The sequence below is a fragment of the Pedobacter nyackensis genome (genome assembly GCF_900176505.1).
GTDB lineage: Bacteria > Bacteroidota > Bacteroidia > Sphingobacteriales > Sphingobacteriaceae > Pedobacter > Pedobacter nyackensis.
Window position 1 is genome coordinate 1 of sequence record NZ_FWYB01000007.1, and the last position, 57,671, is coordinate 57,671.

Here is a 57,671-nt window from a genome sequence, read left to right on the forward strand (position 1 = left end):
AAAAAAGGTACTGTTTTAAAATCCAAATATTTAGACAAAAAAGTATTTTTGTAATCTAAAGAAGTTCAACTACTGAACTATCTTGTGTAGTCTCGATTATCGGATCGGGACTACTTCCTTTATAATTTTCCATAAACTCAGTATCATTTTTCCAAAGGGTATAGATTAGAATTAGTAATTTCCTCTGTATAGCAACTTGGCCTACCATTTTAGAGCTTTTTTTCTGGTTTATTCTCATGTAGATTTCCTTTAATGACTCATTGTATCTGCATGCTACCATTGCAGGAAAATAGAGTGCATTCCTGATATACCTATTTCCTTTCTTAGATATTCTTGTCTTTCCCTTTATTGATGTTCCAGATTCCCTTTGCACAACATCATAGCCTGAATAGCTCACAAGTTGCTTAACGCTACCAAACTGCTTAAAACCCATAGTTTCAGCAAGAATTGTAGCAAGAGTAATAAGGCCGACGCCTCTTATTGTCAACAACTTTCTTACTTTTTCCTTCAGAACCCTGTCGGCTTCTAGAAGTTTCTTGATTTCAATTAGACATTTTGCAATTTCTTTATCTATCTCGACAATCAATTTCTTGTTGCTTTTGATGATGAAATTTTGAATGTCATGTGAGCAATCCTTACTATGCTTAATGTTCCCAAGAGCAGTTTTCTGCTCCTGCAGTTGAACATAATACCGGGTTAGATTCCTAAGCTGCAACAATGCTGCAGGAGGTGGAGCCCATGACTTATGGATTCGCTCTATCCCAAACTGGCTGAGTATTCTCGCATCAACTGCATCTGTCTTTGTCTTGATGTTTAGGCTGGAAAAATAGTGCTTTGAGGTATTGGGTAGCACAACGTGAACCGTTTTCTTGATCTTGTAAAGGTGGTGCGCCAAATGTTCATAGTAAACACCTGTAGCTTCCATCAGGAATACAAGCTCTGTTCCAGCAACAATAATGCTTTTCGCCCACCGTAGCAATTGATTAAAACCCTTGGTGTCGTTACTAAAATCTAAAGACTTTGAGAACGTTAATTTACCGTCCTCTAAACGCTGACATAGACATGCAGTAAATTTAGTTTTTGAGATATCTATCCCAATTGATTGTTTTGTAATAGCCATAATCAAGAATTTAAATCGTATCGACTTAATCCTCCTTCGTCTATCCTTTTGTTTTATTCAGGCTCGTTATAGCGGCCTTAAGTACTGTTCAGACTCCTGAGAATGAAATCGTGTGGATCATCCCTTTTTTACGGTATAGCTGGAAGCTTACCAAGACCGAATTGATCTCACACGAACAGTCAATACATTTTGCATAACAACAATATAATGACCTTTTTAAAATTCTCAGTAAATATAAAAGACCGAATTCCGTTGTCATTCGCACCCCTTTTCTTACTAAATCCCAATCCCTGCTAATGATATCTCCACTGCTTTTATCGGTCCAGCATCTTGAATTCCGCTCATATCTTTGAATACCAGTAACTTTAAAGAAGACAACAGAGCTAAAGCAGTAACCTGAAATTCCGCTGTGCACGTTAATTTTAACGATGCTGTGATCAAGGAAAGTCTGCTTTAGTTTCTTCTGATGAGCCGGAATAGTACTTAGGGATATTTGCATGAGTCAGGTAATCCTGTATAAAACAATGAGACATGGCGTTGCAGAAGAAGCTGTTTTTTCGAATAGGATTAACAACAAAATGAAATTGACATGATGAAGTATTCGTTAGGTTTGGATGTGTCGAACAAAGACATCCATTGTTGCATTTCGGCGATAGATATCTACCAGAATGTTACCGTTAAAGCAAGCCGTAAAATTTTGAACACACAGAAGGGGTTCAGAGATTTGGATGATTGGATTAAGCGGAACCATAAACAAACAACTATTCCATTTGTCATCTGCATGGAAGCTACCGGTGTTTATTACGAAAACTGTGCTATGTATTTGCATAAGGCTGGATACAATGTGTCTGTGATCCTGCCTAATAAGGCAAAAAAGTATCTCCAGGCATCTGGACAGAAGTCGAAAAATGATAAAATTGATGCAAAAGGTCTTGCGCAAATGGGAGCTGAGAAATCATTAAGACTGTGGGAACCGATGGGTGAATACTTCTACCAGCTGAGAGAACTTACCAGGCATGACCAAAGCTTGCAGGAGATGAAGACAGTAATCTCCAATCGCCTTCATGCAACCGAAAGGGGTATGTACGTTAACCAGGATGTGGTAAAACAACTAAGGAGCCAACTAAGATTATTGGAAAAGCAACTAGAGGCTTCCGGAAAACTGATAGATATGCATATTACAGCCAATGATGAAGTCTGCGTAAAAGTTACAAAAATTTGTACAATAAAAGGACTCGGAATCAAGACCGTAGCTACTCTAACCGCAGAAACTAATGGATTTCTGTTATTTGATAATGCTAGGCAATTGGCTAGTTTCGCTGGCTATGATACAGTAGAAAACCAGTCTGGGAGACAGATAGGCAAGACACGTATTTCCAAGAAAGGGAATAGTCATATCCGTAGGATATTGCATATGCCAGCTCTCAGTGTGGTCAGGCACAATGTTCAGCCTTTCATGGGGCTATACGACCGAACGTTAGCCAAGCATGGCATTAAAATGAAAAGTTATGTGGCTGTGCAGAAAAAACTGCTGACAATCGTCTTCGCGCTTTGGAAAAGGAATGAAGCTTTTGACGAAACATACATAAAGAAATATACAGAAGAAAAGGAGTCGGCCCTGCAGCTTGGCTAAACGACCTTCGCCATTAGTGATAATAAAATAGTGCCAACCTATTGTCGGCACTACACAAGGTAGGCATACCGAATGAAGGATCATCGTATGCCTCCTCTCAAGTAGAACAAAATTAAAAAAAATATCAAAAATTACTTGTATTTATACATAGTACCTTGATCCCACGATTATAGATTAGGAAAACAAAGAAAGAAGTAAGAATAAAACAATTAGAAGCGAAATAAAACTGAGCCTCCGGATTAAAGATAAAGCGCAAACGTTTGTGCCTTATTTTAATATAAAGGTGGGCGAGATAATAAGTAAATTGCTTTCTAACCACAACCTAAACCAAATTAGTTTCTTATGAAGAGAATTTCATTGGCTATTCTTCTAATATGCCTTTCTAAACTATCAATCGCTCAAAATAATATCATTCCACTCCCTGAAAACTACCAATCAAACGGTCAGTTATTCAAAATAAACAAAGAAACCAAAATTTATTACCAAAATGGATTAAAAGAGCAGGCAATACTTTTAGCATCTGCGTTAAGTCCGGCAACCGGCTTCGACTTTGAATTGAAGGAAGTTAAAACCTTACCATCAAATGGGATAGTTTTAATGATCTCAAAAAAAGAAAACAACAGCAAGGAAGCCTATAAATTATCAGTTAATAACCAGCAGGTTAAAATTGCCGGAAACAGTAGTGCAGGTACATTCTATGGCATTCAAACTTTATTGCAAATGTTGCCTGCCGAAATTTATAATAAAGAACGCCAAAAGAACAAAGCTTGGGTAATCAATGGTGCAGTAATTAATGATGCACCATCATACCCATGGCGTGGTATGATGCTTGATGTTTCACGCTATTTTTTTAGTAAAGAATATGTGTTAAAGTTTATCGACTTAATGGCCATGTATAAGATGAATGTCTTGCATTTCCATTTGATTGATGATGCGGGTTGGCGATTGGAAATTATCAAATACCCCAAATTAACTGCTATAGGCGGATGGCGTGGACTTGGTTCGGAAAAAACAGGTGGTTACTACACTCAAAAAGACATTAAAGAGATTATAACTTATGCGGCTAAACGAAATGTAGAAGTGGTACCCGAAATTGAGCTACCCGCCCATACTCTGGCCGCAATTGTAGCCTATCCATACTTGGGCTGTACAAACCAACAGTTCGTTATGCCAACACAACATTCTATTAGCAAAGAAATTTATTGCGTAGGTAAAGAGCGTACATTTGATTTTCTTGAAGACGTATTTAAGGAAACTACTGCACTTTTCCCTTCAAAATACATTCATATAGGGGGTGATGAGGCCAATTACAGCAGATGGAAAGAATGTGCTGATTGCCAAAAGAAAAAAGCGGAATTGGGATTAAAAAATGAATCAGAATTGCAAATATATTTCAATAACAGAGTACAATCTATTCTTAAAAAATATGGAAAAACTTTAGTGGGCTGGGATGAGGCGATTGAAGATGGCTTAAAAGAAAAAATGGTTGGCATGATCTGGAATAACAAGAAGAAAATTTCCAAAGCTGTTGAGCAAGGCCATAGCATTGTACAATCGTTAACCGCTTATTGTTATTTTGATATGTTTGAAAAAAATATCCCTGGAGAGGTACAAACAGCTACATGGGTGGGCCCAGTTTCTTTAGAGCGGGTGTATTCCTTCAACCCGATGTTAAGTGATTTAGATGAAAAGTACAGAAGCCAAATATTGGGCGCTTCAGGCACCTTGTGGGCCGACCAGTTTATACATGGCAACAAACTTGCAGAAATGACTCCATTGAATGAAAACCGCTCCGAACAATATTTTGATTATTTGGCCTTACCACGCCTAAGTGCATTAGCAGAAGTTTGTTGGACACCTGTAAAATTGAAAGACTGGACAGCATTTGAAAATAGAATGAGCACACATTACCAACGCTATCAAAACGCAGGCTATGGTTTTAGGCTGCCACAGCCAAAGTTGGTAAGCAACACCAATGTTGATAGCACCAATACCATCACTTTACAAAATGTAGTAAAGGGTGCTGAGATCCGATATACTACCGACGGATCATTTCCAACACCTTACTCAGCACTATATACGCAACCTATCAAAGTTACAAACCCTAGCAATTTCTGGGCGATAACAGTATTAAACAGGCAGCAATATTCGCTACCTTTCTATTTTCCAAACAAATATGATCGTTTCAAAAAACTTGGCGTGTTAGCTACAGAATGGAGTCCATCTAACATTAAGGGAAAGGATTTTACAATTTTAGAGATTAATGCAACTGGCATAGTAAATGCCAACGGCAATTTTATTCTGACGTTTCAGTATACTGGTGGCGAAAGCAGATTGGATATAAACACTATTGCCATATACAAAAACGGCAATAAATTGGCAGAAGAAACGCTTGACGGTTATGCAGGAACCAGCACGAAAAATAATAGCTATACTTTTAATATTAATAATTATGAAACTGGTGCAGCATTTACCATTAAAGCCAATGTAAGCGGACAGGTGAACAATGACTCTAAGGGGGCTATTTTCATAAGAAAGGCAGATTAAACAAAAGAGACGGTCTATAATATATGCCCCAAAAAGTTAGACACTATTTGGGGCATTTTTGAATACTTGAGACAGCCTCTTTGTTTACAAATTCATCGAGCATAAATGGCAGGATGATTTTTTTCATCCAATAAAGATCTTACAAATGAGCATTCACTTTGAGCGAAGATCTTGCTTTTATTTGATGAATATCTTGTTTTTTTAGCCCGAAGTACTTACTATTATTACATCAAGCGAAGTAAAATTAAATTTGGTGATCGATTGAAAGTGTAACCCTTCCTATAAATCGAACTATATAAAAACGAAAATTCGACGTTAATCCAAAACTTTTGGTAGCATCAACAAAAATGGTAATGCCTGATTATAATCCAATTCGATATATTCCAATCCAAGTCTACGGATATTGGTATAATATAAATTATGCTGGTTATAGTAATATTTCTCACTAGGCAAGTACCAAGCCTTTTCTCCCAGTTTCTCCGCTATAAACCATTTTTCGATAAGCCTTGCACTTCGACCATTACCGTCATTCCAGGGATGGATTTTCACAAAGACCAAATGAATCATTGCAGCATAATAAAATACTTCCTCAATGGACAATGGGGTATTCACCAATTGATCAAGGTCATTATAAAACTTCGTCATTTCTTCCTTTACTTGCCCAGGTAAAGCGGCTACATATTCGATTCTTCCATCCGGTGTAGAAACATACATATTATGTTTACGAAAATTCCCCTGAGATTGTTTATCCAGAATATGTTTACTTAGAAGCATGTGTGCTCCTGCTATATTTGATTCATTTAAGCTATTCTCCTGAGCAAAAATATAGGCATCATATAAATCATCAATCTTACGGGTATAATCAATCTGGAAAGGGATACCATCTCTTTTATGTTTAATGAAAGAGTCCAGTTCTATCATTTCTCCCTCAATCTTACTTGAAAACACAGAGGATACGGAAGTATAAAAGCTAAAGCTACTTGTAGATAATTCTGCGTCATGCAAATCATCAAATGCCTGCTGCAGGCCAGAAGGTATTTGTTCAAGATAACTTTTCAACAAATCATTCTGAATAATAACCAAATCTTCCAACATAATCTACATTAGTTAACAGACATAAAAATATAAAAAAAAGCCTTAGATTTCTCTAAGGCTTTCCAATGTACCCAGCGCCGGAGTCGAACCGGCACGGTTTCCCACAGGTGTTTGAGACCAGCGCGTCTACCAATTCCGCCAGCTGGGCATTTGCTTCTTCAGCGGGTTGCAAATGTATAAATAGATTTAACATTTGCCAAATTTATTTTAATTTTCTTCTTTTAGTCTTTTATCAACGTAAAAAGGGGCAAAAGGAAGCAATGAAGCCACTCCGATCAAAGCAGATTTTTTAAAACTCCACTTGTATTCTACCCATGCCATAATCAAAAGCACAAGATAAAGCATAAACAACAAACCATGCGCCCATCCTGTATACTTAACAGCCAAAGGCATCTCAGCCCAATACTTTAATGGCATAGCAATAAATATGAGCAAAACGTAAGAAATTCCTTCAGCTACGGCTACTTTTCTAAAAATTGATAATGTATTCATACAATTGATTTGAGGCCGAAATTACCTCAAATAAACAGTGTAAAAAAGCTTGTAAATGCTTTTTTACACTGTCGTAACAACGCTAACGACCAGCAGTTGCTTTATTTATACTTTCACGGATGCGTAATAAGTACTTATTACGGTAATATAAATCTTTTATGGCTACTAATGATTGCGATTGAGTGGCCTCATCCTGTTCATCAAAAGCAGTAGTTAATTTTAAAATATCATCGGCTATCCCCTGCTCAATCACATCAACCTCAGCCTTAAGCGAAGCTAAGCGCACCGGATCAGGATCAAACTGTAAATCCATCAAAGCTTCGTTCACATCCATCATATCCATTAAGAAGCTTTGTGGGAGCATATAATTCTCTCCTTCGGTAAGCTGTCCCTTTAGTTCTAAAATGTAATGTAAGCGCTTCTGAGGATCACTCAACACCTGATAAGCCTTATTGTTAATGGTACTCAGTTCAAGCACCTCAGCCTGCTTCTCTTCACTTTCGTTGATATAGAAATCAGGATGATACTGCTTACTAAGTGCATAAAACTGTTGTTTTATAGCTGCCTTATCCGGGTTAAAACTCACCGGCAGACTATAAAAGCTAAAATAATCCGTCATCGCTTTACTTAAAGAAAGCCTTAAAAATATCGTTCCCGAGCACAAAGACCATCAACGATAACAGGATCACAAAACCGGCAATCTGTGCACGCTCCATAAATTTATCACCAAGTGGTTTTCCTTTAACCATTTCAACAAGCAAGAACACTACGTGTCCGCCGTCTAATGCAGGAATAGGTAATAAGTTCATAAATGCTAATGCGATTGATATAAAGCCTGTAGAAGCCCAGAATCTAGCCCAGATCCACTCTCCACCATAAACCTTACGTGCAATCTCTACAGGACCTGAAAACGCTTTATTTGCTTGAATTTTACCAGTCAATACCTTCCAGATACCTTTTGCATTATCGCTAAAGGTTTTCCATGCCTGATTTGCGCCAATTGGCAAAGCTGCTATCAAACCGTATTTAATGGTTTCTTCTTTAATTTCATTGATGTTAAAACCAATACCAATAGTACCTGCAGTATCAACAGGAACAGTATAAGTTAAATGCTGTGCACCTCTGTTCACATCAAAAGTTACCGACTTCCCTTTAAACTTAGGAATCAGCTCTCTCACATCAGCATCGTATTTTACAGGAACTGAATTGATCGCAGTAATTCTATCACCTTTTTGCAGACCAGCCTTAAATGCTGCTTTACCTGCTATAATACTATCAACAGTTGAAGTTAAAAGCGGTGCACGGCTAATAAATGCTTCGATTCCTAAATCAGAAACTTTATTTAAGATATTATCAGGAACTTTAATATCCATGGTTTTATCACCACGAACGATAGTTAAACTGGTGTTACCCAATAAAACTTTTGAGCTCATCAGCTCTTCAAAACGGATTACTTTATTGCCATTTACCGCAATAACCCTATCTCCTTTTTGTAAGCCGATTTCTTTACCTATGCTACCAGGGTTGATTCCGTTTTGTACAGAACTGTTAGCAATATAAGTCTCACCATATTTAAAAGTAAGCATCCAGAAAATGAAGATACCTACAATGATATTCACCACTACACCACCTAACATTACAATCAGACGCTGCCAAGCTGGTTTTGATCTGAATTCCCATGGCTGTGCCGGTTGATTCATTTGCTCGGTATCCATAGATTCATCTATCATCCCAGCAATTTTAACATAACCACCCAATGGCAACCATCCTATACCATATTCGCAATCACCTTTTTTGAAGCTAAATAATTTAAAACCCCAGGCGTCAAAAAACAGGTAAAACTTCTCTACTTTAATTCCGAAGGCACGCGCCGCCAAAAAATGTCCTAACTCATGTAAAATTACCAGTATCGACAATCCCAGCAATAACTGGGCAGCCATAATCAATCCACTCATATTTTTATTTTAATGTTCTACTTTGATCTTAAAAATTCTTTTTTGTTACCAGTTGACTCGCAAATATACGTGTATGGCTGTCTGTTTCTAAATAATTATTCAGGCTCGGCTTCTCTACAAACTCGATTCCCTCCATACAAGCTTCAATAACGTCGCTCATTTCTATAAAACCGATCTTATCCTGCAAAAAGGCTTCTACCACCACCTCGTTTGCAGCATTAATGATACAAGCCATATTCCCGCCCTTACGCAAGGCAGTATAAGCCAAATCAAGATTTCTAAAGGTTTTTAAATCGGGTTTAAAGAAGTTCAGTTCCGGATAATCCACGAAATTGAAACGCTTAAAGTCGCTACTTATTCTGTCAGGATAGGCTAAAGCGTAATGAATAGGCAAATTCATATCGGGCACCCCCATTTGAGCCTTCATCGATCCATCATGAAATTGTACCAATGAATGGATGATAGATTGTGGATGTACAATCACATCAATCTGATCAGCCTCCAGGTCGAACAACCACTTGGCTTCAATTACCTCAAGCCCTTTATTCATCAATGAAGCGGAGTCAATAGTAATCTTTGCCCCCATTACCCAGTTTGGATGTTTTAAAGCCTCTGCTTTTGTAACTCCTTTAAGGAAAGAAATGTCTTTTCCTCTAAATGGTCCGCCGGATGCAGTAAGGTATATTTTCTCAATGGAATGACCAGCTTCGCCAACCAGACACTGAAAAATAGCAGAGTGTTCCGAATCAACAGGAATAATCTTTACGCCATTTTCTTTTGCAAGCTCAGTAATCAGGTCACCGGCAACTACCAGGGTTTCTTTATTCGCTAAAGCGATGTCTTTTTTTGCTTTTATAGCAGCGATTGTTGGGCGCAAACCTACTGAACCAACGATTGCAGTAAGTACCAGATCAACACCTTCTAAAACCGCAGCCTCGCATAAAGCTGCTTCACCGGCCAAAACCTTAATATCTGTTCCAGCTAGAGCGTCTTTTACAGTTTGGTATTTACTTTCATCGGTTACCACCACCATTGAGGGCTTGAATTTCAAAGCCTGCTCAATCAATAAATTGGCATTGGCATGTGCCGTAAGCGCAAGTATCCTGTACAAATCAGGATTCGCCGCTATAACATTTAATGCCTGGGTACCTACAGAACCTGTAGAACCTAATATGGATATGTTTTTCAATTAAATTCTCCCTTGTTGTTCGTCATCATGACGAGTTATAAAACCACTTAAATCATCCGCAATCTTCCTGTCGTTGGATAAGCGTGGAACTTTATTCTGTCCCCCAAGCTTCCCTTGTGTCCTCATATAGTTCACAAACGCATCCTTTTCTAGTGAACGAATGATCAAAGGTTGTAATATTTTACCCTCAATAAGGTCAAAATAGTAAATATTCTTCTTTTGTAAAGCCTCGTCTACCTTTTTACTAAAAGCAACTTTATCTAAAGGAGGTTTAGAGAACTCTATAAACCACTCATGATAAGGCAACTCGCCCGCCGCAGTGCTCACTTGCGGAGCCACAGTAAATTCGGTAATTCCTACGCCCTCTTCATTGGCTACAGAAAGCAATGCATGCTCTACCTCTTCGCCAATCACATGCTCACCAAAGGCGGATATAAAATGCTTAATCCTGCCGGTAACCATAATTTTGTATGGATCTTTAGATACAAATTTAATGGTATCACCGATCACGTATCCCCACAAACCTGCGTTGGTATTTAAAATCAATGCATAATTGGTATCCAGCTCTACCTGATCTAAACTTAATCGCGTAGGGTTGTCGTTGTAAAATTCATCCGTAGGAATAAACTCATAGAACATTCCGGCATTTGCCAGAAGCAACAGGCTTTTGTCGGCCTGACTATCCTGATAAGCGATAAAACCTTCGGAGGCGGGATAGGTCTCTATGGAATCTATCTTTTTGCCAATACTGGCTTCAATTTTTGAACGGTAAGGTTCGTAATTTACCCCACCGTAAACAAATAGTTCAAAATTTGGGAAGATATCCTTAATCTTTTTGCCACCTGTTTTTTCCGACAAGCGGTCGAAATACATCTGTACCCATGGTGGTATCCCCGAAATCAGGGTCATATCTTCATTGATGGTTTCCTTCACAATGGCATCTACCTTCTCTTCCCAATCCTCAATACAATTTGTTTGATAGGAAGGTAAGCGGTTCTTCTGCAAATAAGCGGGTACCAAGTTGGCTACGATACCGGATAAACGACCAACGTTTATTCCATTCTTCTTGCTCATCACCGGACTGCCCTGCAAAAAGATCATTTTGCCATCAATAAATTTCACCTTCCCGGTTTCATGAACATAGGTAAGTAAGGCATTGCGGGCTGCTTTAATATGCTCGGGCATGGATTCGGCCGAGATAGGAATATATTTCACACCCGAAGTAGTGCCTGATGTTTTAGCAAAATACTTAGGCTTTCCTTTCCACATCACGTCCTTTTCGCCGGCAACTACCCGATCAATATATGGCCGTAACTCTTCATAGTCCCGTATTGGAACCAGCTTTTTAAATCCTTCGTAAGTTTTTATCGATGCGAAGTGATGGTCTTTACCGAAAGCAGTATCCTTGGCGGCAGCAACCAGCTGTTTAAGCGTATCGTGCTGAGCCTTCACCGCATTTTTTTTCCATTTGTTGATACCTTTTACTACAAAGGCAGCAAATGGCTTACTTAATGCCGCTTTTAATCCCATAAAAACTGATTAAACAATATTATGAATAATATCAGGCTCGCCCTCTCCTTTGTATTCACTTATCATTTTTCTGTAAGCGATGGTTAAAGCCACACTTGATAGTGGTACTATGATGAAAGAGCTCAGAACATTGATGAAGAAGGCAATCACAGGCCATTGAAGGTAACTAACAAACAAGTAGAGCAAATGAAAACCGCCCAATACCAACAGGAGTAATAAGATTTTGGTAAAATTACCCTTTGTGGTAGCCAGACTAAATTTGATAGACAAAAATGGAGGCAGGTTCTTATCAATAATAAAGAAGGGGAAAAATGATATTCTTATCCAGGTAATAAATATAGCAATGATACCTACCGAAATAGCAATATTGGTAATAATATCCATATTGATTCCCGTATAAATAAAGGGAAATGCGATTAAGATCACCAGTGAATAAACACCAATGATGCAAAGCATAAAATACAGCATCGCTACAAGGAATCTGATGATCTGTTTCCTGGTCGGAATTGTGCTCACAATACTCACATTTAAATCATCATCCAACAGATGGAAGATGTATTTAAAGAGCGACAGGTTGATGGTAAAGTAGAACATGATGAAAAAGAACGCCATCAGCGCACTTAGTCCCATATTAACGTCCTTCAAAAAAAACGCCATTAGCCCTGATGCATTGGAGGTAATGAACATTAAAAAGCAAAGTGTGGCGATGGAAAAGTAATTTTTCTTGGTTACGGCCCAGGCCTTACCTATCGTCTCATTTACAGTAAACGTGCTTTCCTTTAAAAACTCTATCATTGTTGTTTTAATACTATTCTTTTAAAAAAATCCTGCATAAAACCTAAGCCGTAGGCTGTCAGTTGAATAAACGCAGCAATAATACTCAAAAATGCAACCTTTAACGATTTATTAACCTGCCATGAATGAAAAAATATCAACATTAGGTATAACAACAACATAAAGTTACACAAATACGCTAAAGGACTGTAAAATATGTTCATCAACAGCGTAAATATCACTCCACACGTAAAAATGGCAGGAAAGAAATGAACCAGCTTTAGTTCTGAAGGGAAAAACTTATAAATATTTATCCTTGCCCTGCCAAAAAAATGGAGCTGCTTGTAAAACTGTGCAAAACTTGTACGCCTTTTATGGTAAACTTTAGCGCCCGGAATCAATCCAATCTTAAATCCGTTTTCATGGATACGGATACTATACTCAATATCTTCGCCTAGTCTGGTTAAAATAAAGCCACCAACCTTTTCCCATACCTCTCGCGATACGCCCATGTTAAAACTACGGGGATGGAACTGGCCCATGTGTTTTTTATTACCACGAATACCTCCGGTAGTAAAGGGAGAAGTCATGGCATAGCTGATTGCCTTTTGAATCGGTGTAAAGCTTTCATGCGCAGCATCTGGTCCGCCATAGGCGTCGAGTTTATGCTCAAACAGATAATCCTTTACGGTTTCCAGATAATCTTCAGGAATCAGGCAATCTGAATCAAAGATCACAAAGTAATCGCCTTTAGCCCGTTCGAAACCATAGTTACGGGCAAAGCCCTGTCCTTCATTGGGCTTGAAAAAATATTTTACATCAAGCTTATTGGCATACTTATCAACGATAGCTTTGGCATCATTTACAGATCCGTCTTCTATGACTAAAACCTCAAACTGTAAATAAGTTTGAAGCGTTAGCGTATTCAACAACTCGTCTATTTCTAGCGGACGGTTGTAAAGCGGGATGATTATAGAAAAAAACATGTTTTATATGATCTCTTTTTCAATCAGGTAATGATTGCGCTCAGTAGCATTTCTGGTTACCAATTCGGCCACAAAGCCCGTCAGGAACAATTGCGAACCTAGTATAATGGCTACAAGTGCGATATAAAATAAGGGCTGGTCTGTTACATCTCTCTTATATGAGAGATTCATCCCGATATGGTAAAGCTTAACGCCAATCAGCCATATCGCCATAAAAGTTCCTATCAGGAAGCTTAAAACACCCAGCGAACCGAAAAAATGCATCGGTCTTTTGCCAAACTTGCCTACAAAAAAGATAGACAGTAAATCAAGGAAACCATTGATGAAACGACTTAGACCAAATTTAGTAACGCCGTACTTTCTTGCACGGTGCTCTACTACCTGCTCCCCTATCTTTTTGAACCCTGCCCATTTGGCAATTACTGGTATGTATCTGTGCATCTCACCATAAACCTCAATGGTTTTAACCACATCTTTACGGTAAGCTTTTAAGCCACAATTGAAATCGTTTAACTGAATACCCGACATACGACGTGTAGCCGCATTAAACAATTTAGTAGGTATGGTTTTGGTAATTGGATCGTAACGTTTCTTCTTCCAACCTGAAATGATGTCGAGCTTCTCTTCAGTGATTCTGCGGAACAGTTCAGGTATTTCATCCGGACTATCCTGCAAATCGGCATCCATAGTAATGATTACATCTCCTTCAGCCGCAGCAAAAGCTACATTTAAAGCCGCCGACTTACCATAATTCCTTCTGAATTTGATGGCTTTCAGGGCATCGAACTCCATTTTCAACTCTTCTATAACAGCCCATGATGAATCTGTACTTCCATCATCAACGAAAAGGATTTCATAAGAAAAGTTATTTTCCCGCATTACCTTGGCTATCCAGGCGGTTAATTCAGGAAGAGACTCGTCTTCATTATATAATGGGATTACGACAGAAATATCCATGTGTGCTTATAAACGCTAAAAAACAAATGCAAACTTATGTAAATTCTAACAATTTTCCCTTTATATTTAATCCATTAACAATAGCTCATGAAGAAAATAACGCTACTTACCTTAGGCTTAACAGCTGCAGTAACTACTTATGCACAGCAATTAAATGTGCCTAAAAACAAGCAATTTGAATATATTACTAAAAACACCCATTTTGGCACTTATAAGGGTGAAGAGCAAACTACCTATGCTTTCAAATCCCTGGGTAAAAATGCCTCCGGTAATAACGTACTCGAGTGCAGACTTGTAAAGAGCATCATAAAAGAAGATATAGGAAAATCCCGATTAAATACAGATTCAATTCACAATACCAATTTAAACAATACCAGCCTTCTCTTTCCTTTGGCCATGTTAAACAAGCCTTTTTCGGTAGTAGTAAGTCCAAAAGGAGAAGTACTTTCTGTTGATGGCATCGAGCCTGCACTAAAAGCAGCTATAGCCCAATGGAATCTGCAGCCTGCAATAGAAAAACAGTTGATTGACAATGCCAATGGATTCCGTTACACCATGCAAGGCCTTTTCTTCCTGTTTCCGGAAAAAAGTTTAGCGATATCCCCAGAGTGGGAAAACAAAGATTCTGGTTTAAAATTTAAGGTGGGTAGTAAAAAAAACAATTCCCTTATCGTCAATTCATCTAAAAAAGACACCAGCGGAAATAGTGTTCAAGATAAATCTGCCATTGATCTTGTTACAGGTTTAAAACAAACCTCTCAAACAGAAATAAAATTTGGCAAAATGCAAGGTGGAGTAAATGGGTCTCAAAAAATAAGTAACAGCATTACAAAAACTAAAATAGATACAAGCTGGATCAATATGCGCGTAAAATTCAGCCATTGGAGTACCACAATCAAAAACGAACTGGGTTACGATTCTGTAAAAATAGCTGCTGCTTTTAGAGCGAATGACCAGAAGTTTAGTAAAGACCAATACTATATGGTCAATAAATTGAGCCTGATACAGCAAATGCGCAGTGAGACTTCTTATAAAATATATGACAGTCTACTCCTGCTTACCCCAAACAAATACCTGGAAGGCACGCATCATCTTTTCAATAAACTAGGCAGCGCATTGGACAAAGAAGGAGCTGCATCTGCCTACGATGTTAGTAAATATACTTACAAAACAGAGTCGTTTAACAACTGGGTACAGAATTCCCTGGCACAATATTTCCTCCCCTATGATGATACAGCTAACCCATTAATGGCCAAAAGCTACGAACTCCTGGAGCTGTTCATGAATGACAAGGATCCGCTTTACCGGGAAAAAATAAAGCCCCTGTACCTATGGGCAATGACAGAAAAGCAACCACAAAATACTGCGCTTGTAATAAAAAATGCAGCGGAATATACTAAAATGAGCGACGCTCAAATGCATAATGGAAATGCAGGCAGGTATGCTTTGTTAATGTATAATACCCTTCTGAAAGCCAAAGCACAGACCGAAGCCGATTCCCTACTTAACTATACCATCAAAAAGCTTGAAAAATATGCTGCCGATGGTTCAAATCCAAACCGTAAAGCAGAGCAGAACATACTTGCCCATGCCTGGTATTTAAAATATCAGACCGCCTTAGCTACAGATTCAACAAAGGCGCTGAAATATCTAGCAAAAGCATCAGCGTATTCTCCAAAAGGAGAAACAGAAAGAGCCCATATTAGTTTCTACGACCGCGTTTTCCTTAAATCGAAAGAAAGCTACCGTGATGAATACATGAATGTATTATTGAAAGGTGGTAATACGACAGAGGCCATGCAGCTTTTTGCCGTACAAATTACTGCGAACCCTGAGAGCCTGGCCGAAATGCAGAAACTATACAAAACACGTTTCCCGAATAATGATTTTAAGTCCTTTATGGTTAACAACGTTATCAACAGCTGGAAAACGGCACCAGATTTTAAGCTAAAGAATATAGACGGAAAAGAACAATCGCTAAGCGACTTTAAGGACAAATGGCTGGTATTGGATTTTTGGGGTACCTGGTGCGGCCCATGTAAAGAAGAACTACCAAGTGTAAATAAATTCTATTTAGAACTGGAGGAAGGAAAGCATGGTAATACAAAGTTCCTGAGCATCGCCTGCCGCGATGAAGAAAACCGCGTTAAAACCTTCATTAATACAAACAAATATTCCATTCCGGTGGTCATGTCTGACAATAAAGTAGAAGGCGATTATAAAATTACCGGCTACCCTTCAAAGATCCTTGTTTCGCCAGAAGGCAAAATGCTTAACATCGATTTTGGAAAAGATTGGAAAAAGGTATTAAAGGAATTAAACAGCATCTATGCTTTATAGTTAAAAAAAAAATCCTGCAGTATTCTGTTTCAGCCAAACTCCCAACTTCGCTCTATGTTTTGCACCATACTGAGCTCCCTGCTTTTGCTCCCTACTTTTTACACCTTGCTTTTACGCCATGCTTGAAATAAAAATTAGTTTCTCCGAAGCGGCCTCAGGCGCTTTTGCTTTTTCAGCAAAAGATGCCAGACGCTGAGGAGAATACTTATTTTTATCCTTTTATCCTTACTTTTGCCCCTCAATGAAAGTCACTTATACTAAAGCCCTTGCCAGAAAAATACTGCTATCATTCCTGGCATTTGTTATTCTTTTGGCTATAGCAGCCTTTTTTGTCCGCAGTTCCATCACTAAAAAACTGGAAGACATATCCAAATTAGCCAGCAATGTAGAGCATCGTCTTAAGCCGGAACAAGCGCTTTTGTTACTTCATCAGGCGGAAGACGACTTTCAGGAATCCTTGTTGGACGTTAACGGGCCTAAAAGCATTGAGTATAAAATAAAACTTACTCAGGCCTTCAACAAAATAGATACCCTGTTAAAAACGAATACCGATACCACGCAGCTAACCACAGCGCAAGGCAACCAGGTAAGGGTATGGTATAAAAAGAAACTTGAATTATCTGATAGGTTGTTTCAGCTTAAACATAATTTCGACTCGCTTTTAACTGTCTACGCCGAGTTTAACAGCCAGGCTGATCAAAACCAGCAAATTGAAACCACTTCAAGCATTAATTCCCGCAAAAGGAAAGTTAACAGCAAAACAGATACCGTAAGGAACGATATATCCCAGGAGAAAAAGGGCCTCTTTGGCAGGTTAAAAGATGCCATTGCTAATAAAAACGGTACGACTAAGGGTATTGTAGAGATTAGACACAACAACAGTACAAACATTGCGGATATAACCACACAAAAGATTATTGCCCGCGATAGAACCAATAACGCAAAAAAGCTACAGCAACTGCAGCAGCATAACGTGAAAATGCTGGGTATGCAAAGGGAACTCATCTCGCTTAACACACACATCAGCAATGAGCTGGAACGTATTGTAAACGATTTAAAAGACCTCAATTATAAAATGGCTGAGGAGCTGAAAGGAATGGCCTTTAAAAACTATCAGGAAACTACTTCCCTGCTCAACAAGTTTTATCTGGCTGCATTGTTCCTGGTACTTCTTTTTGCAGTATTATTGATCATTTTCATTCTTCAGCTCAATAAATCAGAACAGCAACTGCTAAAAGAGAATGAAAGATCGGTGAATATTGCCCAGCAAAAGATGGAACTCCTCACCCACATGACCCATGAGATTAGAAATCCATTAACGGCCATCAAAGGCTTCCTTTATGTTTTTGCTAAAACCGACCTCAACCCGCGTCAAACAGAAATGCTTCAATCTATAAAAGGTTCGTCGGATATGTTGTTGCGTACTTTAAACGACACGCTGGACGCTGCTAAAATGGAAACGAGCGAACTTAAAATAGAAAACGACCCATTCAATCCATATACAACGGTAAACGAGGTAATCGAAAGCATGAGTTATAGCGCAACCAAAAAGAAACTGGCACTTAACTATAATTTTAACGGAGATCAGGCCGCAATTGTACTTGGAGATGGATTCCGCTTAAAACAGATAATGGTTAACCTTTTGAGCAATGCGATAAAGTATACTAACGAAGGTCAGGTAACCATCAATGCAGAGTTATCAAGTCAGGACGCCCGTTTGCAGATCGATGTTATAGATACAGGCATGGGTATTGGTGCAGACCAGCAAGCCAGTCTTTTCTCCCAGTATTACCAAACCAGCTCTTCAAAAGGTCAGGTGGGTACCGGACTAGGCTTATACATCTGTAAGCAACTGGTAGAAATGCAAAAAGGAAAAATCAGTGTAAAAAGTGAAAAGGGTATTGGAACAACCTTTAGTTTCTTTATCCCTTATCAGAAAAATTAAACACAAAAAAATAGACTGCCATAGGGTTGTCAGTAACTATCCTTTCTTTGGTTAAAACCTACAATCAATGGAAAAATTAGATCTTACAAAACAACACAAGGCGTATTACTCTGCAAAAAAACAGCCTCAACTTATCGAAATTGAAGCTGCTCAGTTCCTGTCGGTCACCGGCAAAGGCGATCCTTCCGAAAAACCATATATGGATAAGATTCAGGCGCTTTATGCTACTGCGTATACCATAAAGTTTTTAAATAAAGCGGCTGATAAAGATTTTGTAGTGGCCAAATTAGAGGGGCTATGGGAATTTGACGAAGAAAAATATCCCAATCTTTCTCTCACTGAAGCCCCTGCGAAAGTACCGCGGAGTGAATGGAAGTACCGCATGCTGATCAGGGTGCCCGAATATGTTACCCAAGAACAGGTAAATGCTTCAATCCGTCAGGTGATCGAAAAAAAGCAAATACATTTGGCAGCGGATGTTGAGTTGTACAACATGAATGAAGGAAAAGTAGTGCAGATGCTGCACACAGGTCCATTTGCCAATGAGCCTGAAACCCTTGGCCAGATGCATGAATTTATAAAGGCAAATGGTTTACAACGAAATGGCTTGCATCATGAAATTTACTTGTCAGACTTAAGGAGAACGCCGGCAGAAAAGCTAAAAACGATACTAAGGGAACCGGTAAAATAGTAAAAATAAAAAAGCCTTCTTTCTGCTTATAGAAAGAAGGCTAAAATATTAAATGAATCTTATTCAGATTACTCCGCTTAGCGAACCGGTGTTTCGTTCTTAATAACCAGAGCTCCGATTACGCTGGTAACCAAACCAAACAACGTATAAGTAATGGCAGCGCCAAAACCAATAAAAAATACCATGTATGATTTCATCATCTCTACGCCTTTAAGCTTGGTTTCATCGCCATTGGCAGCTTCACGGGCATTATCAATCAAACGCTCAAATGCAGCCGGATCCAGAACTTTATAATACAACATCAATACGACTGCAATAAACAATCCGGCATATGCTGCTACTTTAAAACCAGCAGAGAAAGCTGTTTTAAACGAGATAAAACCACCCAGATCTTTCTTGTAATTGGTTTGCACAAATACAATGGCCAAAATAAAAGGAAGGTAAGAAGCAATAGAGCTTATTGCCCTTTCGGCAACTGAACTATTCGGGTCATTTTGGTCGATACCAGCTACTTTAAAAATATAGATCAGCGCCAAAAAGTAAATTGAATAAATCAGCGCACTTTTAAAAGCCAGCGCATTCGGTGTATTTACCTTTACAACGGTTTCTTCTTGCATATCCAAAGTATTAGTTGTTAAATGCAGCGATCAGTGAATAAACAGCAATATCAAACTCCTTATTCGCACTGTAAGTTTCCAAATCTTTAATCACCTCTTCATTGGCCTTAGGCTGATTGAAGAAAACCATAAATGGTACAAACAGTTCTTCCATTTCTTCACCAAGTTCGATCATACCTGCGTGACTGCAAATATCTTCTACACTGCTCTCAGCCAATTGCTGATTAGTGATCAGGTCTTCATAAATATGGAATTCATCCTGGAACTCATCCTCTTCAACTAGTAAGAACTCTTTCAGGAAGTCATCCAGCTCAGGCTTGATCTTCTCGTCGTGACACTCGTTGATGTACAACAACAGGTTTAACAATTCTGTACCCCTATCAATGGTATCCTCTTCAATATCTGCCCATTCTTCTGAATCCAGATAATCCTCTTCCAGTTTCTTCACATCATTAGCAAAGAAGTTAATCATTAGCAAGTCAAAGAATACTTCCCTTAACTCATCAAAAGCAGGATGCTCATCAAATGCCCCATCAAACTCCTCTACCTTCTCTAAGAAACCAAGGTCTTTGCTAAAAACTTCAATCAAACTATCTTTAAGTTGAACAGAGTCTTTTCCAGATGCTACTGAAAACTTATCTAATGATGCGATTAACGCAGCTTTTACATGATTATCCATACGATTGTAATTGTTTGTTATTGTATACCAGTGTTACTTTACCGGTTAATTTTTTATTTAGTAATGGCGTATTTGCTGATTTTGAGAAGTTATTATCCGCATTATAGGTCCATTCCGCAGCTGGATTATAAATCGCAAAGTTAGCCTCAGCTCCTGTTTTAATTACCGGAACTGTGAGATTAAGCAGCCTACGTGGATTTATCGAAAGCTTTTCTGCAATCTGCCCGGCATCCAGTCCTGCTTTGATTAACAAAGGCAATACCGTTTGCAATGCAATGATACCATAAGAAGCAATTTCAAACTCCACATCTTTGAATTCAATTTCGTGCGGGCGATGTTGTGAACTGATGGCGTCGATAGTTCCGTCTTTTAAACCCGAAATCAGCGCCTTCACATCAGTTTTACCACGCAATGGAGGTTTCACCTTGTAATTGCTATCAAAATCGCTCAGGAGCTCTTCTGTAAACACTAAATGATGTGCTGCAACATCACAGGTAATTTTAACACCGTCCTTCTTAGCTTTTTTAATCAGTGCTACCGAACCGGCAGTAGAGATATTGCTGATATGTACAGGTGCATCATGATAAGTAGCTAAGAATATATCTCTGCTGATGTGCATTTCCTCTGCCAATGCTGGCAAACCTTTCATGCCTAGCAGCACGCTATTTTTACTTTCGTTGATCTGCGATTTACCGGCGATTGATTTGTTTTCAGGATAAACCATCAGCAAACCGTTTATTCCTTTTGCATATTGCAAAGCGCGACTCATAAAGCCATCATCCGTGATTGCTTTTGTACCATCCGAAAATGCTACTGCACCTGCTTGCTGCATATCGTACAATTCGGCAAGCTCTTTACCCTCCAGATCCTGACTTACAGCACCCACAGGTAGCACATCTACCAAATTACCTTTTGCTTTATTAATGATGTAAGCTACTTCCCCTTTAGAATGAACGACAGGTTTAGTATGTGGCAAAACTGCCAATCCTGTAAAACCACCTGCCGCAGCCGCAGCAGTAGCAGTGTAGATGTCTTCTTTAGTTTCGAATCCCGGATCTCCGATTGAGCAGTTCAAATCAAAGAAACCTGGTGAAAGCACCAAACCTGAACCATCAATAACGGTATCCCCATTTACTGCAGTCAAGACACCCAATTGAGTATCGATATCCGTTATTTTACCCTGCTCTATACGTAGATCACATTTTTGCTGGTTAAACTGACTGTTAGGATCGGCAATGGTTACGCCTGCGATGAGAAGATTCATGTTGTTTGTATATTTTTTGAATTATTAAAAAATCTGATCAATAGGATTTCAATAGCTAAGAAAACAACAGCCAAAATTAGGCAAAGTTTCCATAACTCGTTACTGTTATTTTTCAACGCTATGCCCATAGACAAGGCGTCCTTCTTAGCATCGTAAAAACCTATATTATCTTTGTTAAGCAAAGCTTTAATTTCATTTTCGGTGGCATAATGCATGTCCGACTCCGAGCGGTCGTCGTTAAAAGCAACAACAGATAAAACAGAATCCGCTTTCTTTAATTGATAAAAGCCTGATTTCTTTACCTGATCCGCTACATACAAAAGCGTTTTACCCGGTGTTTGTCTGACTTCAGGAATTACCTCAAACCCGTTGGATACTAATTTTAAAGATTGATTACCGGAAAGGTTGATTTTTGCACTTTCCAATACATTGTTTCTTCCAGTGATGTAATAAAATGGTTGTTCCTTATTACTGCCAAAAGCTACTTTAAACATTAAAGGCACAAATACCGGATGACGGGCGATGTTACCATCCTTAGCATCCAAAGAGCTTGCCGACAAATACACTTTGCCTGCGCCGATGTTATACCCCGCAAAAAGGAATCTGTTGAGGGGAAGTTTTAGAATGTTCTCCTTATTGCTTTTGTTTTGCTCTGCGTAACTAAAGTACCTGCTCACAACCGGCAAATCTATATTTTCTGGAACCTGCTCAAACACATCTTTAAAAACTGAGTTTTTCAAATCGATAGTGCTTGCGATGGAAGGCCCGGTTATCAGCTCCTGCACAGCAGGCAATGACAACCCGTTTAAGAAGGAAGAATAAAGATTCGTGTTTGCATCCAGATTAGGGAATACAACTACGGTCCCGCCGTTTTGTACATAAAGCTTTAATTGCTGAGCCAATCCCGATGATGGTTCTTTCAAACCATCCAATACGATCAGGCTATATTCAGGAAATGCCGAATACCTGATGTTCGATTCAGGCATTTCTGTAAGTTTAAAATAAGCATCTGCCGAAAAAAGTGAACGAATGTATCTTTCAGAAGGATTACCACTAATGCTCAATACCTTCAGATCCGGTTGCACTTTAAAAGTGAAATTCAGATTATCATCAAAAGTTAATGGGAAATCTTTGATCGCTAATGTTCCTTGCTTCCATCCGCCATTAAGACCGCTAAAGGACAGGGTGTCTTTTAAAATCTTCCCTGCCGGGATGCTCACATTACTAATTGCCTTTTGTTGTTTATTGATTGTCAGCTTTACCGGAATATCGCTAGCATCCTCATCACCGTAATTGTGCAGCTGTACCACAAACTGCTCCGCCTGATTGGGCAGATGAACAGGAGATAGACTCCAGATGCTATCTATCGAAATATTAGGTAAGCTGTTTGCGTTTAATTTTAGAAATGAATAGTTGAGGGCATTATTGGTTTTAACCGGTTGTGTACCCACAAAGCCTTTCTGAAAATCGGACAATAAATAGGCGACTTCATTAACATTGGTGGAAATGTCTGTCTCCAGTCTGTTCACTACCTGCTGCAAAGACCTTCCACTTGCCGAAATTTTAACATCATCCAGCAATCGCACAAATTCTTCCCTGTTAACCGCCCGCTGGTGCTTGCCTTCAAAATCATTCGTAACCAGTTTAAACTGATCAGTCATGGCATAAGCCCTGGCAATTTCCTTCGCCTTTCGCTTCGCCTCTTCCAGTAGGTTCCCCTCCTTATTCAGGCTTTCCATACTGTACGAATTATCGATATAGATACTGATCAGATTACGGTTTGAAGATTGATTATCGCTTCCCCAAGCGGGGATGAATGGCCTGGCAAAAGCCAATACCAAAAAGGTGACAGCCAATATCCGGCTAAACAGAACCAGTAAATGTTTTAATTTTTCTCTTGATGAGTTTTGCTCTTTAACGGCAGTCAGAAACTGCACATTACTGAAGTAAACCTTCTTAAATTTCCTGAAATTGAATAAGTGAATTGCAATAGGTATGGCTATTGCCAGCAGTGCAAAAAGAAAACCTGGGTATAGGAAATTCATTAAAAACCAAAGTTAGCACTTTTACATGAATTTCTTCATAGCTGCGTATAAAGTTTCATCCAAACCATAAACATCTGGTCTGAACTGTATCACCCCATTTTGCGACCATGCCGTGATGTAATTGATAATCAATGGCACTGGCTTCTTAGCCCCAAACCACTTAGGTTTTAACTTAAATACATTTAACGTATCCGTTTTTTTGGCCATTTTCTGCTTAAAGACTTCCATCTTCGTCGTGTCAATTGGCGCAAGGTTCACTTCCATCCTCAACTGATCGTATTGGTATTTATCTTTAACCATCATCTCGGCAAATTCAAGCGGGCGCTCTACCCTAACGCAACCATGACTAATAGCCCTGTTGCTAAGGGCAAATCCACTTTTATTATTGGTATCGTGCAGGTAAATACTAGAGCCATTGTCAAATATAAACTTGAACTTACCCAAGGCATTTCCTTCTCCTGAACTTTGCTTAAACTGATAAGGCAGCTTCTCCCTTGGATAGCGGCTCCATTGGATGGTATCCGGATCACCAACGAGCTTACCTTTATAATAAACCTTAATGTTGTTATTTGAAAGATAGTATGGATCTCTTACCGCCTGCCAGTAAATCTCATTTCTGGCGATGCTTACCGGAATATTCCATATTGGATTTACCTGTATAGAATTTAGCTTGCTGTAAAGTATTGGCGTTTCGTGGTTTTTAGGTTTATCATCCAGATTGCCTGATTTCGCATAGAGCTTTAATTTCTCCGCGTAATCTTTTTCTCTCGCCCCGCCCACACAAACCTTCATATGGCTCAAAGTGTCCTGCTTACTGAACCAGGTTAGGGAGAAATCAGGAATATTCACCTCAACATACTCATCGCCAAGCTCAGGTAGTTTCCACCTTAACCGCTCCATGTTCACTTTAATAGTTTTTAAAGCCTGCTCATCTCTATTCCCTTTTTTCTCCTGCCTCAGCATAGCTTTTTGCAAGGCAAGGTAATTTTCTGATTCGGGTTGAATAGCGACAAGGAGCTTTTCGAGATCTTTGGTTGCCAGCACGGCCGACATACTAGCACTATCCGGTCTTTTTACCGGCACATAGTATCTGGATAACAACTTACGAGGATTCAGACTACCGTAGTAAACAAAATTATTATACTTAATGAGGCTTTCCGCAGCATTCAGCTCCAGATCGGCAACAGCCTCGTAAACCTCATCAATGGTTTTAAATTTATTGGCCGACAACTGTTCAAGCAGTGCTTGAAGTTTTTTGTACTTAAACACTTCAGCATTAAAACCATGAAGCTCGCTCCTGCCTATGTAATTTTTAAGCGTATCTAATGCTCCACTGGTGAAGAATTTAGTAATCAGCCTCGGCTCATCATTAACACTTTGGTAATACGCTTTAATCGTATTTGGATTAGAAAAGTTACCGGCTAAAGAATCAACATACTTGTTAAAAATGATGTTGTACTCGGCTGTGTCGAATTTTTTATAAAGCTTATTATCGAAATGCTTGGCCAGGACCAAACCGATTTCAGGAGTCTCCTTAAACCAGTTACAGGCATTCAACAATAAACAAAGGGGGATCAGTAGAAGTAGGGTTCTTTTCAAAATGGCAATATTGATGCAAAAATAATGTTTATTTACAATTACAATGCCATGAATATGTCAACCTATTTTACGCCGTGCTTTTTCATCTCCTTTTTAGTCAGTTCCTTTTTAAAAACTTCTGCAGGCACCGAAGCGGTATATTCTTTTCTAGATTCAAGAATAGCATCCGCATTTTCTGCGGTGATAAAGTGCGGCGTTATAAAACCATATAAACTTTTAGAGTTCTGAAGCGTTCTGGAACGGTCGATTTCTTTTGATTTCAGGTAGGTCAGCATTAATGAGATATTATGTCCACTGTTTGAATTATTCTTGCTGTTTACCCCAAGGGCAGTACCAGGAAAAACAGTCTGACCAACCTCAACAACAAAACTACCTTTTTTAAATCCCCTATAAGTAGCAAGTGTACCATCAGCATGCTCAATAATCATATCATTGCTCTTACTGGTATAAGCCACGCCATCGGGAACATTATTTTCATGCAGGTCTTTGATATCTACCACAATCCCTTTTCTTACTGCAGTAACGGTATCTTCAACCTTTGTGTAGAAACGATAAGCCTTCCAATCGTCAGGTGTAGTGTTTCCAAAATACTTCGCACCTACAAATCCAGACTCAGACACCATAGCCTTAGCGCCTGCTTTATAAGGCAGGGTATAAATGAAATTTGCATCGTATTTAGGTTCGAACTTGCCTCGGATGTAGGTAGAAGCGTAAGAATAGCCAATCCCCTGCCCTGCATTTTGAGGTTTCATGGTAAGCAAGTTCCCTGAGTAGCCCCTAATCGTAATGTCCTGCTCGCTTGAAGCATCGGTATTGGTTAGCTCCCTGAATTTAAGGAGTACCGTATAAGTACCCGGGTCTTGCTTCTCGTAGGATAACTCTACACTTTTATCCGCATTTGTTTTAGAAGAGAAGTTAATAGGACTTTCCTGGGCACCTGCAGTTAATACACCAAGAGACAGAGAAAAGAACAGAGCTGTTAATTTTATTTTATTGATCATTGTGAAAGACATAAATCCAACGCAAAGTACACACATTTCCAATAAGATGCATAAAAATTGCATTTTATTTGGATTTGTAATTTCAATCCCTATATTTGCAGCTCCTCATAATGCTAGTCATTGTTGATAAGGAACTTAAGATAATATATGAAACACCTTTTGAACCATCATTTACATTTGCACCATCGCCTGTCGGCGATGTATATGTAATGTTTTGTACTTCAAAACTTGTTTCCGAAATATTTTCTTGTCCAATCAATAATTCTAAAAGCATACAGTGAAAACACTTAAAATAGCTATCCAGAAATCTGGTAGATTAAACGAAAAATCAGTAGAGATTCTTAAAAATTGCGGTTTATCATTTGAGAACTATAAAAGCTCATTAATATCAACTGTTACCAATTTCCCTTTAGAGATTCTTTTTCTAAGAGATGATGATATCCCGGAATACGTACAGGACGGAATTGCCGACCTGGGTATTGTTGGTGAAAACGTAATTGTTGAATCGGGTGCTGAAGTAACCTATCTGCAAAAACTGGGCTTTGGAAAATGTACCTTAAAAATTGCCATTCCTAACGAAAGTAAGATTACTGAAATTGCTCAGCTAGGTGGCAAAGCTATCGCTACCTCTTACCCGGTAATCCTCCAAAAATACCTTAAGGAAAATCATGTAGATGCTGAGGTTCGGACCATCTCCGGATCAGTTGAAATTGGTCCCGGACTTGGACTAAGCGATGCGATATGTGACATCGTTTCTACAGGCGGAACTTTAAAAAGTAACGGACTAAAACCTTTCGCAAAGGTGATGAAATCTGAAGCGATCCTGATCGGGAAAGCAGGTTCAGATTTGATACCTGAAGTTCAGGAATTACTGCAACGCATCCGCTCGGTACTGCGCGCAAAAGAAACAAAATATGTAGTACTGAACGTGGCAAAAGTTGACCTTAAAAAAATAGTGGATTTACTGCCGGGTGTAAAAAGTCCGACTGTCGTTCCGCTGTTTGATGAAGACTGGGTAGCCGTACATTCGGTAATTGCAGAGTACGACTTCTGGGAAAAAATCAACAGTCTAAAAGCTGCCGGTGCACAAGGAATTGTAGTGATGCCGATTGAAAAAATCATTGCTTAAAAAACTAATTTTTTAGTCATAAAATCGAATTTTCTGATTAAAAACACTCAAAACAAGCCTTAACTAATAGTTAAACTAAAAACATAAAACATTGAAACTCTATAGTTATAAAGATTTAACTAAACAGGAGATTGAATCAATCTGTTTACGACAACTCGAAGATGACATTACCATCAGAGAAAGGGTTAGCAGCATTGTCGACCAGGTTAAAACCCGGGGAGATCAGGCCTTATTTGATTATGCAGAGCAGTTTGATAAGGTTCAGCTTCAACAGCTTTTCATAGAGAAAGAAGAGATTTACAGTATTGCCGCAACGATACCCGCTGAGGCAAAAACAGCCACTGATACAGCTTACAGAAATATCAAAGCTTTCCACTCTGAACAGTCGCACCGGGAGAATAAAATAGAGACCATGCCAGGTGTAACCTGCTGGCGGGAGACCAGAGCTATTGAGCGTGTAGGCCTTTACATTCCGGGTGGAACTGCAGTTTTACCAAGTACGTTTTTAATGCTGGGTGTACCGGCTATGCTGGCGGGATGCAAGGAAATTGTGGTTTGCTCTCCTCCACAAAAAGACGGCAAGACCAATTGCTATCTGGCGTATTGCGCCAAGCTATTGGGTATTGAAAAAATATACCTGGTGGGTGGAGCACAAGCGGTAGCAGCAATGGCATACGGAACTGAGAGCGTACCTAAGGTAGACAAGGTTTTTGGACCAGGCAACAGGTATGTAACCCAGGCCAAGCAGTTGATCCAGTCGACAACCATGACTGCAATAGACATGCCGGCCGGTCCTTCGGAGGTTTTAGTGCTCGCAGACGACACTGCCAATTCGTCATACATCGCTTCCGACCTACTTGCACAAGCAGAACACGGAGTTGATAGTCAGACTATTTTAGTCGCCACCTCAAGTAAAATCATAGATGAGACTATTGCGCAAATCCAGATACAACTGGAGGCCTTACCCAGACAGGATATTGCCGCTCAAGCGATAAGTAACTCCTATGCAGTACTGGTAAACAGCCTGGAAGAAGGCATGGAATTCAGCAATATCTACGCCCCTGAACACCTGATTCTATCGACCGATAAGTTCGAACAACTTATTCCTCTGATCAGTAATGCCGGGTCGGTTTTCCTTGGGAACTTAACGCCAGAGAGTGCCGGTGATTACGCCTCAGGAACCAACCATACCTTGCCAACAAGCGGTTATGCAAAAGCATATTCGGGGGTATCATTGGATTCATTTGTGAAGAAAATCACCTTTCAACACATTAGCCCAAGGGGACTAAGAAGTATCGGAAATACAGTAGAAGTACTTGCTGAAGCTGAAGGACTAATTGCACACAAGAATGCAGTAAGCATTCGTTTAAAATCATTAGGTTAAAATCTAATCCTACTCAAGATGGATATTAATAAATTACAAAGAGAAAACATCAAAAACCTTCGCCCCTACTCTACCGCGAGGGACGAATATAAAGGACAAGCCAGCATATTTCTGGATGCCAACGAGAACAGTTATGGCTCACCGCTGGAAGAAAATTACAACCGCTACCCTGATCCGCTACAGCTGGATTTGAAAGATGCGATCAGCAAAATCAAGGGCGTACCAATCGAGAATACTTTCCTTGGAAATGGCAGCGACGAAGCCATAGATCTTTTGTTCAGGGCTTTTTGCGAACCGGGAAAAGACAACGTAATTATCCTTCCGCCAACCTATGGAATGTACGAGGTTTCGGCCAATATCAACAATGTTGAAATACGTAAAGTAAATCTGTTGCCAAGTTTCCAGTTAGACCTGGAAGGCATCGCTGAGGCTATTGATGAAAACACCAAACTGATCTTCATTTGCTCACCAAATAATCCTACCGGAAATTCAATTATCCGTACCGATATTGAGACTGTACTAGCCAACTTTAACGGGCTTGTGGTGATCGACGAGGCTTACATCAATTACGCTAAACAGCGGACTTTTATTAAAGAACTAACGGAATACCCGAACCTAGTTGTACTGCAAACTTTCTCAAAAGCATGGGGACTGGCAGCGCTTCGTTTAGGAATGGCCTTTGCCGCCCGCCCTGTAATTGATGTACTGAATAAAGTTAAACCTCCATACAACATCAACCAGGCGACACAAGACATCGCGTTAAAAGCACTACAGAATATTGAGCAGGTAAACGAATGGATAAAAATTACGGTCGCAGAAAGGGAAAACTTAAGTAAAGAACTCGCTACGCTACCAATAGTGAAAAAGGTATATCCATCAGATGCAAACTTCATACTAGTTGAGGTAGAAAATGCGTTAAGTACGTATAACTCATTGGTAGATGAAGGTATCATCATCAGAGATCGCTCTAAGGTAACCCTGTGCGAAGGATGTCTGCGCATCACGGTGGGAACCCCAGAAGAAAATGTAACACTCTTAGACGCGCTCAAACGTCCTTAAACGCGCTCAAACCTTCAACAAACCCAATAGACCAAAACATGAAGAAAGTATTATTTATTGATAGAGACGGAACCCTCATTATTGAACCGGAAGATGAGCAGATAGACTCATTTGCCAAACTGGTGTTTTACCCAAAAGCACTGCATTACCTTTCGAAAATCGCAAAGGAGTTGGACTACGAGCTGGTTATGGTGACCAACCAGGATGGATTAGGAACAGATTCGCACCCTGAAATACACTTCTGGCCTGTGCACAACTTCATTATGCAGACTTTTGAAAATGAGGATGTGGTTTTTAATGAAGTCATCATCGACAAAACTTTTGCACATCAGAATGCCCCTACCCGCAAACCCAATACAGGTTTATTGCAGCATTTTTTTGATGGAAGCTACGACCTTAAAAACTCTTTTGTTATTGGCGATCGCATCAACGATGTGATTCTGGCTAAAAACTTAGGTGCTAAAGCCATCTGGTTAAATAACAACGAAGCCTTAGGGGCACATGAATTTGAGCAAAAGGTTGGCGAACTAGGCAGTTATATCGCCCTGCAAACACAATACTGGGTAGATATCTATACCATGCTAAAAGCCGGAACGAGAACTGTAAAACACGAACGCAATACCAACGAAACGAAGATCAGCATTGATATCGATCTGGACGGAACAGGGAGAGCAGACATCCACACAGGCTTGAATTTCTTTGATCATATGCTGGATCAAATTGCCCGTCACGGTAGCATTGACCTAAAAATTAAAACGGTTGGCGACCTGCATATTGACGAGCACCACACCATTGAAGACACAGGAATTGCCTTAGGAGAAGCTTTTGCAAAGGCAATTGGCAACAAACTTGGCCTTGAACGCTACGGTTTCTGCTTACCTATGGACGACTGCCTGGCTCAGGTAGCAATCGATTTTGGTGGCCGTGCATGGATTGTTTGGGATGCCGATTTTAAACGCGAAAAAGTAGGCGACATGCCAACAGAGATGTTTTATCACTTTTTTAAATCCTTTAGCGATGCCGCAAAATGCAACCTAAACATTAAGGCTGAAGGAGATAACGAACATCACAAAATTGAAGCTATATTTAAAGCTTTTGCGAAAGCAATAAAAATGGCGATTAAACGCGACCCGGATAAGTTAGTCTTACCAAGTACCAAAGGCATATTGTAATGATTGGAATTGTAAATTATGGGGCAGGTAATATCTTTTCGCTGACTTCAGCTTTGGAAAGGTTAAACATCCCTTTTGGAATGGTGAATACAGAGGCAGACCTGGACAAATACACCCATATTATCATCCCTGGTGTAGGACATGCCGGTACTGCAATGCAAAAACTGGAGCAAACCGGATTGGTAGGCCCCATTAAAGCATTAAAGAAACCAGTCCTGGGTATATGCGTTGGCATGCAACTGCTCACCGAACATTCGGAAGAGGGAAATGCCAACCTAATGGGCATTGTGCCCGTACAAACAAGGTTATTCAATAAGGATCAAGGGATTAAAATCCCGCATATGGGCTGGAACAACATCAGTCATAAAAACAATTTGTTATTTGAAGGTGTTGAGACTGATACACAGTTTTATTTCGTCCATTCGTACTTTATTGAATATAACCCTACTTTTGATATAGCGACTGCAAACTATGGGATGCCATTTTCGGCAGCAGTACAAAAAGATAATTTTTACGGCGTACAGTTCCACCCAGAGAAATCTGGCACCGCCGGAGAGCGTTTATTAAAGAATTTTTCAAACTTAAAACTATAAAATGTACATTATTCCTGCAATTGATATTTTAGATGGAAAGGTTGTCCGATTAACCGAAGGCAACTACAATCAGAAAACAGTTTATGACGTTTCCATCGCTGAAATGATAGAGACCTATCGGTCTAATGGTACAGAATTCATACATATTATTGATCTGAATGGTGCTAAAGGAGATTTTAGTAACCAGGCTTCCTTATTTGAAGTCATCAAAAAGACCGATATGAAGGTTCAGTATGGTGGTGGTATCCGTACCATAAAGCAAGTTACCGACTTATTGGATGCTGGCATTCAACGCGTAATTGTGGGCACACAAGCCATTACCAATCCTGATTTTTTACAAGAACTAAGTACAGAAGTAGGCAAGAAATACGATTACGCTAACCGTATTGTTATTGCTATTGACGTACTGGACGAAGTAATTAAATACTCTGGATGGATGGAAAGTTCACCAATCAAATTGATGGACTATGTTGATAAATGTCTGCAATTAGGCTTTTTCCGGTTCTTGTGTACCGACATCAATAAAGATGGTAAACTAGGCGGCGCTGCAATGGACCTATACAGAAAACTACTGGAGCACTCTCCATTTATTAAACTGATCGCTTCTGGCGGTGTAAGTTCAATGGCTGATATTGAAGAACTGGCTACCCTTGACATCCGCTCGGTAGTGGTAGGTAAAGCTATTTATGAAAACAGGATAACCATTGAAGAGATTAAAGAATGGAACCTCAAGCAAATGACCTCTCTTTAACATATGCTGAGTAAACGTATTATCCCTTGTCTGGATGTTAAAGATGGACGTACCGTTAAAGGCGTAAACTTTGTAGACCTGAAAGATGCCGGTGATCCGGTAGAACTGGCCTGGCAATATGCTCAACAAGGTGCCGATGAACTGGTTTTCCTGGACATTACAGCTACACACGAACGCAGAGGTACAACCATCGAGATGGTAAAATCTGTTGCCCGTCAGCTCAATATTCCTTTCACCATAGGTGGAGGTATTACCTCTATCGCCGATGCTGAAGCACTGCTTAACTCAGGCGCTGATAAGATCAGCATCAATTCCGCAGCTGTAAGAAACCCCCAATTAATTGAGGATCTGGCTAAGGCCTTTGGAGTGCAGTTTGTAGTGCTTGCGGTAGATACCAAACTGGTTGAAGGCCGCAATATGGTGCACTTAAATGGTGGCAGGTTAATTACCGAACTGGAAACGGAAGATTGGATCCTTAGGGCTGAAAGTCTTGGTGCCGGCGAAATCCTGCTTACCTCTATGGATCATGATGGCACTAAAAACGGTTTCGATTGCTTACTACTGGATAAGGTGGCCCGTTCTATCAACATTCCTGTTATTGCCTCTGGCGGTGCAGGTAAAGTAGAGCACTTTACGGAAGTATTTTTGCAAACAGGCGTTGATGCAGCACTGGCCGCCTCGGTTTTCCACTTCGGTGAGATCCCTATCCCTCTTTTAAAGGAAGAATTAAAAAAACACAACATACCAGTAAGATTATAATCGATGGAAATAGCATTATCATCTGAAAGGCTTTATTTAAAGCAAATGAATGTTGCTGATGCGCAGAACATGTTCATTTTAAACAGTGACCCTGAAGTAATTCAATATACAGGTGATGTGATGTTTACGAGTGTTGAGGATGCGCTTAACCTGATTAACAACTACGATCAGTATGAAAAATATAAAATGGGCCGTTTGAGTCTGTTTGATAAGGTTAGTGGTGAATATATCGGCTGGTGCGGATTGAAATACCTGGAAGATCGTAATCAGGTTGATATTGGTTATCGTTTGCTAAAAAAACATTGGGGCAAAGGTTACGCTACTGAAGCAGCACGGGTGTGTTTAGATTATGGCTTTAACACGCTAAATTTAAAAGAAATAATCGCCACCGCTATGCTGGAGAATCCAGCTTCAATAAATATATTCAGAAAGCTGGGAATGAAATACGACATTGAAGAGCCCTGTGGTGGTAAACCCGGGGTCATTTACAAGATCAAAAAATCAGAATGGAAATAGATTTCGAAAAAACACAGGGTTTAGTTCCTGTAATTATACAGGATGAGCAAACCCTGGAGGTTTTAATGCTGGGTTATATGAACCAGGAAGCATGGGACAAAACACAGGTCGAAGGTAAAGTTACCTTCTTTTCTCGCACTAAAAACCGCCTGTGGACTAAAGGCGAGGAAAGCGGCAACTTCCTATTTGTAAAGGAAACACATATTGACTGTGATAACGACACAATATTAATAAAAGCTTCACCAGTTGGTCCAACATGCCATACAGGCTCCCGTAGCTGCTTTAAAACGAATTACAATCAGAACTTCATTTTTGAACTGGAGCAGATCATTAAAGACAGATACGAAAATCCTTCCGATGAGTCGTATGTAAACACACTGCGCAAGAAAGGGCTAAATAAAATAGCACAGAAAGTTGGTGAGGAAGGCGTTGAAACGGTAATTGCGGCTTTAGCAGAAACTGACACTGATTTTATAAATGAGAGCTCAGATCTGATTTTTCATTTGTTAGTTTTGCTGAGAGAAAAAGGCAAGACTTTAGCAGATATAGGCTTGAATTTAGAAGGCCGACACAAGAAATAAGATTTATGATCACACACCTACACACCCTTAGCGGTCACCAGAACCCAATTTATGCCCTGGCCAACTCAAACAAGGAAGATGCTTTTTTTAGTGCTGGTAACGATAAGGGAGTAGTAGAGTGGTCGTTGAATACCATGTCATTTGTAAAGATCCTGGTGCCTGTGCAAAGTTCAGTATATGCTTTACACACTTATCAGGATTTACTTTTCATTGCCCAAAGAAGCGGACTGATCATGGTTTTCGACCTTTTAGAGCAGAAAGTAAAAGCGACATTAAGCTTTCACCAAAAGGGTGTTTTCGATGTAAAGACTATTGAACATAAGCATGAAATTATAACTACAGGCGAAGATGGGACGGTGGCTGTATGGTCATTAAAAGACTTCTCATTGCTGTATAATTTTCCTGTAATACAGAATACCGTACGCACAATTGCCATCAGCAATAATGAGAAAGAAGTGGCACTGGGTTGTAAAGACGGTATCATCAGAGTATATAATTCCGATGATTATGTACTGATCAAAGAATTAGCCGGACACAAATTTGCTGTTACGGCTTTGCAGTATTCGCCTAATGGTACTTATCTTATTTCAGGTAGCAGAGATGCACAGTTGAAAGTATGGGGCCTGCCGGATTACAATTTAAAAGAAAGTGTGCCCGCACATATGTTTAGTGTTTATGCTATAGCTTTCCATCCTACACTGCCCTATTTTGCGACTTGCAGTCAGGATAAAAGTATTAAACTATGGGACAGTGAGAGTTTTAAACTCTACAAAATCCTGAGTTTAGAGAAAAACACACCGGGGCACTTCCACTCTATCAATAAAATGATCTGGAGCAGGAACGGCAAATATCTGATTTCAACAGGTGATGACAGACAGGTAATGGTATGGGAGTTTACCGCTTAAAAACTATACAAAACGCTTAACAATCCGCAAGTTATGGGTATACTTCCCTAGTTCAGCGTTATAAATCCCCTGGCTATCCATTGGGTCTATCCTTACTTTTCCTGATGCATGGATGATCTCATTTGCGTTAAGCATCATTCCCACATGGGTGATCCGACCTTCACTATTGTCGAAAAAAGCTAAATCTCCTGCTTGTACTTCCGGTAAAAAGTCTACCACTTCTCCTTCTTCCGCTTGCTGCCAGGCATCTCTTTTCAATTTTAAACCATTCAGCTTAAATACAATTTGCACAAAGCCTGAGCAGTCTATCCCAAACGTGGTTTTTCCACCCCATAAGTAAGGCGCATTTCGAAAGAATAATGCGGTATCTATTAATTCATCTACATCAACCTCTGGATTTAGTACATGAGCGGAAAATGAAACCTCGAATTTTTCATCACCCAGGTAACAATGCTTATCCGCATAAGCCGGCAGATTACTGCCCGGAGATAAGTAATATTTACTACCATCGGCTGCAATAATTGTATTTACCGTCTGCGCCGGCGCCATATGGTTGCAATCCTGGTTTCTAACAAATTGCTCATGGTTAAGGCTGGCTAATTGTTTATAATCCATCCACCCTTCGTAACCGTCATACTCATTGCGAACAAGCCACCACTTATCAGTTTTCTCCAGTATTTCCACATGGTCGCCAAATAATAACTGAGATGATATCTCAGCCTTATCCGACTGTCCCGCTCTTAAAGGTGCTACAGCAACTCTGCAAATCCCAAACTGTTGTTCCATATTGATAAATTCAATGTATAAAATTAAACTTTTATAAGGTTAATTTGTTATGTACAAGGTTATCATTTATTTTTAATTATGTAAATTATTGCAAATGATGACATTGAATTAACCCTTTAAAACAAACACCCATGAACCTCAAAAAGATTTTAATTGCTGTAGATAACAGTACCTGTTCAGAAAAAGCAGCCAAAACAGGTTACGAACTGGCAAAAACCTTTGGTGCAGAGGTTGCACTGGTAAATATTATCGAGCCGATACCTGCCAATATTAATCCGGATGTAACCCTGGCTCCTGTTTTCCTGGAAGCTTATGATAACAGCGAAGAAAACAGCCATATTCTATTAAAAGAAATAGAAGCTAAATTTAGTCAGGGCGTGCCAACAACCTACCTAAGTGTAATTGATAGTGCAGCACATGGGATCATCAAACAATCGGACGAATGGGGATCCAATTTAATCGTTATAGGAACCTACGGACGCACGGGCATATACCATTTCCTGATGGGAAGTGTAGCCGAACACGTAGCCAGAAAATCAGCCTGTCCTGTCCTGATCATACCTAATAAATACGAAGAGAAGCCCTAACAAAAGATACCTGTAACTACAGCAACGTACTGCATAAAAAAAGCCAGCTCCATTAATTGGGCTGGCTTTTTATATTTATTAATTAATTATTCAAAATACTCTTTCATCTTTTCGAAGAAGCTCTTATCGTTCTTACCCGGTTGAGGTTTGAAGTTTGGAGATTCTCTTAATCTTTCTAAAATACTTCTTTCTTCAGTACTTAAAGCCTTAGGTGTCCATATGTTAACATGAATAATCTCATCACCGCGATGGTAAGAATTGATTTCAGGAATACCTTTACCTTTTAAACGCAATAGCTTTCCGCTTTGAGTACCTGGTTCTATTTTGATTTTTGCTTTACCGTCAATAGTTGGCACTTCAGCACTATAACCTAAAGCTGCATCAATAATAGATACATGTAAGTCGTAAACCACGTTGTTTCCTTCGCGTTTCAATGTTTCGTGAGGAATCTCTTCAATTAATATGATCAGATCACCCGGAATACCACCACTAGGGGCTGCATTTCCTTTTCCACTCATGCTTAGTTGCATGCCGTCACTAACACCAGCCGGGATATTGATCGTAATGGTTTCTTCACCTCTTACGATACCTTCACCATGGCATGAACCACATTTCGCTGTGATTTGAGATCCACTTCCATTACAAGTAGGGCAAGTTGAAGTTGTTTGCATTTGTCCCAATATCGTATTGGTTACTCTGCGCACTGCACCACTTCCACCACAAGTTTTACAGGTACTTACCGATGAACGGTCTTTAGCACCACTACCATCGCAGCTTTTACAAGTAATCTGCTTGTTTACTTTGATTTTTTTCTCAGTACCGTTGGCAATTTCTTCGAGTGTAAGTTTTACTTTAATGCGCAGGTTAGTACCTTTTACTACCCTTCTGCCACTACGTTGCTGGCCACCGCCAAAGAAGCTCTCAAAAGGACTGCCGCCGCCACCTCCTGAACCAAAGATATCACCAAACTGGCTAAAGATATCTTCCATGTTCATTCCGCCACCGCCGTAACCACCGCCGCTAGACGCACCACCAACACCGGCATGACCATAATGATCATAACGTTGTTTCTTTTCAGGATTACTTAAAACTTCATAAGCCTCAGCTGCTTCCTTAAATTTATCTTCAGCAGATTTATCATCCGGATTTTTATCCGGGTGAAACTTAATGGCTAGTTTACGATAAGCCTTTTTAATCTCGTCAGCAGATGTGTTTCTGGATACACCAAGCACATCATAATAATCTCTCTTACTCATAAAATATTAACTACCTACTACAACTTTGGCAAAGCGAATAACTTTGTCATTTAAGGTATATCCTTTTTCCAATTCGTCCATTACTTTCCCTTTCATCTCCTCATTTGGAGCAGGGATTTTAGTAATAGCTTCATGGAAATCCGTATCAAAAACAGTATTGATACTTTCTATTTCTTTAAGACCTTTCTGGCCTAATGAATTCTTTAATTTGTGATGTACCAACTTGATACCCTCACGAATAGCATTAACGTCAGTAGCATTTTCAGTAGCTTTATTCGCTCTGTCAAAATCATCCAATACATCTAATAAAGACACAATTACATCTTTACCAGCCGTTTGTAACAATTCTACACGTTCCTTTTGGGTACGGCGTTTATAGTTATCGAACTCTGCAAATAAGCGTAAGTATTTATCATTTAAAGCAGCATTTTCTTGTTGCAGTTTTTCTTCTGCAGACAATTCCGGTGCAACTTCTTCCTTCTCTTCAGTAGCTTCTGTATTCGCTTCTTTTGTGTCATCTATCAATTGATCTTCAGCATTAATTTCTGCTGCAGGGTCTTGATTTTGCATAGTCGTATCTTCGTTATTGTGTTTTTTCTTCTTGCTAAACATAGTATAGTAGAATTTTTGGTTATAAACTCAAAAGGTTTGCCAATAGGAAATATCCGTCATGCTGTCAGTTTTAATTGAAAAACAGGTAACAGAATGTCCGAATAATAAAATTTTGTCAGAGAATGGAACTATACAATCTGCGCATCTTCGTGAACAATGCCACTCTCGCATTTAATAATCCTCGAAGGAAACGTTCTGATGATATGATAATCATGAGTAGCTACTAAAACGGCCGTTCCGCTTTGACTAATCTGCTTCAACAGCGTTACAATTTCTTCGGATGTATCCGGATCTAAGTTCCCCGTTGGTTCATCGGCAAGGATGATTTCCGGATTATTTAACAAAGCGCGGGCAATAACCACACGTTGTTGCTCACCACCTGAAAGCTCATGTGGCATTTTTTTAATTTTTGAGCGCAGTCCCACTTTTTCCAATACATCTTTGATACGCTCAGTGATCAGATTCTTATCTGTCCAGCCTGTTGCCTTAAGCACAAATTCTAAGTTTTTGTCAACTGTTCTGTCTGTCAGCAATTGAAAATCCTGAAACACAATACCCAGTTTTCTGCGTAAAAAAGGGACTTCCTTATTGCTCAGCTTCTTTAAGTCAAAACCAGCTACTTGTCCTTCGCCATTACCAATATGCAGATCACCATAGATGATTTTAAGCAAACTACTTTTTCCAGAACCTGTCTGACCGATTAAAAAAACGAATTCACCTTTATCGATATTTAAGTTCACGCTCGACAAAACCAGATGTTTTTGCTGAAATACATCTACATTTTTTAAATTTATAACTGTGCTTCCTGTCATGTTTAGATCTCTAATTTAGCAATTTGTCCGAAAGGCAAATCATTTACAAAATTCATAATGTATGGCAGTTTATCGCCCAATCCTAATTTATCTAATGATTTATCAGGTCTGTCTACCCTAAAATAAGCCAGCAAAGTGAATTTATCATCCCTCAACTGCACATAATCCGGAATCTTGGCAATGCCTTTTACTTTAATAACATACATTGTTCAAAAATAGTATTTCAAATTGAAACCATCATGATTTTTCAGATTACAATTGAAATGAATATAAAATCATGATAGCTTAATGCGTTATTTATCTGATAACCATTAATGATCCGGAGAGGGGTTTTAGTCCGGGTTCCAGGTAGATCATATAATAATATACACCTACAGGTACTTCTTCCTGACCACGTTTTCCATTCCAGGCAATTTCATTTCCGGAGCCTTCAAATACGAGCTGCCCATACCGGTTCATCACCTTTACCTTAGGTTTGGTATAGGTATCAATGGCTACAATATTCCATAGATCATTAATACCGTCGCCATTTGGACTAAAAGCGCTGGGCACAATCAGTTTGTCGTAAACTTTAACAAAGACTTCGTCACTTCTGCTGATGCAGCCGCTGCTGGAAACGATATTTAAGGTATAGGTAGTGCTGACCGCTGGGCTGGCAATCGGATTTAGTTTTGTAGGGTCATCAAGGTAGATAGCTGGAGTCCAGAATGTTCGATCGATATTTTCGCCCATGGCCTGGCCATTAAGCTTTGCCGAATTTCCTTTGATGATTTTTTGGTCTGCCCCGGCATCTGCCAATAGCTCTTTTATTACGTTTACGGTTACCTGCGCCTGAGATTCGCAAAGGCCATTGGAAACAAACACCGTATATGTAGTCGTTTCTGTGGGCGTGGCAACTGGATCCGGAATGTCTGTAGCCGATAAACCCGTAGCAGGTAACCAACGGTAGGCTATGCCGCCACTGGCATTTAATGCAACGGATGTGCCTTTACAAATAGGGACAATGGCATCTATCCTGGCAGTTGGACCGGGGATTATGGTAACTTCAACTTGCGCACTTGCCTGACATCCTGCATCATTACTTATCGTAATATTGTAAGTGCCAGCCATATCAGCAGTAGCATTAGGGATAATGGGCGAACGCTCCTCAGAATTGAAGTTATTGGGTCCGGTCCACTTGTAAGTACTGGCTTCATTTACTGATAAATTGATTGGAGCTCCTATACAAACTGCTAACGGTGTGTTCACTATCGGGATAGGCAGGGGAACTACATTGAGCTCAAATTCGGGTGAATTGGCGCGACAGTTTGGCGAATTGATGTTGCCTTGTTCTGCTACCAGTAGTCTGTATTTATAACGCCCGACCAGTGCATTGTTGAAATGCTTTGTAAAATGGTTTGTTGTTTCTGCTGGCAGGTCCTGCCATATGCCATTCACATCCAGTTCCTGCCAAAGGTATTCCGTATTTGTATATACGCCCGAAGTTACTTCTGCCGACAAAAGGAGGTCCCTGGTGTCGCCCACACATATTGTTTTGCTTGGCGTGACAGCATTATCAATAGAAGGAATGATTACGGGGCCGCATGGACTAAAAGTGATGTCATCTATAGCGATGTCATTCCCCGTGCCGCCAGGGCCATTATTCCGAATTCTGATGATAATGTTATTTACATCGGAAGGAGTTTTAAATAGGAATCCCCGCTGGAGCCAGTCAGTCGCAGATCCTTCAGCAATATCACCGGTGTTATAAGTAAAGGTTTCCTGTTCTGTTACTATGGTAAAGGTGAGGTTTGGCTTTTTTCCGCTGTACGTAAGCAGGTTGATTAGCCAGGCAGCAAATTGATAGGTGGTATTCGGACAAAGATTCGGTACGGGGGCTTCGTAAAAAACGCTTGGATTATCAGATGCATTGATAACCATCATATACCCATCAGGATCGTTAGGGGTATGGTTGCCAATCTGGTGCCAGTTACCTGGGTGCATCCCGTTGGTGGTTTTTGCAATGGTGTACCATCCGTCTGAGGGGGTACTTGTTGCGTTAAACTGAAAGGAGGTTTCGGGAATAGGGCCTCCGCGAGGATCAGCCCCCCTTCCGAAATCAATCTTCCTAATCGGGTCGCCCAAGGCCCCATTACATAAGCTGGTCTGCGCCAAACCAGTCTGCCAGAAGCATACAGATAGCAATATAAAGAGCTTAAAAATTAAACTATTGCGCGTCAAAGTGATTAAATAACTCTTGAATATACCGGGTAAGTTACAATATCGACGGCAATAATTAAATAAAAGTAGCTACTGCTTTTAGAGGCTGTTTAAAAAGTCGACTGTATTCACGTTATCAGCATAATCCCAAAGTTTAGGCGCCTGACTTTGTCCGAATCCCAACACAGCACTATCCAGTTTTAAATCTGCATTACTTACTACGCATTGAATCTCTTCAGCCCTATTCCTCAACTGCTCCTCTAATTGCTCCAGATTGGAATAAGTTTCATAATACAAAACAGCCAGAGGCGATGAAAGCCTTTCACCCTCTGTTAACAATAAAAAGCCATTGTCGTAATGATGCTTAAGATTTACCAGGTAGATCGATTTATTGTAATCGTAATTATTGTTGTATTTGAAATGATTAATGATCTCTTTAAAACTTTCTATAGGCTCAAAGAAGTTTTTAATGTCGTAGTCTTCCGGAATATAAAGTTTAGATACGTTTCTGCATCCTAAACCAAAATAATCAAATATATCATGCCCCAACAACGCCAACTCTTCTTTACTTTCATCCCCAGTAATCACTGCAACGCTGTTTCTGTTTTTTCTGATGATGTTTGGTCCTTTGCCAAAATAAAACTCGAAATATCTGGATGTATTGTTACTTCCTGTAGCAATTACTGCATCAAAATCTTTCAATCGCTCTACATATACTATACGATCTGCCAGAAGTGGTTCAATCCGAACCAGCTCGGCAAGCAAGGCCGGCAGTAATTTATCATCAGCTGATGACAGCTTAATTAAAGCAATGTTTCCTGTGGCCAATACAGAAATAACATCATGAAAGCCTACTAATGGGATGTTACCTGCTAAAATTAAACCTACTTTTTTTGGGCTTTCGCTTACCTTAATGGTCTTAAACCAGGTTACCAGATCTTCCTCATTTAGCATGCTATGTAATGAGTTTAATGCTTTCTCCACCTCAGTTGTGGTAAACCATGCATTGTTATTTGATGCCGATAGAATCAGATTTCTGAACGCTTCGCTGGGTTCAACCATGAAGCTGCTAAGTTTTTTAAATGCAATAATTAGTTTTTCGCTATTAAGGATTGGCATAATTCCAATGATTTTAAAGTTTATGTGTTATATTTGCTGTTGCAAAGTTAAACTTAGCAATAGATATAGACGAAGACATGGCTATTAAAATAACAGACGAATGCATTAACTGCGGAGCATGTGAGCCTGAATGCCCAAATAATGCAATTTACGATGCAGGCACAGCCTGGAGATTTTCTGATGGTACCAACTTAAATGGTATTATTGATTTTGGAGGTAAAGAAATTGACTCAGAAGCTGCACAGGATGCAGGGTCGGACGAAGTTTATTATATCGTTTCCGATAAATGTACAGAATGCAAGGGGTTCCATGATGAGCCTCAATGCGCGGCGGTATGCCCTGTAGATTGTTGCGTTGATGACGAAGATGTTCGTGAAACAGAAGAAGAACTTCTTGCTAAAAAGGCCTGGTTACACCAGGAAAATTAGTCATAAAGATTAAACACAATAAAAAAAGCCGCTTAAGCGGCTTTTTTTATGCAATCTTTTCTAGCTTTAAACACCATATTTTCACAACAAAACCCAAATAAAAATCAAATGACTGCAGCTGTTATCGATCTTGGCACCAATACCTTCCACCTTATTATAGCCGAAATATCCAATTCAGAGGTAAAAGTTCTGTACAAAACGAACGAACCGGTAAGACTAGGCCAAGGTCGTATTAATGATCGGATTATTATTCCGGAAGCCTTCGAACGAGGTATTAAAACCTTGAAGAATTTTAAACTGGAAATTGAAAAACATCATGTAGATGTAGTGAAGGCTACTGCAACTTCTGCCCTGCGCAGCGCCGACAATGGTATCGATTTTGTAAATGCGGCTAAAGAAGAAGCGGAGATTGAAATTGAAGTAATAAGCGGCGATAAAGAAGCTGCCTATATTTTTAATGGTGTTAAAGCTACCGGAGCAATAAAAGAGACTTCATTAATTATGGACATTGGTGGTGGAAGCACCGAGTTCATCATTTGTAATGAAACAGAACTACTTTGGAAAAAAAGCTATAACATCGGCGCTGCCCGATTGATGCAAGCTTATTTTCACTCCGATCCGATGAGTAAACAGGAACAGGATACCATTCACGATCATCTTGAAAAAGAATTGGCCGATTTAAAAACAGCCTGCGCTTTATATCAACCTCAACACTTAGTAGGATCCGCAGGGGCCTTCGAAAGCTTCGCAGGTATGATCGACCCCAATTTAAATTTAAATGCTGTCAAGTCGGCCCCTATTGACCTAAACAGCTATTGGAAACTTACCAACTCGTTGATTGCTTCGACTCACGCAGCGCGTGAAATTATGCCTAACCTGATTGCTTTACGCGTAGATATGATTGTAATCGCCGCATTAATCAGCAATTATGTAATTACCAACTGCAACATTCAAACTTTGAGCCTCTCTACCTATGACTTAAAAATGGGTGTTTTACACCAATTGGCAGCATTAGAAAGTTGATAGCACTTTATAAAGCTTTTCAGTAGGCAGTCCCATTACGTTCGTGTAAGATCCAACAATCTTTTCAACAGCAATAAATCCTATCCAATCCTGAATACCATAAGCACCCGCCTTATCCAGCGGGTTATAATTATTTACATAATGGGCTATTTGTTCAGCCGTAAGCTCATTAAAAAAAACTTCAGTTACATCATAAAACGAGTGGATCTTATCACCATGAGCAACACTAACACCGGTATACACCTGATGATTGGTGCCTGATAGTTTAGTCAGCATTTCTGTTGCATGCTTTGCATCTTCCGGCTTACCCAATATTTCATTATTATAAGCTACAATGGTATCTGCAGTAATCACGATACTACCCTCTCGCTCATCTGCAAAAGCTGAAGCCTTCTTTTCAGCGATATAAACTGCAATTTCAGCGGGCAAAAGATCCTCAGGATAGCTTTCATCAACTTCCTTTAAAACTACTTTAAAATCCAGGTCCATCAATTCCATTAACTCTTGTCTGCGTGGAGATTTTGAAGCCAGTATAATTGGAAACTTTTGCTTGTACATATGCTTATTCATTTTTTTCGGTAGATCTACTTTTGCCGTGGGACAAAAATAATAAAAGCGGCCATAAGCCGCTTTTATTATTTCAAATGTTTTGTAAATTATGATTTAGTCTCAGCAGGCGTACCTTGTCCGGCTCCCCTGCCTCCACGATTTTTCATATTTTCTTTTCTTTCAACCTGCCAAGCCGCAAAAGCTTTTTTCTGCTCATCATTTAACAACGCATTAATTTTTGCATCACTTTCTTCATTGGCTGTTTTCATTTTAGCCATCATAGCTTCTCTGTCGCCTTTGCTTTCCTCACGCATTTTAGTCATTGCTGTAGCCTGATCTAAAAAGATCGCTTTTACTTTGGCTTTCTGATCTTCAGTCAGACTTAACTTTTTGGTCAATTGCGTTGCGTTTCTTTCAGCTCTTTCTTCAGGCGTTGCCATTTTACGCGCGCCATCTTGTGCTTTTGCAAATGTCATTACACTAAATAACAATCCGCAGATAATTAATACTTTTTTCATCTGTTTATACTTGTTTATGGTTATAAGCTATCGTAAGCTCGGAGGTTAGAGACGACAAAGCCTAAATAGGTTTAACCTATTTATGTAACATAATTGTTGCAATAGAAGAATAGGTATTATTTGCCAGAGTCGGCAGCGGATGGGTTCTCATCAAACCACTTTTCCTGTACCCTAAGTACTTTTTCAATAACGTCCCTTACGGCAGTCTTCCCACCGGTATAAGGCGATATATAGTGGCAGATTGCTTTAATCTCAGGAACGGCATCAGCCGGACAGGTAGCCACGCCTACCAGTTTCATCAGGTTAAGATCAGGGATATCATCCCCCATATACAATACTTCGTAATGAGTCATATTGTATTGGGAAAGCAAACTGTTATACACAGCAACCTTATCAGAAACACCCAGAAAGATATTGTTTACACCAAGGCCTTCAAAACGCTTCTGCATAGCCGCGCCTTTCCCTCCTGATATAATACAAACGTGGTAACCACGTTTTACAGCAAGCTGAATAGCATACCCATCTTTGATATTAAAAGTCCGTAAAAATTCGCCCGAATCAGACGCGATGATATCACCGTTGGTTAATACGCCATCAATATCAAAGATGAGGGTTGTAATCTGCTTTAACTGTTCAAGAAACATTTTCTACTTTTGGTTATCTCTCCATTCGTAAACCCAGGCCGACTGGATTTGCTCCAGGTGTCCTTCGCTACTTTCTTCTTTTGTACCTTTAAAATTAGGTATCGACAATACCCATTCTAATAATTCTGTAAACCGGATACGGTATATTTTGGCTTCATTAAAATCATCACCAAACTTCTCATATAATTCCTGAGCGATATCCTCGTGGTCGTTCCAGTATATTGGTAGCGCAAACTTATCCTGCATGTCTTATTTAATTTATCTTTTATAATTAATGGCCTAAAAACTCAGACTGATCCGGTATAGTAACTTCAATATCACCATCGATGATTACACACTGACAACCTAAACGGGAAGTAATCCTTGGCCTTACAGCCCTGTCAATAAAGTCTTCTTCTTTATCTGATATCTCCTGGATATTATCCATTCCCTTACTCACATAAACATGGCAGGTACTGCAACCGCACACACCACCACAGTTGTGCTGTAATTCTATTCCGTGATCAAGGCAGACATCCAAAACAGATTCACCACCTGCTATAGGCAGTTCAATCGTTTCTTTTCCCTGTTCCTCAAAATTTATCTTTAACTTAAAAATACTCATAATTGGTTCAAAAATAAGCACCAAAAACCGCAATTACCTAATTAATGCGTTTTTTTAATGCTATTACTTAAATTTTTATAAATCTCCTGCAAATGTGGCATTCTTTTCAGGAGTTCTTCATGTTTTAATAGTGTCTTTTTATCATTACGAACCGCCGGCCCTGTTTGTACATTCTCAGGAAGTGCTTCCTGTACTTTTACGGCAGTCTCCATTATTAATGGTCGCAGCATCTCAAAATCCAGCTCATTCTTTTTAAGAACCTGGTGACTCAGCTGATAAAGGTGGTTCACAAAATTACAGGCAAAAACACCTGCAACATGTAATATTTCCCTTTTGTTTGTATCTATTTCATAAATTAAGGGACTAAGCTTCATAGCTATCAGCTGTAAAGCGCTCATGTTCTCTTCGCTGTTCGCTTCCAAGCATAAGGGAACATGGATAAAATCTATGGGCTGTGCCTTGGAGAAAGTTTGCAATGGGTAAAATACACCATGGTTCTTATGCCCTTGTAATACTTCCATTCCTGTTGCTCCGGAAGTATGCACCACCATACCATTTATATCTTTCAGGCCTTTAGCTACTTTTTCTATAGCATCGTCCTTTACAGCAATCAGGTATAAATCTGCACGCTTATCAACCGCTTTCAAATCAGTAATAGCCTGAGATCCGGTTTCATTAGCTAATGCCTGTGCATTACTCAGATCTCTACTCCATACCTGGATAATGTCAGCACCATTATCTTTAAAAGCATTAGCCATGTGCGTAGCTACGTTGCCAGAACCTAAACAAACAATCTTCATAGGGATATCATTATTTTAATGGTTACATCAAGCAATCACCAGTATGCCTATTGCCTTTTAAAAGCATACAGCGCCTGTATTAAACTGCTTTAACTTCTTTTTGTCTTCTAAATATAGAAATAAGAAATCCAATAACCATTACAATCGTACCTACCCAATAAAGATTAATATAAGGGAACTCAATTGATTTAAATACAACCCAGTCTTTTGCTTGCTGCGGTTTTTCGTAAACCTGTAATTCAAATTTCTGCTGCTCAGGAAGAACTTTAGTAAACCTCAGTCTTAAGCCCAACTCATCAATGTTACGTGCAAAATCGAATGTGTTGTTTCCTTTGATCAGGAATATAGGTTCGGTTTTATAAATTTTACCGTTCAAATCAATTTCCAGTGGTAAACCAACTGCAAGATCGCCAGGAGCAAGCACTAAACTTTTAGCCTTAGGCTGATTGTTTAAAGCCTTAACGGTAAGGATACCGCTGCTCGTATGCAGGGTGTCACCAACTGCCACATTTACAATCCTTGGGGCTTTATAGTTTTCCTCCTCAGTATGCCCTTCATGATCAGCATGATCATCCTTTTTCTCAGGAGCACTGGTAATGTGGGTATAAATATCATAGGTAAGGTAATGCTTGGTATCTGGAGAGGCAATTAAGCCCATCTTTTCATTAACCTGTACATGCGGATTCAATTCGAAATCCTCTTTTACCTCACCTGTCTTCTCATCAATAACTTTAAAATTCAACTTGTAAAAAGTATTCGGAGCAACCGTAGTATCACTGGTGTAGGTTACTGTATAACGGCCCATCTTTTTAGGCTCATTTTTATACAATACGATATTTTCACCTGGTTTTTCAACCTTCTCAAAATCCTTTACCGGAATAAAGTTAGATACGTTAAGTGAGATCGGTTTGTTTGTAGCCGCGGCAACAAGTGCACCTAAAAGCAACAAGGCAAACCCAATATGCGCTACTGCAGCACCAACCAGTTTACGTTTTCCACCAAATGCCTGTCCCAGTACCTTGGCGTTCGACAAAATAGCGAATACACAACTAAACGTTAACAAGATGTACATCAGATTATGGTAAACACCAGTGATGTATACAAAACCTGCAGTGATGACAACAGAAAACACTAAAGCGGAGATCAGACTGCTGTAAAACTTACGTGGATCAGTTCTTTTGTATTTCATGAACTGCGCAAAGCCGGATATAATCGTAACCAGGATAGCAAATGGAGCCTGCCATTGGTTATAATATTTTATTGCATCAATCGGAGGAGCGAACTTGGTTCCGAAAGCCTGGTTAAATACCGGAACGGAAGTCGAGAATATCACCTGAATACAAGCGACAGTAATCACCAACGCACCAATAAACATCCAGAATTCTCTTGAATAGGTTTCTTCATCCTTATTTGTGATAGGCAATTCCTTCCATCTCACAATCAATAACACAGTAGGGATAGTCAGAAATACCACATTATATAAAATAAGATGCCAGAACATACCTAAATCAGTAAATGAATGCACAGAAGTTTCACCTAAAACACCACTTCTTGTTAAGAAAGATGCGTAAAGCACCAATACAAAACTGATGAACACCAATACGATTGCAGTAAAGAAGGCATGACCCGTATTTTTGAATGCAATCATTACGTGTACACCTGCAATTAAGGTCAGCCATGGAATAATAGAAGCGTTTTCTACCGGATCCCATGCCCAGAAGCCACCAAAGTTTAAGGCTTCATAAGCCCAGAAAGAGCCCATGATAATCCCTGTACCTAATATCATTACCGCAAACAAAGCCCATGGCATAGCAGGTTTAACCCATTCTTTATAGCGTTTTTGCCATAAACCAGCAATTCCGTAAGCAAAAGGAACGATCATACTCGCAAAACCAAGGAATAAGGTTGGCGGGTGGATTACCATCCAGTAATTCTGCAGAAGCGGGTTTAATCCTCTTCCATCAGTAATAAACTTCAGATAGTTTTTATAATTTTCAGGATCCGCAAAAACTACCGGAGCCATGTCTTTTAAATTTACAGCATCTCTAAGCAAGATGAATGGAGAACTACCTAAGCGCTCACCAAAAATCTCAACACCCAATAACATGGACGTTAAAAACACTTGCGAAAAGGCAACAACAGTCATTACCCCATTTTCCCAGGATTTAGCTTTCCAGATCAGCATCAATCCAAGCAATGCTTGCCAGAATGCCCATAACCAGAAACTTCCCTCCTGTCCTTCCCAGAAAGCTGACACTATATAATAGACAGGCAGCTCTTTTGAAGAGTGAGAATAAACGTAATAATACTCGTTATTGTGATTTAAAATCAGGTAGAATAAGGTTACCCCTATACCAATAATACTGGCCCAGTTTACAAAGAATGATATACGACCTATACGTGTCCACGATTGGTCTCCTAGTTCTTTATTTCGTGTAGCAAAGAAATAAGCTATAGTTGAGAGTAAAGAAGCAGCAAATGCCAGAACAATAAAAAGCTGGCCGATTTTACCGGGAAGGAGGTTCTCTCCAATAAATTGTATGTCCATTAAAATTATTTGTAATTTTCTACTGTGCCGTCCTGTTTTTCTACAGTACCGTCCTGTTTAACCTCTACAAGGTCGTTGTTGTATTTAGATGGGCACTTCATTAGTATCTTAGAGGCGTAAAAAGTATCCTTATCCATTTTACCGATCAATACCAGTTTCTCTGAACGTTCAAAATCCTGCGGTTTTGTTCCCGCATAAACCACCTTATTAACTTTCCCCTTTTCGTCTTTCATATGAAACTCAAAGCGGTTTGCATCCTTAAGGGCATCATAGTGCATACCTTGTGATTTTTCCCAATAACCCATTACATGGAATTCTTTAGGATCTTTTGCAGCTTCACTAAAGGTTGAATAGGTATTTGTATCAGCATTAAGACTTACCAGAAAGCCCACACATAACGCTATAGTTATTAAACCAATAATTGCACTTTTTCTCATGGATGTAATAAGTTTTTAAAAGGAAACTTCACAAAGATAAAAATTAAAAGTACCTAAAAACCTCCCCCGGTATTCAAAACGCTTTGATGACAGTTTATTGATAGTTCTCTGACAAATGCGCAAAAAAAATCCGCGATACCTTAAAGATATCGCGGATTTAATGAATTATTTAGCTAAATGTTATGGCCAAACACCAAGATTCATATAAGATACAGCGATCTTATCGATTGAGCCTACAAAAGCTGCAGTTCTCAATGTTTTAATTCCAGCTTTGCTCATCAAAGTCTCTCTGATTTCATGATAAGAGTGAATCATGGTATCTTCTAAACCAGAATTAACCAATTCCAGTTCAGATGCACCTTTAACAATCATCAGACGGTTTTCTGCAGGAATTTTTTTACCAGTAAGGCTTTCCAGGGTATTGATCAGGTTAGCATTAGAGTTTTCAGCATAACGGTTTTCCATACGGCCAAAAGCTACGTGTGAAAGGTTTTTCAACCATTCAAAATAAGAAACCGTAACACCACCAGCATTACAATACATATCAGGGATGATGATACCACCCATTTCAGTGAATACTTCTTCAGCTTCAGGAGTACAAGGTCCGTTCGCACCTTCAGCAATGATTTTTGCTTTGATGTTTCTGATGTTTTCTACAGTGATTTGATTTTCAAGCGCCGCAGGTACCAGGATATCGCATGGCTGCTCTAAACCTTCCATAGAGTTTTTAAACTCAGTAGCACCAGGGAAACCTAAAATTGAACCGGTTAATTTACGGTGAGCAAATACCTCATCGATATTTAAACCATTTGCATTGTAAATAGCACCTTCAAACTCGCAAAGACCTACGATAGTTGCACCAAACTCAGCAAGGAATTTAGCAGCGTGGTAACCCACATTACCTAAACCCTGAACGATAACACGTTTATCACCCAAACCAGCCTTAAGGCCGATTTTCGCCATATCTTCTGCAACCGTTACACATTCTCTTACGGCATAAGCAACACCACGACCGGTAGCTTCCTTACGTCCGCGGATACCATGTAAAGCAATTGGCTTACCGGTAACACAACCCAATGCATCAAGCTGACCAGGGTTCATGGTCATATAAGTATCAGCAATCCAGCTCATCTCACGTTCTCCGGTTCCATAATCAGGAGCGGGAACATCGATACCAGGACCAATAAAGTTCTTTTTAATTAATTCTGTAGTATAGCGACGTGTAATATTCTCCAGTTCGCCAATTGTATAATTCTTAGGGTTGATACAGATACCACCTTTTGCTCCACCAAATGGAACGTTTACAATTGCGCATTTGTAAGTCATCAAAGCCGCAAGAGCCATCACTTCATCCTCATTTACCATGTCGCTGTAACGGATACCACCCTTTGTTGGGTTCATGTGCTGCGAGTGCTCTACACGCCAGGCATCAATTACTTCGAATCCGTTACCTCTACGGATAGGGAACTGGAAACGATAAACACTGTTACAAGCTTTAATTTGTGTTAATAAACCCTCGGGATGAGCAGTAAATTGCGCGGCACTGTCAAAGTTCTTGCAGACATCTGCAAAGAATTTTGTCTCATTTGCTGTATTAGCCATTTTTGTTTTTTATGAATTTGAATTAAGTTCTCAGTTTATGAGTGCAAAATTGCACTAAAAAAAGTGATTAATACAAATCAAAAACAGCTTAGTGTATGCTACACACTACGGCGAATTATGAGCAAAAACAGGGCTTAAATCGTTTAAAATTAGTTTTTGGCTGAAGATTTTTCTTCTAATTTTTTTAATCTTTTTTCTATCGTGAATAAGAAAAAAAGCAAGCCGAACAGAATTAGAACAATACAAGCTACAACAACATAGATTTTCCCTGTAGCATATACGCTTTCGGTTAGTGAAGAATCTCCGTTTTGTGCAAACAATTGAAGTGTTAACATCAACATTAAAAAGGTAACTGAAATTTTCTTCATGACTATATGTTATTGTTTTTTTCTAATGAACGAACTCTGTATAAAATGGTGTAAATCCAATATCCAACCAATATCCAACCCAAACAAGCTGGATAGAATATCGCACGCATACGGCTGTCAAGGTCGTAAGAATTGAATCCCGGGTTCCCTCCATTTCCCGGATGTAATGAATCTGATAAACGTGGCAGTACAAAAAGTAAAACCACCATCATCGGGAAGGCAAATATGTTATAGATAGCTGATATCTTAGCTCTCTTTTGTTCTTCGTCTATCGCATTGCGTAATACCAGATAAGCGAAATACAACAATAAGGCTATTGCTGCAAAGTTCTGTTTCACATCAAAGCTCCATGCTTGTCCCCAGGTAAACTTTGCCCATATGGCTCCCGTAACAATCCCAAGGATGCCATAAACCACGCCAACATTAACACTTTCAACAGCTTTAAGATCATGTTCAGGATTGCTGTTGCTTAAAAACTTTATACTGTGGTATACAGATACACTAAACAATACGATCATTCCGAACCACATAGGAACGTGAAAATAAAGATTTCTTATGCTCTCATGCAAAATAGGCAGCATCGGCACATCAGATAAAAACCCGGCAATAGTTGAGTAAATCACCAACAATGCCCCTAAAATTTTCCACCAGTTCTTATACATTATATACGTTTAATTCGCGCAAAGGTAATAACTGCGTCCTGTATTTTTATCATAAAGATGTAAATGACATCTGGATTACCCTCTCTAATCCCGCCACAGATATGGGAAAAGCAACAATGATACCGCCATAACCAGCACATTGATCACCAACAACATCCCAACCTCGTCCCAGCTTACACTCCTATCCAGCCCGTCAATCGCATTTTTTGTCAGCTTAATCAATACAACCAACACAGGAATTATAACCGGAAAGCCCAGGATAGCCATCAACATTCCACCATTACCGGCTTTAGATGCAATCGCAGAAATCATAGTAAATATAGTCGAAAAACTCAGACTCCCTAAAAGGGTAGCCAAAAGGTACATGGGTAAATCCTGAGGTACCCGACCAAATACCACCATGTGAAAGCTCAGCGCAATAATCGTAAGCACCAGCATCAGTAATACATTATAAACAGTTTTACTGATAATCAATGCGATCGGACTTGCAATGGTATAGATATAAAGGTGCCTGCCTTTACTTTCCTGCAAAAAACTCTTCGAAACTGCGTTTATTGATGCAAAAAGCATAATAATCCAAAACAACGCATTCCAGGTAATGATTTCAATACTTACAAAGGATAAGAAACACACAAACACGGTAGAGACTACATATAACAACACCCCATTTAGGGCATATTTTGAGCGCCACTCCAGCAGCAATTCTTTTTTAACTAAGTGTTTTACCTGGGTACTTAAATTCATTTAGCCGCAAAGATACTATTTCGCCTGATATCCAACTAACGCTGGTGTCAAAATCCTGGCAATAGCAGGATCCTTAGAAATCTGATCTGCACCTACCTGCAATGGCTTCCTACCAACCTGTCCGTCCATATCAACTGTTATCAACGGATAAGTACCAACAGCATTTAAACCAGCGTTCGCACCTGAAAGATGAAAAGTACCGGTAGCATCACGAAGTAATTTCGGATCAACCATTTTATAAGCTCCTTCAGGTATGCTACCCGGACCTTTAACCTTATAAATAACATTGCCCTCCCATTTAGGATTGGCAAAAGGTGCATTGATTACTGCAGCCTCCTCACCTCCCTGTATCAGGTTGTTAGCAATCGTAACATCTGTTGCGCCCAGCCCTACTGGACTTCTTGGCGTTAAAACAATATTCACTTTATTATCAACCAGGGTATTAAAAGCAATTAAAATCCTATCCGGACGGTCGTGAGAAGTCAGTGGCGCTCCATCGGCAACCTCAGCCCCACCATTACCAATGTTTATCGCAGGATTACATTTCTCAAAATAATTACTGTAAATGAGATGGTCGTCGCCAAAAATCCTTAACCCCGGAGTATTGGTGAAATAATTACCATATACCTTATTAAAATTACCATGTCTTAAAGTCATTTGCGCTTTGCAATCGCGCACCATGTTAAAGCGAATGGTAACGGCAGATGATTTAACAGAAAGCAATTCATTCTCCCCTTCACAATTCTCAAACAGGTTAAATTCAAAAATACTATTGCTGGAAGAGAGACTGAAACCACTTAAACCAAACTGCACGGCCTCAGCACCATTTCCGGTTTGCTTAGAAAAGTTATGAAAATAATTATGATGAATCCATAACCGCTCCGCAATCTGCTTGCCTGTCCCCCTAACGCCAATAAACTTGCCTAGCGCGTTTTTATTTTGAAAAGTATTGTAATCAACCTGATGATCATTACCAACTATAGACAGATAATTACCCACACCAACTGTTTCAAAAATATTCCTTGTCCACTGACAGAAGCTGCTTCCTGCCCCTATTTCATTTTTACCCGATGCATTTGTAAACTTAAATCCACGAATAATCACATAAGTAGCAGGACTTTTAATATTTATTCCACCTGTTCCTTTTATTTCTGCTCCGCCGATACTTTCAGCTGTAATGGTAATCGGCTTAGCAACGGTGCCCTGACTTTTTATCACAACATCATCAGTAGTCGTATAAACTCCATTTTTAAGAATAACTACATCACCGGCAACAGCTTTATCAATTGCTGTTTGCAATTCAGGCAGGGATGCTACGATAATAGTTTTAGCAAAACTGCCAGTACTTAGGCATAAAAAAACCAGGAAAGTCAAGGGGCTTAAAAGTTGCTGTTTCATTTGATCAAGTTAGCAGTTATTTACGCATAACTATTCAATTAAATATTCAAACTACTATATGATTCAAGCACCTTTTCATACGTTTTTAATCAATAAAATTTCATTAAAAAATATGGCAGTCTGAAATATTATATATAGCTTTACTATGAAAGCGTTAATTTAGAGCAGATTTAGCTACTGTTCTATCGCCCTACATATTAATTTATGTAGGGTTTTTTTGTTATTTTAGACAAATGAACGAATACCTTGATATTGTATTAAGAAGTCTGGCTGTATATGCTTTTATGCTGACAGCAATTCGTTTAACAGGTAAAAAAGAGCTTTCACAGTTAAATACAACCGATGTAGTTTTGATCCTGCTCATCAGTAACGCGGTGCAGAATGCCATGGTAGGTACCAACACCAGTCTTTTGGGTGGACTGCTTGCCGCAGCTGTGTTATTTTCCCTCAATTACATGCTCAAAAAAGTAATGTTCAGGAATAAGATGATTCGGGATCTTCTTACTGAAAAGCCCGAAATTCTGATTCACAATGGGAACCTGGATTTCGCAATGCTCAGCAAATTAGGCATCACCAATGAAGAATTGAGAGAAGCCATACGCGAACATGGTATAGAAAAATATAAAGATGTTAAGCTTGCCATTATGGAAGCTGATGGGAACATTAGTATCATCAGCGGAGATGACAAGCTTAAACACACTCAATATAAGCGCAAAAGGCATCACAAAACGCTTGGCGATCTCAACTAGCGATCTTTCCTAAGCCACTGCTTTGTTTAATTCTGGATTTTGCGTAACCAGTACTACTTTAGGTTTTCTAACGGTAATCACTATAAGCGCACCAGCCAATATCACAAACCAGCCCCATTTAAATTTTACTAAACCGGCAGCAAGGCTAACCAGCTTCTTAAAATGAAGAAAGCCGAATGCACTTTCCGTTTTAAAATAAACAGCACCCAGGGTAAGTAATATCAATCCAATAACTGCCCAGCCGGCAAATCTCACTAAACCAGCCTTCTCTGAAAATGCGCCGATTAAACCAATCACTGCTAATACATAAAAAGTGATACCCAATGTCGGGTCTATTTGAAAATAATTCCAGTTACCTAAAATCGGCACGCGTACCAACGGACACATACCTCCTGCCGCCATAATTACAGCGCCAACAATCCCTTGAATTTTCATACTAAAACTACCCCTTTGTGTTGATGCCCATTTTATCGGCAAAATGCGCACAGTAATCACGCAGATCTTCAACGATTAGATTTTCACCGGTGGCTTTTAAAAAGCTATCGCCCATCGTTTGTAAAGTTTCGTAAAAAAACCTTTTCATCTCATCAACAGGCATATCTTTAGTCCATAGGTCAATGCGCATTGAGTTTTTATAATTATGATCCCAAAGGGCCAGCATCATAGATTTTACAGGCACTTGTTCTTTAGTTTCTGCATCTGTAGATTCCCAAAGGATATTATCCGGCACATTATTGTCATCCAGTTGAACTGTGATTTTGATTTCTGCTTGTTTCATCTATTTTATTCTTTTCTTTTTCTTTGTCAGATGGAACCCGACATGATTAAATTATACTAGCTTTTATTATAAATATTAAAATGATGATGAAGACGATCAGCACGCCTTCAATGATCCAAAGTTTTTTTAGACTGGGAATAAATCTTCTAAAGATCTGGTCGGAAATAAAAGCAACAACGGTTGCCAGAAAACAAAAACCAATTAACAAACCACTAACGTCAATATGCTGAGGCCCTTTATCCTTTTTATCCAGCAATAACAGCACAGCAACAACCAGACATAAAGCCGAAACGATATTAAGCGGTGTTAGTTTTACTTTCAATTTCCTTTACTTCTTACTTTTAAACTTCTTCTTCTTCCAGGCCGGTTGCTTATTGGTCTTATTCCTTGCCGCAGCAGCTATAGCCGCAGCATGTTTTTTCTCGTGGAAAGCTCCTTTAAAATCAGGATCTTCTCTACGTTTCTGATCATCAATAGCACGCGCAATAGCCTGTTTCTCGTCGTAAGGAGTTTCCTCCACAAAAACTTCAGCCGGCAAAGGTACAACAGGAATCTGTTGTCTGATTAGTTTCTCTATTTTCTTAATGTAATATTCTTCACTTGGACTGCAGAAAGTCAATGCATCTCCTTTAGCATAAGCTCTACCGGTCCTGCCGATTCTGTGTACATAATCTTCAATAATGATGGGTACATCAAAATTGATAACATGACTCACTTCTGTAACATCAATCCCTCTCGAAGCCACATCTGTAGCTACTAAAACTCTGATATTACCTTCTTTAAAGGAATTGATAGAGTTGATTCTTGTATTTTGTCCCTTATTGGCATGAATTACCCTTACAGCTTCCTCGCCAAAACGACGCGAAATAAAACTATATATATTATCGGCAACAGTCTTCGTCTTACAAAAAATGATCAGTCGTTTAAACTCCTCATCATTTTTCAGCAAATGTTGTAATAAATTGATTTTCGTCTTGAAGTTAGGTACCTCATACAACACCTGCGTAACCGTTGATGCAGGAGTAGCCTGCTCACCAACCTCAATAATGGTTGGGTTTTTCAGGAAGTCGCCCGCTATCTTTTGCACCAAATCACTCATCGTTGCAGAGAACAGCAGGTTTTGTCTTTTACGCGGAACGA

The 57,671-nt window shown here is 39.4% G+C and carries 59 protein-coding genes and 1 tRNA gene (1 of these 60 running past the window's edge); 19 read left to right on the forward strand and 41 right to left on the reverse strand.

The window, feature by feature from the left end:
* Positions 1-55 precede the first annotated feature (55 nt).
* Positions 56-1,120 (reverse strand): IS110 family RNA-guided transposase, encoded by a 1,065-nt coding sequence (locus B9A18_RS13570; protein ID WP_084289126.1) that lies wholly within the window; start codon positions 1,118-1,120, stop codon positions 56-58.
* Between the two features lie 589 nt (positions 1,121-1,709).
* On the opposite strand from B9A18_RS13570, the gene B9A18_RS13575 reads away from it, so the two are divergent.
* Entirely contained in the window at positions 1,710-2,753 is a 1,044-nt protein-coding gene (locus B9A18_RS13575) for an IS110 family RNA-guided transposase (RefSeq protein WP_084289870.1), read from the forward strand.
* Between the two features lie 342 nt (positions 2,754-3,095).
* Positions 3,096-5,300, forward strand: coding sequence for a beta-N-acetylhexosaminidase (locus B9A18_RS13580; protein ID WP_084289871.1), 2,205 nt, complete (start codon positions 3,096-3,098; stop codon positions 5,298-5,300).
* 315 nt (positions 5,301-5,615) lie between these two features.
* Here B9A18_RS13580 and B9A18_RS13585 read toward each other — a convergent pair whose 3' ends face one another.
* The 10 genes from B9A18_RS13585 to B9A18_RS13630 all read right to left on the reverse strand — a co-directional run bounded on the left by B9A18_RS13585 (position 5,616) and on the right by B9A18_RS13630 (position 14,278).
* Positions 5,616-6,395: a Fic family protein gene (locus B9A18_RS13585; protein ID WP_084289872.1), complete on the reverse strand. Its 780-nt coding sequence runs from the start codon at positions 6,393-6,395 to the stop codon at positions 5,616-5,618.
* Between the two features lie 68 nt (positions 6,396-6,463).
* A tRNA-Leu gene (locus B9A18_RS13590) sits at positions 6,464-6,543 on the reverse strand.
* Positions 6,544-6,602: 59 nt separating this feature from the next.
* On the reverse strand, positions 6,603-6,887 hold the full coding sequence (locus tag B9A18_RS13595; protein WP_084289873.1) for a DUF3817 domain-containing protein: 285 nt from the start codon (positions 6,885-6,887) through the stop codon (positions 6,603-6,605).
* A gap of 82 nt (positions 6,888-6,969) precedes the next feature.
* Positions 6,970-7,506: a Fe-S protein assembly co-chaperone HscB gene (gene hscB, locus B9A18_RS13600; RefSeq protein WP_084289874.1), complete on the reverse strand. Its 537-nt coding sequence runs from the start codon at positions 7,504-7,506 to the stop codon at positions 6,970-6,972.
* 4 nt (positions 7,507-7,510) lie between these two features.
* A complete protein-coding gene (gene rseP / locus B9A18_RS13605) occupies positions 7,511-8,842 on the reverse strand; it encodes an RIP metalloprotease RseP (RefSeq protein WP_084289875.1) in 1,332 nt (443 codons plus the stop codon).
* Between the two features lie 28 nt (positions 8,843-8,870).
* On the reverse strand, positions 8,871-10,031 hold the full coding sequence (locus tag B9A18_RS13610; protein ID WP_084289876.1) for a 1-deoxy-D-xylulose-5-phosphate reductoisomerase: 1,161 nt from the start codon (positions 10,029-10,031) through the stop codon (positions 8,871-8,873).
* Positions 10,032-11,561: a GH3 auxin-responsive promoter family protein gene (locus B9A18_RS13615; protein WP_084289877.1), complete on the reverse strand. Its 1,530-nt coding sequence runs from the start codon at positions 11,559-11,561 to the stop codon at positions 10,032-10,034.
* 9 nt (positions 11,562-11,570) lie between these two features.
* Positions 11,571-12,356, reverse strand: coding sequence for a hypothetical protein (locus tag B9A18_RS13620; protein WP_084289878.1), 786 nt, complete (start codon positions 12,354-12,356; stop codon positions 11,571-11,573).
* Positions 12,353-13,321 (reverse strand): glycosyltransferase family 2 protein, encoded by a 969-nt coding sequence (locus B9A18_RS13625; protein ID WP_084289879.1) that lies wholly within the window; start codon positions 13,319-13,321, stop codon positions 12,353-12,355. The genes B9A18_RS13620 and B9A18_RS13625 overlap by 4 nt, the downstream gene beginning before the upstream one ends.
* A 3-nt stretch (positions 13,322-13,324) precedes the next feature.
* The gene (locus B9A18_RS13630) at positions 13,325-14,278 is read right to left on the reverse strand and encodes a glycosyltransferase family 2 protein (RefSeq protein WP_084289880.1); all 954 of its coding nucleotides are present in this window, start codon (positions 14,276-14,278) and stop codon (positions 13,325-13,327) included.
* 87 nt (positions 14,279-14,365) lie between these two features.
* On the opposite strand from B9A18_RS13630, the gene B9A18_RS13635 reads away from it, so the two are divergent.
* The 3 genes from B9A18_RS13635 (at position 14,366) to B9A18_RS13645 (ending at position 19,254) form a co-directional block, all read left to right on the forward strand.
* The gene (locus B9A18_RS13635; protein ID WP_084289881.1) at positions 14,366-16,618 is read left to right on the forward strand and encodes a DUF6263 family protein; all 2,253 of its coding nucleotides are present in this window, start codon (positions 14,366-14,368) and stop codon (positions 16,616-16,618) included.
* 241 nt (positions 16,619-16,859) lie between these two features.
* Complete coding sequence (locus B9A18_RS13640; RefSeq protein ID WP_084289882.1) at positions 16,860-18,563, forward strand: sensor histidine kinase; 1,704 nt, start codon at positions 16,860-16,862, stop codon at positions 18,561-18,563.
* Between the two features lie 67 nt (positions 18,564-18,630).
* A complete protein-coding gene (locus tag B9A18_RS13645; RefSeq protein WP_084289883.1) occupies positions 18,631-19,254 on the forward strand; it encodes a GyrI-like domain-containing protein in 624 nt (207 codons plus the stop codon).
* A 77-nt stretch (positions 19,255-19,331) separates the two neighbouring features.
* Here B9A18_RS13645 and B9A18_RS13650 read toward each other — a convergent pair whose 3' ends face one another.
* The 6 genes from B9A18_RS13650 to B9A18_RS13675 form a co-directional block, all read right to left on the reverse strand.
* Positions 19,332-19,871, reverse strand: a complete 540-nt coding sequence (locus tag B9A18_RS13650) for a DUF4199 domain-containing protein (RefSeq protein WP_084289884.1) — start codon at positions 19,869-19,871, stop codon at positions 19,332-19,334.
* A gap of 10 nt (positions 19,872-19,881) precedes the next feature.
* The gene (locus B9A18_RS13655) at positions 19,882-20,550 is read right to left on the reverse strand and encodes a hypothetical protein (RefSeq protein WP_084289885.1); all 669 of its coding nucleotides are present in this window, start codon (positions 20,548-20,550) and stop codon (positions 19,882-19,884) included.
* Positions 20,543-21,814, reverse strand: coding sequence for a dihydroorotase (locus B9A18_RS13660; protein ID WP_084289886.1), 1,272 nt, complete (start codon positions 21,812-21,814; stop codon positions 20,543-20,545). The genes B9A18_RS13655 and B9A18_RS13660 overlap by 8 nt, the downstream gene beginning before the upstream one ends.
* A complete protein-coding gene (locus tag B9A18_RS13665; RefSeq protein ID WP_084289887.1) occupies positions 21,811-23,859 on the reverse strand; it encodes a BatA domain-containing protein in 2,049 nt (682 codons plus the stop codon). Before B9A18_RS13665 ends, B9A18_RS13660 begins: the two co-directional genes overlap by 4 nt.
* Before the next feature lie 21 nt (positions 23,860-23,880).
* Positions 23,881-25,458, reverse strand: coding sequence for a L,D-transpeptidase family protein (locus B9A18_RS13670; protein ID WP_235005323.1), 1,578 nt, complete (start codon positions 25,456-25,458; stop codon positions 23,881-23,883).
* A gap of 62 nt (positions 25,459-25,520) precedes the next feature.
* Complete coding sequence (locus B9A18_RS13675; RefSeq protein ID WP_084289889.1) at positions 25,521-26,459, reverse strand: peptidoglycan DD-metalloendopeptidase family protein; 939 nt, start codon at positions 26,457-26,459, stop codon at positions 25,521-25,523.
* Positions 26,460-26,736: 277 nt separating this feature from the next.
* Between B9A18_RS13675 and hisG the strand changes: the two genes are divergently transcribed.
* The 10 genes from hisG to B9A18_RS13730 all read left to right on the forward strand — a co-directional run bounded on the left by hisG (position 26,737) and on the right by B9A18_RS13730 (position 35,308).
* Complete coding sequence (hisG, locus tag B9A18_RS13685; RefSeq protein WP_084289891.1) at positions 26,737-27,588, forward strand: ATP phosphoribosyltransferase; 852 nt, start codon at positions 26,737-26,739, stop codon at positions 27,586-27,588.
* A gap of 91 nt (positions 27,589-27,679) precedes the next feature.
* Positions 27,680-28,972, forward strand: a complete 1,293-nt coding sequence (hisD, locus tag B9A18_RS13690) for a histidinol dehydrogenase (RefSeq protein ID WP_084289892.1) — start codon at positions 27,680-27,682, stop codon at positions 28,970-28,972.
* 18 nt (positions 28,973-28,990) lie between these two features.
* The gene (hisC, locus tag B9A18_RS13695; protein WP_084289893.1) at positions 28,991-30,031 is read left to right on the forward strand and encodes a histidinol-phosphate transaminase; all 1,041 of its coding nucleotides are present in this window, start codon (positions 28,991-28,993) and stop codon (positions 30,029-30,031) included.
* A gap of 38 nt (positions 30,032-30,069) precedes the next feature.
* A complete protein-coding gene (hisB, locus tag B9A18_RS13700; RefSeq protein ID WP_084289894.1) occupies positions 30,070-31,203 on the forward strand; it encodes a bifunctional histidinol-phosphatase/imidazoleglycerol-phosphate dehydratase HisB in 1,134 nt (377 codons plus the stop codon).
* Complete coding sequence (hisH, locus tag B9A18_RS13705) at positions 31,203-31,796, forward strand: imidazole glycerol phosphate synthase subunit HisH (protein ID WP_084289895.1); 594 nt, start codon at positions 31,203-31,205, stop codon at positions 31,794-31,796. The genes hisB and hisH overlap by 1 nt, the downstream gene beginning before the upstream one ends.
* Before the next feature lies 1 nt (position 31,797).
* On the forward strand, positions 31,798-32,547 hold the full coding sequence (hisA, locus tag B9A18_RS13710) for a 1-(5-phosphoribosyl)-5-[(5-phosphoribosylamino)methylideneamino]imidazole-4-carboxamide isomerase (RefSeq protein ID WP_084289896.1): 750 nt from the start codon (positions 31,798-31,800) through the stop codon (positions 32,545-32,547).
* Between the two features lie 3 nt (positions 32,548-32,550).
* On the forward strand, positions 32,551-33,306 hold the full coding sequence (gene hisF / locus B9A18_RS13715; RefSeq protein ID WP_084289897.1) for an imidazole glycerol phosphate synthase subunit HisF: 756 nt from the start codon (positions 32,551-32,553) through the stop codon (positions 33,304-33,306).
* Between the two features lie 3 nt (positions 33,307-33,309).
* A complete protein-coding gene (locus B9A18_RS13720) occupies positions 33,310-33,822 on the forward strand; it encodes a GNAT family N-acetyltransferase (protein WP_084289898.1) in 513 nt (170 codons plus the stop codon).
* A complete protein-coding gene (hisIE, locus tag B9A18_RS13725) occupies positions 33,813-34,403 on the forward strand; it encodes a bifunctional phosphoribosyl-AMP cyclohydrolase/phosphoribosyl-ATP diphosphatase HisIE (RefSeq protein ID WP_084289899.1) in 591 nt (196 codons plus the stop codon). The genes B9A18_RS13720 and hisIE overlap by 10 nt, the downstream gene beginning before the upstream one ends.
* Before the next feature lie 5 nt (positions 34,404-34,408).
* Complete coding sequence (locus B9A18_RS13730; RefSeq protein ID WP_084289900.1) at positions 34,409-35,308, forward strand: WD40 repeat domain-containing protein; 900 nt, start codon at positions 34,409-34,411, stop codon at positions 35,306-35,308.
* A gap of 3 nt (positions 35,309-35,311) precedes the next feature.
* Here the strand turns inward: B9A18_RS13730 and B9A18_RS13735 are convergent, their stop codons facing one another.
* Entirely contained in the window at positions 35,312-36,094 is a 783-nt protein-coding gene (locus tag B9A18_RS13735; protein ID WP_084289901.1) for a C40 family peptidase, read from the reverse strand.
* A gap of 131 nt (positions 36,095-36,225) precedes the next feature.
* Between B9A18_RS13735 and B9A18_RS13740 the strand changes: the two genes are divergently transcribed.
* Positions 36,226-36,681 carry a universal stress protein gene (locus B9A18_RS13740; RefSeq protein WP_084289902.1) on the forward strand — a complete coding sequence of 152 codons (456 nt, stop codon included), beginning with the start codon at positions 36,226-36,228 and terminating at the stop codon, positions 36,679-36,681.
* A gap of 86 nt (positions 36,682-36,767) precedes the next feature.
* On the opposite strand, the gene dnaJ is transcribed toward B9A18_RS13740, so the two are convergent.
* The 6 genes from dnaJ to B9A18_RS13770 form a co-directional block, all read right to left on the reverse strand.
* Positions 36,768-37,937, reverse strand: coding sequence for a molecular chaperone DnaJ (gene dnaJ / locus B9A18_RS13745; protein WP_084289903.1), 1,170 nt, complete (start codon positions 37,935-37,937; stop codon positions 36,768-36,770).
* A 6-nt stretch (positions 37,938-37,943) separates the two neighbouring features.
* On the reverse strand, positions 37,944-38,549 hold the full coding sequence (locus B9A18_RS13750) for a nucleotide exchange factor GrpE (RefSeq protein WP_084289904.1): 606 nt from the start codon (positions 38,547-38,549) through the stop codon (positions 37,944-37,946).
* Between the two features lie 128 nt (positions 38,550-38,677).
* Entirely contained in the window at positions 38,678-39,361 is a 684-nt protein-coding gene (locus B9A18_RS13755) for a cell division ATP-binding protein FtsE (protein ID WP_084289905.1), read from the reverse strand.
* A 2-nt stretch (positions 39,362-39,363) separates the two neighbouring features.
* Entirely contained in the window at positions 39,364-39,567 is a 204-nt protein-coding gene (locus B9A18_RS13760) for a fructose-6-phosphate aldolase (protein WP_084289906.1), read from the reverse strand.
* 91 nt (positions 39,568-39,658) lie between these two features.
* Positions 39,659-41,545 carry a T9SS type B sorting domain-containing protein gene (locus B9A18_RS13765; RefSeq protein WP_144009502.1) on the reverse strand — a complete coding sequence of 629 codons (1,887 nt, stop codon included), beginning with the start codon at positions 41,543-41,545 and terminating at the stop codon, positions 39,659-39,661.
* Positions 41,546-41,659: 114 nt separating this feature from the next.
* Positions 41,660-42,679 (reverse strand): acyl-CoA reductase, encoded by a 1,020-nt coding sequence (locus tag B9A18_RS13770; protein ID WP_084289908.1) that lies wholly within the window; start codon positions 42,677-42,679, stop codon positions 41,660-41,662.
* Positions 42,680-42,756: 77 nt separating this feature from the next.
* On the opposite strand from B9A18_RS13770, the gene B9A18_RS13775 reads away from it, so the two are divergent.
* Both B9A18_RS13775 and B9A18_RS13780 read left to right on the forward strand, forming a co-directional pair.
* Positions 42,757-43,107 (forward strand): 4Fe-4S dicluster domain-containing protein, encoded by a 351-nt coding sequence (locus tag B9A18_RS13775; protein ID WP_084289909.1) that lies wholly within the window; start codon positions 42,757-42,759, stop codon positions 43,105-43,107.
* A 48-nt stretch (positions 43,108-43,155) separates the two neighbouring features.
* On the forward strand, positions 43,156-44,130 hold the full coding sequence (locus B9A18_RS13780; RefSeq protein WP_235005324.1) for a Ppx/GppA phosphatase family protein: 975 nt from the start codon (positions 43,156-43,158) through the stop codon (positions 44,128-44,130).
* On the opposite strand, the gene B9A18_RS13785 is transcribed toward B9A18_RS13780, so the two are convergent.
* The 13 genes from B9A18_RS13785 to B9A18_RS13845 all read right to left on the reverse strand — a co-directional run bounded on the left by B9A18_RS13785 (position 44,119) and on the right by B9A18_RS13845 (position 55,004).
* Positions 44,119-44,700 carry a Maf family protein gene (locus B9A18_RS13785; RefSeq protein WP_235005325.1) on the reverse strand — a complete coding sequence of 194 codons (582 nt, stop codon included), beginning with the start codon at positions 44,698-44,700 and terminating at the stop codon, positions 44,119-44,121. The two genes, B9A18_RS13780 and B9A18_RS13785, sit on opposite strands and share 12 nt — an antisense overlap.
* Positions 44,701-44,786: 86 nt before the next feature.
* Positions 44,787-45,197 (reverse strand): Spy/CpxP family protein refolding chaperone, encoded by a 411-nt coding sequence (locus tag B9A18_RS13790; protein WP_084289910.1) that lies wholly within the window; start codon positions 45,195-45,197, stop codon positions 44,787-44,789.
* A 116-nt stretch (positions 45,198-45,313) separates the two neighbouring features.
* On the reverse strand, positions 45,314-45,841 hold the full coding sequence (locus B9A18_RS13795) for a KdsC family phosphatase (protein WP_084289911.1): 528 nt from the start codon (positions 45,839-45,841) through the stop codon (positions 45,314-45,316).
* 3 nt (positions 45,842-45,844) lie between these two features.
* On the reverse strand, positions 45,845-46,087 hold the full coding sequence (iscX, locus tag B9A18_RS13800) for a Fe-S cluster assembly protein IscX (RefSeq protein WP_084289912.1): 243 nt from the start codon (positions 46,085-46,087) through the stop codon (positions 45,845-45,847).
* 25 nt (positions 46,088-46,112) lie between these two features.
* Positions 46,113-46,445: a 2Fe-2S iron-sulfur cluster-binding protein gene (locus B9A18_RS13805; RefSeq protein ID WP_084289913.1), complete on the reverse strand. Its 333-nt coding sequence runs from the start codon at positions 46,443-46,445 to the stop codon at positions 46,113-46,115.
* Between the two features lie 41 nt (positions 46,446-46,486).
* Positions 46,487-47,245, reverse strand: coding sequence for a Rossmann-like and DUF2520 domain-containing protein (locus B9A18_RS13810; protein ID WP_084289914.1), 759 nt, complete (start codon positions 47,243-47,245; stop codon positions 46,487-46,489).
* Between the two features lie 79 nt (positions 47,246-47,324).
* Positions 47,325-49,793, reverse strand: a complete 2,469-nt coding sequence (locus tag B9A18_RS13815; protein WP_084289915.1) for a heme lyase CcmF/NrfE family subunit — start codon at positions 49,791-49,793, stop codon at positions 47,325-47,327.
* A gap of 5 nt (positions 49,794-49,798) precedes the next feature.
* Positions 49,799-50,230 (reverse strand): cytochrome c maturation protein CcmE domain-containing protein, encoded by a 432-nt coding sequence (locus tag B9A18_RS13820; RefSeq protein WP_084289916.1) that lies wholly within the window; start codon positions 50,228-50,230, stop codon positions 49,799-49,801.
* A 180-nt stretch (positions 50,231-50,410) separates the two neighbouring features.
* Positions 50,411-51,832, reverse strand: a complete 1,422-nt coding sequence (locus B9A18_RS13825; RefSeq protein WP_084289917.1) for a Glu/Leu/Phe/Val family dehydrogenase — start codon at positions 51,830-51,832, stop codon at positions 50,411-50,413.
* A gap of 149 nt (positions 51,833-51,981) precedes the next feature.
* The gene (locus tag B9A18_RS13830; protein ID WP_200816363.1) at positions 51,982-52,200 is read right to left on the reverse strand and encodes a CcmD family protein; all 219 of its coding nucleotides are present in this window, start codon (positions 52,198-52,200) and stop codon (positions 51,982-51,984) included.
* A gap of 2 nt (positions 52,201-52,202) precedes the next feature.
* Positions 52,203-52,862 carry a cytochrome c biogenesis protein CcsA gene (ccsA, locus tag B9A18_RS13835; protein ID WP_084289919.1) on the reverse strand — a complete coding sequence of 220 codons (660 nt, stop codon included), beginning with the start codon at positions 52,860-52,862 and terminating at the stop codon, positions 52,203-52,205.
* An 84-nt stretch (positions 52,863-52,946) separates the two neighbouring features.
* Entirely contained in the window at positions 52,947-53,606 is a 660-nt protein-coding gene (locus tag B9A18_RS13840) for a heme exporter protein CcmB (protein ID WP_084289920.1), read from the reverse strand.
* A 15-nt stretch (positions 53,607-53,621) separates the two neighbouring features.
* A complete protein-coding gene (locus B9A18_RS13845) occupies positions 53,622-55,004 on the reverse strand; it encodes a polysaccharide lyase 6 family protein (protein WP_084289921.1) in 1,383 nt (460 codons plus the stop codon).
* Positions 55,005-55,237: 233 nt separating this feature from the next.
* Here B9A18_RS13845 and B9A18_RS13850 point away from each other — a divergent pair, with 233 nt between their 5' ends.
* On the forward strand, positions 55,238-55,753 hold the full coding sequence (locus tag B9A18_RS13850; protein WP_084289922.1) for a DUF421 domain-containing protein: 516 nt from the start codon (positions 55,238-55,240) through the stop codon (positions 55,751-55,753).
* A 9-nt stretch (positions 55,754-55,762) separates the two neighbouring features.
* Here B9A18_RS13850 and B9A18_RS13855 read toward each other — a convergent pair whose 3' ends face one another.
* The 4 genes in view from B9A18_RS13855 to B9A18_RS13870 are tightly spaced (at most 46 nt apart) and all read right to left on the reverse strand, a layout consistent with a single transcriptional unit that may run on beyond the window.
* Positions 55,763-56,188, reverse strand: coding sequence for a hypothetical protein (locus B9A18_RS13855; RefSeq protein WP_084289923.1), 426 nt, complete (start codon positions 56,186-56,188; stop codon positions 55,763-55,765).
* 7 nt (positions 56,189-56,195) lie between these two features.
* Positions 56,196-56,531 (reverse strand): gliding motility protein GldC, encoded by a 336-nt coding sequence (gene gldC / locus B9A18_RS13860; RefSeq protein ID WP_084289924.1) that lies wholly within the window; start codon positions 56,529-56,531, stop codon positions 56,196-56,198.
* A 46-nt stretch (positions 56,532-56,577) separates the two neighbouring features.
* Complete coding sequence (locus tag B9A18_RS13865) at positions 56,578-56,853, reverse strand: hypothetical protein (RefSeq protein ID WP_084289925.1); 276 nt, start codon at positions 56,851-56,853, stop codon at positions 56,578-56,580.
* A gap of 6 nt (positions 56,854-56,859) precedes the next feature.
* Positions 56,860-57,671, reverse strand: the 3' portion of a protein-coding gene (locus tag B9A18_RS13870) for a DEAD/DEAH box helicase (RefSeq protein ID WP_084289926.1). The gene runs 517 nt beyond the window's last position; the window shows 812 of its 1,329 coding nt (coding positions 518-1,329); the start codon falls outside the window, past its right edge; its stop codon occupies positions 56,860-56,862.

What these genes read in the sequence shown, in the direction of transcription:
- B9A18_RS13660 (WP_084289886.1), bottom strand. Translation starts at nt 21,814, where the DNA reads ATGAATCTTCTCATCGCAGGCGTAACCATTGCCGATCCTAACAGTCAG.
- B9A18_RS13665 (WP_084289887.1), bottom strand. Translation starts at nt 23,859, where the DNA reads ATGAATTTCCTATACCCAGGTTTTCTTTTTGCACTGCTGGCAATAGCC.
- B9A18_RS13750 (WP_084289904.1), bottom strand. Translation starts at nt 38,549, where the DNA reads ATGTTTAGCAAGAAGAAAAAACACAATAACGAAGATACGACTATGCAA.
- B9A18_RS13795 (WP_084289911.1), bottom strand. Translation starts at nt 45,841, where the DNA reads ATGTTTCTTGAACAGTTAAAGCAGATTACAACCCTCATCTTTGATATT.
- gldC (WP_084289924.1), bottom strand. Translation starts at nt 56,531, where the DNA reads ATGAAACAAGCAGAAATCAAAATCACAGTTCAACTGGATGACAATAAT.
- B9A18_RS13775 (WP_084289909.1), top strand. Translation starts at nt 42,757, where the DNA reads ATGGCTATTAAAATAACAGACGAATGCATTAACTGCGGAGCATGTGAG.
- B9A18_RS13810 (WP_084289914.1), bottom strand. Translation starts at nt 47,245, where the DNA reads ATGAAGATTGTTTGTTTAGGTTCTGGCAACGTAGCTACGCACATGGCT.
- iscX (WP_084289912.1), bottom strand. Translation starts at nt 46,087, where the DNA reads ATGCAGGATAAGTTTGCGCTACCAATATACTGGAACGACCACGAGGAT.
- hscB (WP_084289874.1), bottom strand. Translation starts at nt 7,506, where the DNA reads ATGACGGATTATTTTAGCTTTTATAGTCTGCCGGTGAGTTTTAACCCG.
- B9A18_RS13805 (WP_084289913.1), bottom strand. Translation starts at nt 46,445, where the DNA reads ATGAGTATTTTTAAGTTAAAGATAAATTTTGAGGAACAGGGAAAAGAA.
- B9A18_RS13760 (WP_084289906.1), bottom strand. Translation starts at nt 39,567, where the DNA reads ATGTATGTTATTAAAGTAAAAGGCATTGCCAAGATTCCGGATTATGTG.
- B9A18_RS13770 (WP_084289908.1), bottom strand. Translation starts at nt 42,679, where the DNA reads ATGCCAATCCTTAATAGCGAAAAACTAATTATTGCATTTAAAAAACTT.
- B9A18_RS13625 (WP_084289879.1), bottom strand. Translation starts at nt 13,321, where the DNA reads ATGTTTTTTTCTATAATCATCCCGCTTTACAACCGTCCGCTAGAAATA.
- B9A18_RS13830 (WP_200816363.1), bottom strand. Translation starts at nt 52,200, where the DNA reads ATGAAGAAAATTTCAGTTACCTTTTTAATGTTGATGTTAACACTTCAA.
- B9A18_RS13570 (WP_084289126.1), bottom strand. Translation starts at nt 1,120, where the DNA reads ATGGCTATTACAAAACAATCAATTGGGATAGATATCTCAAAAACTAAA.
- B9A18_RS13575 (WP_084289870.1), top strand. Translation starts at nt 1,710, where the DNA reads ATGATGAAGTATTCGTTAGGTTTGGATGTGTCGAACAAAGACATCCAT.
- B9A18_RS13845 (WP_084289921.1), bottom strand. Translation starts at nt 55,004, where the DNA reads ATGAAACAGCAACTTTTAAGCCCCTTGACTTTCCTGGTTTTTTTATGC.
- B9A18_RS13620 (WP_084289878.1), bottom strand. Translation starts at nt 12,356, where the DNA reads ATGATAGAGTTTTTAAAGGAAAGCACGTTTACTGTAAATGAGACGATA.
- B9A18_RS13675 (WP_084289889.1), bottom strand. Translation starts at nt 26,459, where the DNA reads ATGATCAATAAAATAAAATTAACAGCTCTGTTCTTTTCTCTGTCTCTT.
- B9A18_RS13755 (WP_084289905.1), bottom strand. Translation starts at nt 39,361, where the DNA reads ATGACAGGAAGCACAGTTATAAATTTAAAAAATGTAGATGTATTTCAG.
- B9A18_RS13815 (WP_084289915.1), bottom strand. Translation starts at nt 49,793, where the DNA reads ATGGACATACAATTTATTGGAGAGAACCTCCTTCCCGGTAAAATCGGC.
- B9A18_RS13730 (WP_084289900.1), top strand. Translation starts at nt 34,409, where the DNA reads ATGATCACACACCTACACACCCTTAGCGGTCACCAGAACCCAATTTAT.
- hisH (WP_084289895.1), top strand. Translation starts at nt 31,203, where the DNA reads ATGATTGGAATTGTAAATTATGGGGCAGGTAATATCTTTTCGCTGACT.
- hisF (WP_084289897.1), top strand. Translation starts at nt 32,551, where the DNA reads ATGCTGAGTAAACGTATTATCCCTTGTCTGGATGTTAAAGATGGACGT.
- B9A18_RS13655 (WP_084289885.1), bottom strand. Translation starts at nt 20,550, where the DNA reads ATGGATAATCATGTAAAAGCTGCGTTAATCGCATCATTAGATAAGTTT.
- B9A18_RS13650 (WP_084289884.1), bottom strand. Translation starts at nt 19,871, where the DNA reads ATGCAAGAAGAAACCGTTGTAAAGGTAAATACACCGAATGCGCTGGCT.
- B9A18_RS13820 (WP_084289916.1), bottom strand. Translation starts at nt 50,230, where the DNA reads ATGAGAAAAAGTGCAATTATTGGTTTAATAACTATAGCGTTATGTGTG.
- hisC (WP_084289893.1), top strand. Translation starts at nt 28,991, where the DNA reads ATGGATATTAATAAATTACAAAGAGAAAACATCAAAAACCTTCGCCCC.
- B9A18_RS13785 (WP_235005325.1), bottom strand. Translation starts at nt 44,700, where the DNA reads ATGAATAAGCATATGTACAAGCAAAAGTTTCCAATTATACTGGCTTCA.
- B9A18_RS13635 (WP_084289881.1), top strand. Translation starts at nt 14,366, where the DNA reads ATGAAGAAAATAACGCTACTTACCTTAGGCTTAACAGCTGCAGTAACT.
- dnaJ (WP_084289903.1), bottom strand. Translation starts at nt 37,937, where the DNA reads ATGAGTAAGAGAGATTATTATGATGTGCTTGGTGTATCCAGAAACACA.
- B9A18_RS13735 (WP_084289901.1), bottom strand. Translation starts at nt 36,094, where the DNA reads ATGGAACAACAGTTTGGGATTTGCAGAGTTGCTGTAGCACCTTTAAGA.
- B9A18_RS13720 (WP_084289898.1), top strand. Translation starts at nt 33,310, where the DNA reads ATGGAAATAGCATTATCATCTGAAAGGCTTTATTTAAAGCAAATGAAT.
- B9A18_RS13580 (WP_084289871.1), top strand. Translation starts at nt 3,096, where the DNA reads ATGAAGAGAATTTCATTGGCTATTCTTCTAATATGCCTTTCTAAACTA.
- hisB (WP_084289894.1), top strand. Translation starts at nt 30,070, where the DNA reads ATGAAGAAAGTATTATTTATTGATAGAGACGGAACCCTCATTATTGAA.
- hisIE (WP_084289899.1), top strand. Translation starts at nt 33,813, where the DNA reads ATGGAAATAGATTTCGAAAAAACACAGGGTTTAGTTCCTGTAATTATA.
- B9A18_RS13780 (WP_235005324.1), top strand. Translation starts at nt 43,156, where the DNA reads ATGCAATCTTTTCTAGCTTTAAACACCATATTTTCACAACAAAACCCA.
- B9A18_RS13740 (WP_084289902.1), top strand. Translation starts at nt 36,226, where the DNA reads ATGAACCTCAAAAAGATTTTAATTGCTGTAGATAACAGTACCTGTTCA.
- B9A18_RS13585 (WP_084289872.1), bottom strand. Translation starts at nt 6,395, where the DNA reads ATGTTGGAAGATTTGGTTATTATTCAGAATGATTTGTTGAAAAGTTAT.
- B9A18_RS13855 (WP_084289923.1), bottom strand. Translation starts at nt 56,188, where the DNA reads ATGAAAATTCAAGGGATTGTTGGCGCTGTAATTATGGCGGCAGGAGGT.
- rseP (WP_084289875.1), bottom strand. Translation starts at nt 8,842, where the DNA reads ATGAGTGGATTGATTATGGCTGCCCAGTTATTGCTGGGATTGTCGATA.
- ccsA (WP_084289919.1), bottom strand. Translation starts at nt 52,862, where the DNA reads ATGTATAAGAACTGGTGGAAAATTTTAGGGGCATTGTTGGTGATTTAC.
- B9A18_RS13595 (WP_084289873.1), bottom strand. Translation starts at nt 6,887, where the DNA reads ATGAATACATTATCAATTTTTAGAAAAGTAGCCGTAGCTGAAGGAATT.
- B9A18_RS13615 (WP_084289877.1), bottom strand. Translation starts at nt 11,561, where the DNA reads ATGGGATTAAAAGCGGCATTAAGTAAGCCATTTGCTGCCTTTGTAGTA.
- B9A18_RS13825 (WP_084289917.1), bottom strand. Translation starts at nt 51,832, where the DNA reads ATGGCTAATACAGCAAATGAGACAAAATTCTTTGCAGATGTCTGCAAG.
- B9A18_RS13840 (WP_084289920.1), bottom strand. Translation starts at nt 53,606, where the DNA reads ATGAATTTAAGTACCCAGGTAAAACACTTAGTTAAAAAAGAATTGCTG.
- hisA (WP_084289896.1), top strand. Translation starts at nt 31,798, where the DNA reads ATGTACATTATTCCTGCAATTGATATTTTAGATGGAAAGGTTGTCCGA.
- B9A18_RS13850 (WP_084289922.1), top strand. Translation starts at nt 55,238, where the DNA reads ATGAACGAATACCTTGATATTGTATTAAGAAGTCTGGCTGTATATGCT.
- B9A18_RS13630 (WP_084289880.1), bottom strand. Translation starts at nt 14,278, where the DNA reads ATGGATATTTCTGTCGTAATCCCATTATATAATGAAGACGAGTCTCTT.
- B9A18_RS13790 (WP_084289910.1), bottom strand. Translation starts at nt 45,197, where the DNA reads ATGAAAAAAGTATTAATTATCTGCGGATTGTTATTTAGTGTAATGACA.
- B9A18_RS13640 (WP_084289882.1), top strand. Translation starts at nt 16,860, where the DNA reads ATGAAAGTCACTTATACTAAAGCCCTTGCCAGAAAAATACTGCTATCA.
- B9A18_RS13645 (WP_084289883.1), top strand. Translation starts at nt 18,631, where the DNA reads ATGGAAAAATTAGATCTTACAAAACAACACAAGGCGTATTACTCTGCA.